At 69.1% G+C, this 57,671-nt stretch carries 44 protein-coding genes (2 of these 44 only partly in view); 22 read left to right on the top strand and 22 right to left on the bottom strand.

The genetic code is table 11. The features are described from left to right. From E7T09_RS18700 to E7T09_RS18675, 6 genes are all read right to left on the bottom strand, one after another. A protein-coding gene (locus E7T09_RS18700; RefSeq protein ID WP_136390707.1) for a DNA topoisomerase IB crosses the window boundary here: on the bottom strand, positions 1-371 show its start. Its footprint begins 667 nt before the window's first position; 371 of the gene's 1,038 nt are visible here — the first part of the coding sequence; it begins with the start codon at positions 369-371; its stop codon lies off the left edge, out of view. Then, positions 368-2,641 (bottom strand): uracil-DNA glycosylase, encoded by a 2,274-nt coding sequence (gene ung, locus E7T09_RS18695; RefSeq protein WP_240741895.1) that lies wholly within the window; start codon positions 2,639-2,641, stop codon positions 368-370. Before ung ends, E7T09_RS18700 begins: the two co-directional genes overlap by 4 nt. 132 nt (positions 2,642-2,773) lie before the next feature. Continuing rightward, positions 2,774-3,331 carry a hypothetical protein gene (locus E7T09_RS18690; RefSeq protein WP_136390705.1) on the bottom strand — a complete coding sequence of 186 codons (558 nt, stop codon included), beginning with the start codon at positions 3,329-3,331 and terminating at the stop codon, positions 2,774-2,776. Between the two features lie 66 nt (positions 3,332-3,397). After that, on the bottom strand, positions 3,398-4,582 hold the full coding sequence (gene carA, locus E7T09_RS18685; RefSeq protein ID WP_136390704.1) for a glutamine-hydrolyzing carbamoyl-phosphate synthase small subunit: 1,185 nt from the start codon (positions 4,580-4,582) through the stop codon (positions 3,398-3,400). Between the two features lie 196 nt (positions 4,583-4,778). Continuing rightward, positions 4,779-6,560, bottom strand: coding sequence for a hypothetical protein (locus E7T09_RS18680; protein ID WP_136390703.1), 1,782 nt, complete (start codon positions 6,558-6,560; stop codon positions 4,779-4,781). 57 nt (positions 6,561-6,617) lie between these two features. Continuing rightward, positions 6,618-7,247, bottom strand: a complete 630-nt coding sequence (locus E7T09_RS18675) for an NTP transferase domain-containing protein (RefSeq protein ID WP_240741894.1) — start codon at positions 7,245-7,247, stop codon at positions 6,618-6,620. Positions 7,248-7,356: 109 nt separating this feature from the next. Between E7T09_RS18675 and E7T09_RS18670 the strand changes: the two genes are divergently transcribed. Next, entirely contained in the window at positions 7,357-7,821 is a 465-nt protein-coding gene (locus E7T09_RS18670; RefSeq protein ID WP_136390702.1) for a carbon monoxide dehydrogenase subunit G, read from the top strand. A gap of 29 nt (positions 7,822-7,850) precedes the next feature. Here E7T09_RS18670 and E7T09_RS18665 read toward each other — a convergent pair whose 3' ends face one another. Both E7T09_RS18665 and E7T09_RS18660 read right to left on the bottom strand, forming a co-directional pair. After that, positions 7,851-8,468, bottom strand: a complete 618-nt coding sequence (locus E7T09_RS18665; RefSeq protein WP_136390701.1) for a hypothetical protein — start codon at positions 8,466-8,468, stop codon at positions 7,851-7,853. Positions 8,469-8,618: 150 nt separating this feature from the next. Beyond that, entirely contained in the window at positions 8,619-8,939 is a 321-nt protein-coding gene (locus tag E7T09_RS18660; RefSeq protein ID WP_136390700.1) for a hypothetical protein, read from the bottom strand. Positions 8,940-9,163: 224 nt separating this feature from the next. Here E7T09_RS18660 and E7T09_RS18655 point away from each other — a divergent pair, with 224 nt between their 5' ends. The 3 genes from E7T09_RS18655 (at position 9,164) to E7T09_RS18645 (ending at position 11,984) form a co-directional block, all read left to right on the top strand. After that, a complete protein-coding gene (locus tag E7T09_RS18655) occupies positions 9,164-10,075 on the top strand; it encodes a MoxR family ATPase (protein WP_136390699.1) in 912 nt (303 codons plus the stop codon). Next, positions 10,072-11,340 (top strand): VWA domain-containing protein, encoded by a 1,269-nt coding sequence (locus E7T09_RS18650; RefSeq protein WP_136390698.1) that lies wholly within the window; start codon positions 10,072-10,074, stop codon positions 11,338-11,340. Before E7T09_RS18655 ends, E7T09_RS18650 begins: the two co-directional genes overlap by 4 nt. Positions 11,341-11,585: 245 nt before the next feature. Then, positions 11,586-11,984 carry a DUF4260 domain-containing protein gene (locus tag E7T09_RS18645; RefSeq protein WP_136390697.1) on the top strand — a complete coding sequence of 133 codons (399 nt, stop codon included), beginning with the start codon at positions 11,586-11,588 and terminating at the stop codon, positions 11,982-11,984. Between the two features lie 15 nt (positions 11,985-11,999). Here the strand turns inward: E7T09_RS18645 and E7T09_RS18640 are convergent, their stop codons facing one another. The 10 genes from E7T09_RS18640 to E7T09_RS18595 all read right to left on the bottom strand — a co-directional run bounded on the left by E7T09_RS18640 (position 12,000) and on the right by E7T09_RS18595 (position 20,121). Next, positions 12,000-12,872, bottom strand: coding sequence for an ABC transporter permease (locus E7T09_RS18640; RefSeq protein WP_136390696.1), 873 nt, complete (start codon positions 12,870-12,872; stop codon positions 12,000-12,002). Further along, entirely contained in the window at positions 12,865-13,839 is a 975-nt protein-coding gene (locus E7T09_RS18635; RefSeq protein ID WP_136390695.1) for an ABC transporter ATP-binding protein, read from the bottom strand. The genes E7T09_RS18640 and E7T09_RS18635 overlap by 8 nt, the downstream gene beginning before the upstream one ends. A gap of 112 nt (positions 13,840-13,951) precedes the next feature. Next, positions 13,952-14,899, bottom strand: coding sequence for an aldo/keto reductase family protein (locus E7T09_RS18630; protein WP_136390694.1), 948 nt, complete (start codon positions 14,897-14,899; stop codon positions 13,952-13,954). Between the two features lie 53 nt (positions 14,900-14,952). Then, on the bottom strand, positions 14,953-15,372 hold the full coding sequence (locus tag E7T09_RS18625; protein WP_136390693.1) for a cupin domain-containing protein: 420 nt from the start codon (positions 15,370-15,372) through the stop codon (positions 14,953-14,955). Further along, positions 15,369-15,902, bottom strand: a complete 534-nt coding sequence (locus E7T09_RS18620; RefSeq protein WP_240741893.1) for a YdeI family protein — start codon at positions 15,900-15,902, stop codon at positions 15,369-15,371. The genes E7T09_RS18625 and E7T09_RS18620 overlap by 4 nt, the downstream gene beginning before the upstream one ends. Before the next feature lie 82 nt (positions 15,903-15,984). Then, positions 15,985-16,542, bottom strand: a complete 558-nt coding sequence (locus tag E7T09_RS18615) for a dihydrofolate reductase family protein (protein ID WP_136390691.1) — start codon at positions 16,540-16,542, stop codon at positions 15,985-15,987. Positions 16,543-16,549: 7 nt separating this feature from the next. Beyond that, a complete protein-coding gene (locus E7T09_RS18610) occupies positions 16,550-17,617 on the bottom strand; it encodes an FtsW/RodA/SpoVE family cell cycle protein (RefSeq protein WP_136390690.1) in 1,068 nt (355 codons plus the stop codon). 89 nt (positions 17,618-17,706) lie between these two features. Further along, complete coding sequence (minE, locus tag E7T09_RS18605) at positions 17,707-17,958, bottom strand: cell division topological specificity factor MinE (RefSeq protein ID WP_136390689.1); 252 nt, start codon at positions 17,956-17,958, stop codon at positions 17,707-17,709. A gap of 1 nt (position 17,959) precedes the next feature. Then, entirely contained in the window at positions 17,960-18,760 is an 801-nt protein-coding gene (minD, locus tag E7T09_RS18600; RefSeq protein ID WP_136390688.1) for a septum site-determining protein MinD, read from the bottom strand. Positions 18,761-18,807: 47 nt separating this feature from the next. Continuing rightward, the gene (locus E7T09_RS18595) at positions 18,808-20,121 is read right to left on the bottom strand and encodes a hemolysin family protein (protein ID WP_136390687.1); all 1,314 of its coding nucleotides are present in this window, start codon (positions 20,119-20,121) and stop codon (positions 18,808-18,810) included. A 168-nt stretch (positions 20,122-20,289) separates the two neighbouring features. Here E7T09_RS18595 and rimO point away from each other — a divergent pair, with 168 nt between their 5' ends. Beyond that, positions 20,290-21,792, top strand: coding sequence for a 30S ribosomal protein S12 methylthiotransferase RimO (rimO, locus tag E7T09_RS18590; protein ID WP_136390686.1), 1,503 nt, complete (start codon positions 20,290-20,292; stop codon positions 21,790-21,792). A gap of 463 nt (positions 21,793-22,255) precedes the next feature. Next, positions 22,256-23,410: an A24 family peptidase gene (locus E7T09_RS18585; RefSeq protein WP_136390685.1), complete on the top strand. Its 1,155-nt coding sequence runs from the start codon at positions 22,256-22,258 to the stop codon at positions 23,408-23,410. Between the two features lie 81 nt (positions 23,411-23,491). On the opposite strand, the gene E7T09_RS18580 is transcribed toward E7T09_RS18585, so the two are convergent. Continuing rightward, entirely contained in the window at positions 23,492-23,941 is a 450-nt protein-coding gene (locus E7T09_RS18580; protein ID WP_136390684.1) for a superoxide dismutase, read from the bottom strand. A 217-nt stretch (positions 23,942-24,158) separates the two neighbouring features. On the opposite strand from E7T09_RS18580, the gene E7T09_RS18575 reads away from it, so the two are divergent. From E7T09_RS18575 to E7T09_RS18565, 3 genes are all read left to right on the top strand, one after another. Beyond that, positions 24,159-25,610: an aldehyde dehydrogenase family protein gene (locus E7T09_RS18575; RefSeq protein ID WP_136390683.1), complete on the top strand. Its 1,452-nt coding sequence runs from the start codon at positions 24,159-24,161 to the stop codon at positions 25,608-25,610. Next, positions 25,603-26,157, top strand: a complete 555-nt coding sequence (locus tag E7T09_RS18570; RefSeq protein WP_370294080.1) for a molybdenum cofactor guanylyltransferase — start codon at positions 25,603-25,605, stop codon at positions 26,155-26,157. Before E7T09_RS18575 ends, E7T09_RS18570 begins: the two co-directional genes overlap by 8 nt. A gap of 75 nt (positions 26,158-26,232) precedes the next feature. Next, positions 26,233-26,649, top strand: a complete 417-nt coding sequence (locus tag E7T09_RS18565; protein ID WP_136390682.1) for a hypothetical protein — start codon at positions 26,233-26,235, stop codon at positions 26,647-26,649. Positions 26,650-26,662: 13 nt separating this feature from the next. Here the strand turns inward: E7T09_RS18565 and E7T09_RS18560 are convergent, their stop codons facing one another. Continuing rightward, the gene (locus tag E7T09_RS18560; protein ID WP_136390681.1) at positions 26,663-28,501 is read right to left on the bottom strand and encodes a menaquinone biosynthesis decarboxylase; all 1,839 of its coding nucleotides are present in this window, start codon (positions 28,499-28,501) and stop codon (positions 26,663-26,665) included. A 142-nt stretch (positions 28,502-28,643) separates the two neighbouring features. Between E7T09_RS18560 and E7T09_RS18555 the strand changes: the two genes are divergently transcribed. The 7 genes from E7T09_RS18555 to E7T09_RS18525 all read left to right on the top strand — a co-directional run bounded on the left by E7T09_RS18555 (position 28,644) and on the right by E7T09_RS18525 (position 35,608). Beyond that, entirely contained in the window at positions 28,644-29,411 is a 768-nt protein-coding gene (locus tag E7T09_RS18555; RefSeq protein WP_136390680.1) for a transporter substrate-binding domain-containing protein, read from the top strand. Between the two features lie 74 nt (positions 29,412-29,485). Next, positions 29,486-30,157, top strand: a complete 672-nt coding sequence (locus tag E7T09_RS18550; RefSeq protein ID WP_136390679.1) for an amino acid ABC transporter permease — start codon at positions 29,486-29,488, stop codon at positions 30,155-30,157. A 57-nt stretch (positions 30,158-30,214) separates the two neighbouring features. Beyond that, a complete protein-coding gene (locus tag E7T09_RS18545) occupies positions 30,215-31,774 on the top strand; it encodes a DUF4153 domain-containing protein (RefSeq protein ID WP_136390678.1) in 1,560 nt (519 codons plus the stop codon). A gap of 32 nt (positions 31,775-31,806) precedes the next feature. After that, positions 31,807-33,036, top strand: a complete 1,230-nt coding sequence (locus tag E7T09_RS18540; protein WP_168734939.1) for a Xaa-Pro peptidase family protein — start codon at positions 31,807-31,809, stop codon at positions 33,034-33,036. A 205-nt stretch (positions 33,037-33,241) separates the two neighbouring features. Further along, positions 33,242-33,925, top strand: a complete 684-nt coding sequence (locus E7T09_RS18535; RefSeq protein ID WP_136390677.1) for an SDR family oxidoreductase — start codon at positions 33,242-33,244, stop codon at positions 33,923-33,925. Positions 33,926-34,026: 101 nt separating this feature from the next. Next, positions 34,027-34,656 (top strand): LysE family translocator, encoded by a 630-nt coding sequence (locus E7T09_RS18530; protein WP_136390676.1) that lies wholly within the window; start codon positions 34,027-34,029, stop codon positions 34,654-34,656. Positions 34,657-34,903: 247 nt separating this feature from the next. Continuing rightward, positions 34,904-35,608, top strand: coding sequence for an N-acyl homoserine lactonase family protein (locus E7T09_RS18525; protein WP_136390675.1), 705 nt, complete (start codon positions 34,904-34,906; stop codon positions 35,606-35,608). Between the two features lie 63 nt (positions 35,609-35,671). On the opposite strand, the gene ttcA is transcribed toward E7T09_RS18525, so the two are convergent. Next, positions 35,672-36,526: a tRNA 2-thiocytidine(32) synthetase TtcA gene (gene ttcA, locus E7T09_RS18520; protein WP_136390674.1), complete on the bottom strand. Its 855-nt coding sequence runs from the start codon at positions 36,524-36,526 to the stop codon at positions 35,672-35,674. 169 nt (positions 36,527-36,695) lie between these two features. Between ttcA and E7T09_RS18515 the strand changes: the two genes are divergently transcribed. The 6 genes from E7T09_RS18515 (at position 36,696) to E7T09_RS22500 (ending at position 57,189) form a co-directional block, all read left to right on the top strand. Then, positions 36,696-39,206 (top strand): transglycosylase domain-containing protein, encoded by a 2,511-nt coding sequence (locus E7T09_RS18515; protein WP_240741892.1) that lies wholly within the window; start codon positions 36,696-36,698, stop codon positions 39,204-39,206. A 557-nt stretch (positions 39,207-39,763) separates the two neighbouring features. Beyond that, complete coding sequence (locus E7T09_RS18510; RefSeq protein ID WP_136390673.1) at positions 39,764-40,258, top strand: hypothetical protein; 495 nt, start codon at positions 39,764-39,766, stop codon at positions 40,256-40,258. A gap of 76 nt (positions 40,259-40,334) precedes the next feature. Beyond that, positions 40,335-42,656 (top strand): DUF11 domain-containing protein, encoded by a 2,322-nt coding sequence (locus E7T09_RS18505; protein WP_136390672.1) that lies wholly within the window; start codon positions 40,335-40,337, stop codon positions 42,654-42,656. 159 nt (positions 42,657-42,815) lie between these two features. Continuing rightward, positions 42,816-45,611, top strand: coding sequence for an isopeptide-forming domain-containing fimbrial protein (locus E7T09_RS18500; RefSeq protein ID WP_240741891.1), 2,796 nt, complete (start codon positions 42,816-42,818; stop codon positions 45,609-45,611). Next, positions 45,608-50,416, top strand: a complete 4,809-nt coding sequence (locus E7T09_RS18495; protein ID WP_240741890.1) for a DUF11 domain-containing protein — start codon at positions 45,608-45,610, stop codon at positions 50,414-50,416. The genes E7T09_RS18500 and E7T09_RS18495 overlap by 4 nt, the downstream gene beginning before the upstream one ends. After that, positions 50,413-57,189 carry an isopeptide-forming domain-containing fimbrial protein gene (locus E7T09_RS22500; RefSeq protein WP_136390671.1) on the top strand — a complete coding sequence of 2,259 codons (6,777 nt, stop codon included), beginning with the start codon at positions 50,413-50,415 and terminating at the stop codon, positions 57,187-57,189. Before E7T09_RS18495 ends, E7T09_RS22500 begins: the two co-directional genes overlap by 4 nt. A gap of 56 nt (positions 57,190-57,245) precedes the next feature. Here E7T09_RS22500 and pnp read toward each other — a convergent pair whose 3' ends face one another. Beyond that, a protein-coding gene (gene pnp / locus E7T09_RS18485) for a polyribonucleotide nucleotidyltransferase (RefSeq protein ID WP_136390670.1) crosses the window boundary here: on the bottom strand, positions 57,246-57,671 show its 3' portion. Its footprint extends 1,740 nt past the window's final position; the window shows 426 of its 2,166 coding nt (coding positions 1,741-2,166); its start codon lies beyond the right edge, outside the window; it ends in the stop codon at positions 57,246-57,248.

The raw sequence follows: 57,671 nt of genomic DNA, 5'->3' as shown, positions 1-57,671 counted from the left end.
GCGATCTTGCGGGGCGGCAGGCCGCTGGCGCGCAGATCGCTGGCCGTGGTGGCCTTGAGCGTGCCGAGCACACTGGCGAAGCGGGTGAGGCGCTGCCATTTCTTCAGCGCGCCCGCCTGCACGAAGTCCGGGTGGTAGCGGTATTGAAGGCGGCCAGCGGCGTCCCGGCCGAAGGCCTGGAGTTCCGCGTCCGGGTCGGGTGAGACGTATACGTCCTGGTAGGCGGGCGGCACGGCCAGTTTCGAGATCCGTTCGATCCCGGCCTTCTCCCGGTATGGGGTGCCGTCCGGCCAGAAGTATTTGAATGTCTTCGGGTCGCTGCCCTCGCGGCGCAGGTATTCCTCGGCCAGGATCTCGGTGCGGGACGTCATTCCTCCGCCTTGGCGGGCAGGTGCCAGTCAATGGCTCCGCGTCCGGCGTCTTCCAGCGCCGCGTTCACCTGAGAAAAGGGGCGGCTGCCGAAGAACTTAGCCTCGCTCAGGGGGCTGGGGTGGGCGGATTCGATGACCACGTGCTGCGGCCCGGTGATCAGCTTGCGCTTCTTGCGGGCGTAGGCGCCCCACAGCACGAACACCACGCGTTCGGGCTTGTCGTTCACGGCCCGGATCACGGCGTCCGTGAAGTGCTCCCAGCCCTTGTTCGCGTGGCTGTTCGCCTGTCCTTCGCGCACCGTCAGCACGGCGTTCAGCAGCAGTACGCCCTGCTCGGCCCAGGCCCTCAGGTAGCCGTGGCGGGGTGGGGTGAAGCCGGGAAGGTCGGCCACCAGTTCCTTGTAGATGTTCCGCAGGGACGGCGGAATGGGCACGCCGGGCCGCACGCTGAAGCTCAGGCCGTGCGCCTGGCCGGGGCGGTGGTACGGATCCTGCCCCAGGATCAGCACCTTCACGTCCTCCAGCGGCGTGAAACGCAGGGCGTTGAAGACGTCCGGAGCAGGCGGAAAGATGGTCTGCTCGCGCCGCTCCTGCACCAGGAAATCCTTCAGGTCGTGGAAGTAGGGCGCCGCGAATTCTGGTTCCAGCGCCCGCTGCCAGCTGTCGGGCAGCCCGGCGGGCACGATCGCCTTGGGAAGGTCGGGGGTCAGGCCGAAGAGGTCGGGCTGGTCGGACATGGCAGGTCTCCTTGTGGCTGTAGTGTGCCGCGCTGGCTTCACGGGTTTTTCCGGCAGGCCCTGAGCTTTCCTTTCGGCGCGCATGACGGCCTTCTTGCGGCTGCCGTGCTGCGCGTAGATCCGCCGCGCCTCGGCCTCGAACTGCGGCGTGCTGCGGGCGGCGTACACGCGGGCACGGGCGCGGCGTCCGGCCTCCTGCTCGTTCACGATGGGCGGCGGGTACTTCAGGCGCGCGGCGCCCGTCCACTCCCACGGCGCGTGGATGAAGTCGCCCGGCAAGTCCGCGAGTTCCGGCAGCCAGGAGCGGATGAACGTGCCGCCCGCGTCCTGTTCGCGCGCCTGCCGGGTGGGCGAGTAGATGCGCACGCGGTTGATGCCCACGGCCGAACTCTGCATCTGCATCTGCGACCAGTGGATGCCGGGCTCGTTGTCGAGCCACTCGCGCGCCAGGAAGACGCCGGGCCGCCGCCAGTGCAGCCACAGGTGCTGCGTGGCGAAACTGACCAGCAGGGCCCGCATGCGGAAGTTCAGCCAGCCCGTGGCGCGCAGCATGCGCATGCACGCGTCGATCAGCGGGTAGCCGGTCTGGCCGGCGCACCAGCGGTCGAAGGAGTCCTCGTTCCAGCCGCCGTCGCGCAGGTCGTCCAGGGCGCGGTTCAGGGTGCGGAACTCCATCTCCGGCTCGGATTCCAGGCGCTGGAGGAAATGGCAGTGCCAGTGCAACCGCGATTCGTACGACCGCAGGGAACGTATCCAGCGCGGATCGGCCTCGGGCTCGCCGCGCACCTCAGCCAGGCGCTGCCGGGTCGCCTGCACCACGTCCCGCACAGAGACCGTACCGAAGGCGAGCGGAGCGCTCAGGCGCGAGCAGCTTGCCTCGGCAGCCACGGGACTGCTCATCTCACGCGTGTAGTTCACGCCCCGCCAGGACAGGAAGGAGGCCAGCAGAGCGTGCGCTTCGGCCTGTCCGCCGGGCGGAATGCGCTTGTCAGTGGCGGGCACGCCCAGTTCCGCGTGATCCAGCACGCGGCCCGGATCGGCCCCGGTGCCGCGCAGCGCGCCCGGCGTGGGCACCACGGGCGCGGTCATGCGCTCCTCCCACGTCGCGGCCCAGCCGTCACGATTGCGCATGCGGCGGATCACGCCGTTCTGGGGAACTTCGGTGAACGGCAGGCCCCGGTGCCGCGCCCACGCCCGCACACGCCGATCCCGCCGGAAACTGACGCCGTTGCCGGTCTCCTCGTGTGCCCAGACGGCCCCCACGTCGTGCTCCGCGCGCAACCCGTCCAGCACGGCCACGGCCTCACCCTGCCGGACGACCAGAGGTGTGCCCAGGGCGCGCAGGCGGACGTCCAGTTCCCGCAGGGCGTCGTTCAGGTACGTCAGGTGATGGCCGGCGAATTCCTCATGGCGCAGTTGCTCGGGCTCGTAGATGAACACGGGCAGCACCGGGCCTCGGCGCGCCGCCTCGACCAATGGGGCATGGTCGCGCACCCTCAGGTCTTTCTTGAACCACACGACTTGCACGGACACAGGCCCGAGTGTCGCCCGACCACACACCCAGGACGGTAGGAAGTCCCGCCCACTCAAGAAACGGTGAATGGCCGCTTGGCTGCAAGGCGCCCAGCCTCGACCTGCATGGTTCACCGGGTGGAGCTGCGGCTCTCAATCCACGGACACGCGGTACGAGAGGTTCAGGCTCTCGCCCTTCACAAGCGCGCGGATGATCCAGCGGACGTTCGTGACCTCGGTCATGGGCGCGGCCGTCTTCTTCAGGACGGTCTTGCCGTTCTCGGTGACGCTGCTGACGTGCTGCGGCGTGGCCGTGTAGTTTCGGCCGCCATCGGTGCTGTACAGCAGGGCGATCCGGCTGGTCGCAGCCGTGGCGACGCCTGTGAAGGAGGTGCCGTCGGGCATGGGCATGCTGACCGTCACCTGCGGCAGGGTCTGCGTGCCGATATTCTGCACGGTCACGTTCTCGACCAGCAGATCGCCCCGCACGACGGTCAGGGGACTGTCCACCAGCGTCTCCGTGCGCTTGCCGTTCACCGTGGTGATCTTCACGAGCTTCTGCGTGGCCGTGTACTTCACGTTCTGCTTCACGGCGGTGGGGGCCGTGCTGTCCGGCTGGCTGGCGGCGGGCTTGGGGTCGGACTGCGCCAGGCCGGTCTGCGTGGGCACCGTGGCGGTGAACAGGAGGGCGGTGAGCAGGGCGCGCTTCATGGGGGAACCGTAGCGCAGGGCGGCCCGGCGGGGCAAATCCCACCGGGCCGCCTGCGCGCTGCTGGATCAGATGCCCAGGCGTCCGGCGACGGCCTTCTGCACGGGTGAGCCGTTCCCACCGTCGAAGGCGTCGATCTCCTCGATGAAGCGGTCGAACAGGTAACGGCTGTCGTGCGGGCCGGGGCTGGCTTCCGGGTGGTACTGCACGGAAAAGACCGGGTAGCGGCTGTGCGCCATGCCCTCGAGCGTGCCATCGTTCAGGTTCACGTGCGTGGCAACGAAGGCGTCGTTCGGGATGGAAGCGATGTCCACCGCGTACCCGTGGTTCTGGGCGGTGATCTCCACGTCGCCGGTCAGCAGGTTCTTCACGGGCTGGTTGCCACCGCGGTGCCCGAACTTCATCTTGAAGGTCTGCCCGCCGGCAGCGAGGCCCAGGATCTGGTGCCCCAGACAGATGCCGAAGGTGGGCAGCAGCCCCATCATCTCCCACGCGGTCTTGTGCGCGTACTCCAGCGGCGCGGGATCGCCGGGGCCGTTGCTCAGGAATAGGCCGTGCGGCTGGAGCGCCATGATCTGCGCGGGGGTGGTCTGCGCGGGCACCACGATGGGCTCGATCCCGACCTCGGCCAGCCGCTCGATGATGGTGTGCTTGATCCCGAAGTCCATCAGCACGACGCGCTTGCCGTGGCGCAGGGTCGGGAAGGCGTACGGCAGCGGAGTGGTGACCTCACGGGTCATGTCGTGCCCATCGATGTCCTGGTGGTCACGGGCGCGCTGCACGTACACCTGTTCCTCGGCGGGCGTGAACTCACCGTAGGCGTCGTCCGGGTGCGTGTACGAGCGGTGCGCGATGACGCCCTTCACGACGCCACCGGTTCGCAGGCGGCGCACCAGCGCGCGGGTGTCGATGCCCTGGATGGACACCACGCCGTACTGCTGCATGAAGGCCTCGAGCGACTGCTGCGCGCGGTAGTTGCTGTACTCACCGCTGAATTCACGGGAAATAAAACCGCGCACGTACGGCTTGTTGGATTCCATGTCGTAGATCGCCACACCGTAGTTCCCGACGTGCGGGTACGTGATGGTCACGATCTGCCCGTTGTAGCTGGGATCGGTCATGATCTCCTGGTAGCCGGTCATGGACGTGTTGAACACGACCTCGCCGACCGTCTCGCCACGGTGCCCGAAGGCGTACCCACGGTAGACGGTGCCGTCTTCCAGCGCCAGGATCGCGCGTTCCTTGCGAATCATATTCAACCTCCTGCCATGTGCGCCTCACGGAACGCCCTTGATGGCCTGTTGGGCCGCCCGCATGCCACGGACGCCTGCGCCCCACAATAGCGGACTCCGGCACGGCGCAGGGTGGGGTCGTCCGCTCAGGTCGGATGGCCACGCTGCCGTGCATAGATATACACGACAGCGTGAATCTATGCAGCTTTGGCCGGATTCACTCCCAGCGGTACTTGAGGCTCGACTTCCCGAGGATCACGTTCCCCTGCACGCGGCTCTGGGCGGTCATGCCGTCATAGCGGTTGATCAGGTCGGTCATGACACCACTCACGCCCTCCAGCATGGAGTCCAGGCCCCCCTTCGAGGAGCCCCGGCCCGTCTGCGGCCCCAGGGCGTCGATGGCGGCCTGCATGGCCCGCTCCTCCTCAGTCATGGCGGACGTGGCGGTGGTGGGCTCGGCCGCACTCTCCGCTGGGGCCGCCGCCCTGGCCAGGGCGTCCTTCAGGACCGCCTGGAAGTCACTCTCGCTGATCTCGGGCAGATCCGGCTGGTACGACCACGACGCGCCGGTCATGGGCAGGTTCGCCGCCTGGAAGGCCTCGTCCTGGCCAAGGGTGGGGGCGGTGTCGTCGAGCGCGGCCTTCAGGGCCTCGTCGTTCCACGCGGTGATCACGTAGTCGCCCCGGAAGGCGTAGACCATCTTCAGCCCGCCGAGCATCTTCTGGAGTTGCTGCACGCTGCCGTCCAGGGCCGCACTGCCCATCCCCGCGCTGTCCTTCAGGCTGCCGGGCAGGTCATCCAGCAGACTCGACTGGCCCAGTTTCATCAGGGAGTCCAGGGAACCGCCCAGCCCGGCGATGGCGGCGTTCACGCTCGCGGTGTACTCCGGCAGGTGCGCCTTCGCGGCGTCCAGATCGCGGACACGCTGGTACGACACGCGGTGCGCCAGACCGGACAGCTGATCGCGGGTGTCCAGACCAGACTTCAGGCCGCCGGCCAGGGTGACCTGTGCGCATTCGCCGCCCAGGTACTGCCCCGCGCGTTCCAGGTGATCGGCGAGTTGCGAATCGGTCAGGAAGCCCAGCGGGTCGAACAGATCCACGCGGTTCAGCCAGCGGGCCATATACGCGCCGGACTCCGGGGCGCAGGCACTGGCCTCCACGCCCTCGGCACTGGCGGGAATGATGTCCTGCACGTGGAAGTCCGTGCTGGCCGTCAGCAGGCGGGACAGCGGCTGATCCTTGCCCTGCGCGTTCACGACGTGCGCCGACGCCGCCGTGAGGCCCGCGTCCGTGGTCGTGAACCCGGCCGAGTACTGCCCCAGGGTGTCGATGGCGTCCACGACCGGCGAGAGCAGGCGCGGCAGGGCGACCCTGGCCAGTTCGCCCCGGATGACCTTGGCCGCCGCCGAGAAGTTCACGTACAGCGCCAGTTCCTGCGTGCCGACCGGACGCCGGGCAGCCGTGTACGCGGCGGAACCCTGGAGTCTGGGGGCCGCCTTGCCGCTCAGGCGACCCAGGTAGCCCATCAGCAGATCCTTGTTCGTCGAGACGTACACCAGACCGCCCGCCATGCCCGCGTACACGTCGTCCTGGCGGGCGAAGGTGTACACGCCCACGCGGGCACCTGTTTTCTTCTTCAGCAGGCTGCCGAAGAACTCGGCCGAGAGGTCGTCCACGCGCGACACGGCCAGCAGCTCGGGCGAGTAGGTCTGGGCGGACCGACCGACCGTGAACACGCCCACGGCGGCCTCCTTCCCGATGGAGCCCTTCATGAGTTCCTGCAGGCCGTTCATGGTCTGGGTGCCCTGGGCGTCCGGCCCGGCCACCTGATCCATGACGCGGCCCAGCACGCCGGACAGCCGGCCGATGGCCCCGGCCGCGTCACGGGTTTCCAGGGTCAGGAGCGCTCCGGCGGGCAGCAGTTCGGTCAGGGAGGCCGCGTGCGCGCCGGAACCCAGGGCCACGACGCCCAGACTGAGGATGAGATGACGTTTCACTCCCGGATCATACGGGGCGGCCGTCAGGGCCCGGTGCCCAGATGGGGCAGCCCCCGTTCAGGTGAGTGGCAGCGCCCGCGCGGCGGCCTCCAGCGCGTCCGGCGTGTCCACGTCCAGCAGCAGGGTCGCCGGGAAGGTCAGGGTGACGGCCTGGGCGCGGTGGGCGCCGATCAGGGCGCGCGGTCCGTGATCGGCGTCCGGCGTGTCCCGGATGGCCCGCAGCAGATCCGCACGGAACAGGTGCGGCGGGGCGCGCACGGCGTCTGGGGCCTCGCCGTACTCGGCCAGCACGACCGGCGCTCCAGACGTCCGGAAGGCGGCGAGCAGGGAACGGTGGACGTCTGCCGTGATCAGGGGCATGTCGGCCAGCGCGAAGTTCGCTCCGGTCAGGCCCGGCGGCAGGGCGGCCACGGCGGCCCGGAAGGACGAGGCCAGGCCGCGGGCCGGCTCCGGATTCACCACGAACGCGAAGTCCAGCCCCGCCAGGGCCGTGCGAATCTCGTCACCCACCACGCCGGGCGGCACAACGGCCAGCAGGTGCCCATGCCCGGCGTCGGCCAGCGCCTGGGCGGCGTACGTGCACAGCGGACGGCCGTGCAGCGCGGCCAGCTGCTTGGGCTGCCCCATGCGGGTGCTGAGCCCGGCGGCGAGCAGCACCCCAGCGACGGTGGTGGAAGCGGACGTCACGCCTGCATGGTAGGCCCGGAGCGCGCGTGGTGACGCGCCCAATCTTTCCCAAACCCCCGCGCGCCTAGAATGGCGGCGTCTTCAAGTCCAGCGTTCCAGAGGTGACCGTATGAAACTGAATTACTCAGGTCAGGAGAAGGTGCAGGCGCCGCCCGCCGTCGTGTGGGCCTTCGTGCAGGATCCCGAACGCGTGGCGCGCTGCCTGCCGGACGTGCAGGAAGTGACGGTGCATGACCAGACGCACATGGACGCGGTCGTGCAGGTGGGCGTGGGCATGGTGCGCGGCAAGTTCAAGTTCAAGATCGAGGTGCTGCCGGACGAGGCGGCTGGCCGGGTGAACGTGAACGTGCAGGGCGGCGGCCTGGGCAGCGTGGTCGATCTGACGGCGGGCGCGAACGTCGTGGACAACGGCGACGGCACGACCCTGCTGGACTGGACGGGCGAGGCGAACATGCGCGGCCCGGTCGCCACGGTGGGTGGGCGGCTCTTGGATGCCCAGGCGCAGAAGCTGATCTCGAAGACCTTCGAGAACATGAGCGCCCACATCGGCGCGTCGTCCGGCACGCTGGCCTGACCGTGCCGCGCCGCCGGACGCCCTGGCGCTCAGGGACTGGGCAGGGCGTCCGGCACGGCCGTCAGGGTCGGGATGGCGGTGACCACCCCGTGCGGCGAGACGGCCAGCACGCGCCGCTCCGCGAGCGTCCACAGGGCGCGGTGCACCGCCATCTCGGCCACCGCGCCGCCTTTCGGAGCCAGGTCGTCGAGCAGCTGCGTGTAGCGCAGCGCGCCGGTCTCTCCGCCCGCCCAGGGCGTCACGGCGGCCACGCGGGTCAGAACGGCCCGCTGTTCGGGCGTCTCGCCTTGGGCGAGCAGGGCCGTACGGGCACGGACGCGTTCCAGTTGCTCGTCGCGTTCCTGGCGGCGGCGGGCGAGCAGCAGCGCCACCTCGTCCGGCGGCGTCTCACCCCGTCGGGCGCGGGCCTCGGCGATCAGGGTTTCCAGACGCTGATCCGCACGGGCGGCCGCCTGGGCCCGCAGTTCCTGCACCTGCGCCCCGAGGCCCTGCACGCGGGCGCTTCCCAGCGCCCTGGTGCCCAGACGGCGGGCCGCGTCGCCCAGGCCCGCCGCGCCGGGGGCCGCTTCGGGTTCCGGGTCACGCAGGGCCCTGCCGACGCGGATCAGGGTATTGATGGTGCGGGCCGTCTTGTTCTCGGTCGGCATGCAGTGACCTCCTGCCGTCCTTATACAGGGTGCAGGTGGCCCGCGTCATCCTCCGGAAGTAAAGGAAGCGTCATGGATGCCCACACGGGCTACGCCGCCTGGCCCAGGGGGTCAGACGGCGTGGGATCAGGTCGCGCGGGTCGGGAAAGCTCAGGCGGCCTGCGCGGTGGGCAGGGAGGCCACTTCGGCCTCGGTACTCACGTCGGCGTTCACGTGAACAGAACGGATCGGGAGCAGCGCCCCCAGACCCAGGCCGGCCATGCTGGCGGTCGCGACGATCATCCACAGCATGTTTCCGTCGGACGTGTCGAGCAGAACGCTGAGCACCATCAGGGCGGCCGACACGGCCATGTGTGCCAGCGCGGGGATCACGAGGTTCCCGCCGTTCACATGTGCTTTCAGGAAGCTGCGACCCGCGTGAAGTCCGGAGACCAGGGCGATCATGATGCACAGGAACAGGGGGAGGTTCATGGGCTCACCTTACGCACCGGTCTCTCACGCCCGCCTCACAGCGCGGCGGGCGTGCAGGACATGAAGAACAGCGTGTTTTCTGCCCGTCAGCACGCAGAAATAGCCGCCAGGAGGGCCTTGCGAATGGTTTGTAAGACTACGTTCAAGAGCAGCGCCCAGCCGGGATACTGCAACCCTATGTCCGACTGCCTTTTCACCGGGCCGCGCGCGTTCCGGGCGGCTCCATGACGGTTTCCGTTCCGACGCCCGGCGACCTCCAGGCCCTCTTCCGGGCGCGCGGGTACGTGGCGGGCGAGGCGCTGGCCACGGCCGTGCGGCTGGTCGTGGCGCTCGACAAACCCCTGCTGCTGGAAGGGCCGGCCGGGGTCGGCAAGACCGAGGCAGCCAAGACCCTGGCGCTCGCGCTGGACACCCGCCTGATCCGCCTGCAGTGCTATGAGGGCCTGGACGCGCAGTCCTCGCTGTACGAGTGGAACTACGCGCGGCAGCTGCTGCACCTGCGCGGCGCGGAACTGGCCGGCGAGCGCGTGGGTGACGACGAACTGTACGGCGAGAAGTTCCTGCTGGCCCGGCCGCTCCTGCAGGCCATCCGCGAGGAGCGGGCGCCGGTGCTGCTGATCGACGAGGTCGACCGCGCCGACGACGCCTTCGAGGCTTTCCTGCTCGAACTGCTGGCCGAGTGGCAGATCACGGTGCCGGAACTGGGCACGCTGCACGCCCGCAGCCGCCCGCACGTGATCCTGACCAGCAACCGGTCGCGCGAACTGAGTGACGCGCTCAGACGGCGCTGCCTGTACCACTGGGTCGAGTACCCCAGTGCCCGGCAGGAACTGGAGATCGTGCACGCCCGGCTGCCCGGCGTGAACCAGGGGCTGGCCCGGCAGGTCACGGACGCCATTCAGGCGCTGCGGGCCCTGCCCCTGGGCAAGCCGCCCGGCGTGGCCGAGACGCTCGACTGGGCGGCGGCGCTGGCCAGCCTGCACCGCGATCACCTGGACGCCGGGGCGATCGAGGCCACGCTGGGCGCGGTGCTCAAGCTGCGCGAGGATCAGCTGCTGGCGGCGCCCACACTGAAGCAGCTGGCCGCGAAGGCCGCCGAACAGGCCGCCAGCGTCCCGGTGGCTGACGGGTCGTGACTGCCGACCCGGCACCGCCCCTGCCCGCCGACCTTGCCACGCGCGTCACGGCGTTCGTGGCACGGCTGCGCACCCGGCACGGGTTTTTGCTGGGGCCAGGCGAGGCGGCGGACGCCCTGCGCACCCTGGGTGTGGTGGACGTGCTGCGTAAACACGAGGTGCGCGACGCCCTGCGCGCCGTCCTGACCGCCAGTCCCGAACAGCGCCGCGTCTTCGATCAGGAGTTCAACGCCTTCTTCCGCCCGGACGGTGGCCCGCTGCCCCCCACCCTGCCACCGCTTCTGCCTCAGACGGAGGCGCCCGGCGTGGAGCAGGAGCACCAGCCATCCCCGCCGAACGGTGCGGACGATGCTGAACCGGAGAAGAAACCAGCTCCAACGCCGCCGGATTCCGGCGACGGTGACGACCAGGGCGACGTGGACACGACGCAGGCCCAGCCACTCGGTGAATCCGACGACGGCTCCGAGGATCCGGATGAGCCCGCCCAGACGATCCGCACGAAACTCAGCCCGAACGCCTCGGGCGGCGGGGAATTCGACGCGACCGAGGGCGACCTGCCGGAGCTGCTGCGCGCGGCGGGAGCGCTGGTGCGCGCGGTGGAACTCGGCCGGTCGCGCCGCCTGAAACCCATGCCGCGTGGCCCGAAACTCGACGCGCGGCGCACCATCCGCGCCGCCGCCCGCACCGCCGGGGACGCCACCCTGCTGAAGTGGCTGGGGCGCCCCCGCCGCGCCCCGCGTTTCCTGCTGATCCTCGACGGCAGCCGCAGCATGGGCCGCGACGCCACGCTGCTGCTGCGCTTCGCGCACGCCCTGCACCTCAGATCACGCCGGGTCGAGGTCTACGCATTCAGCACGGGCCTGACCCGCCTGACCCCGTTGCTGCGCGGCGCACCCCCCGGCAAGACCCTGCACCTGCCGGATCTGGGCGAGGCGTGGGGCGGCGGCACCCGCATCGGCGAGAACCTGCTGAAACTGGCCCGCCAGGAACGCGAGCACGTGAACCGCGACACCCTGGTCTTCATTCTCAGTGACGGCCTGGACACCGGCCCGGTCGAGGAGCTGGAGCGTGCCATGCGCGAGCTGCACCACCGCGCGGCCCGTGTGGTGTGGCTGTCCCCGCTGGCGGGCATGCCGGGTTACCAGCCGGTGCAGCGGGCCGTGAAGGCCGCCCTGCCCTACCTGGACGGACTGCTGCCGGCCAGCGGCGTAGGCGACCTGCATGCGCTGGCCGGACGGCTCAAGCGGGGCGGAGCGTTGCGGTAGCCGGCAGTTCGCGTCGCACCACGACCTGGGTGTGAGATCCAGGAACGGTGCAATGGCGCATGGCTGTGGTATCAGAGGGCCGCAGGCAGTGCCGGGCAGCCGTCGCTACCACCGCGACCTCGGCCCGGCCGCTGACCGGTTGAACAGAAATAAAGAAGAACACTGTACGTCTTGACAGAATCATCTTCCAAGACGTACAGTGTTTGCATTCAAGAAGAACGCCGTTCACCTTGAGAGGAGAGGCCATGATCACTGCTCCCGCCCGCCCAGCCCGTCAGGTCGCCGCCCCCGTCTCGGTCGTCCAGCCCCTCGGCCTACTGCGCGTAGAAGGACTGGCTCTGTGTGTCCTCTGTATCGCCGCCTTCCTGCACCTGGGCGGCCACTGGGGCTACCTCTTCCTGGGCTTTGCGGCGGATCTAAGCTTCGTCGGCTATCTGGTCGGTTCACGGATCGGCGCGGCCCTCTACAACGCCGTACACAGCACCGTGCTGCCCATCGCGCTGGTTGCCGCCGGCTTCATTCTGAACCAGCCGCAGGCCACCCTCACCGGCCTAGTGCTGCTGGCGCACATCGGCTTCGACCGCGCGGCGGGCTACGGCCTGAAATACCCCGACGCCTTTGGGCACACCCATCTGGACGCCTAGCGTTTGGTGCTGACCCTACAGATCCCGCCTGCTGAACCGCCACATCGCCGCGCCCACGGCCAGCGCCGTCAGGGCGCACGCCCACACGGCCAGACCGGTGGAAATGGGCGTGCTGGACGTGAAGGGGTTCGCGCCGCGTCCCAGTTCGCTCACCTGAAGCATGAACGGGGGTTGCAGGTGGTAGCTGGCGCCCAGCCACAGGGCGTTGCTAGGCATCAGGGCGTTGGCGACCTTGCCGAGCGTGACCAGGGTGGGCGTATCGGCGAGTTTGCCGATGGCACTCAGGATGCCGCCCGTGAAGCCCACGCCGTACAACACGAACACGCCGATACCGTTGGCGAGCGTGGTGAACAGCGTGCTGCCCAGCACGGTCAGGGCGGTGAGCATCAGCACGGCCAGCAGGATCAGGGCCAGGGCGGCGACCGGCGAGGGCGGCAGGTAGCCGGTGATCATGCGTACGCCCAGCAGCAGCGAGGCGCCCAGCAGGGCCACGTACACGACATTGACCGTACCGAAGCCCAGGAAGCGCCCGAGCACGACCTGCGCGCGGCTGACCGGCCGGGCGATCACGCTCTGCATGACGCCGTTCTCGATGTCCGCGCTGACCGAGCCGACAGTGGAGAGCACCGCCATCAGAGATCCGAGGAAGTAGACGAGGTACATGCCGAACAGGGCCGAGGAGATCACGGGGATGTTGCCCGCGCCGGTCGCGCTGCGCCCCTCCAGTCCCGCGTCGATGGCCCGCTGGTCGAGCGCCTGCTCCAGCCGCACGATGCCGTACAGGAAAAACCCGATGAACAGCACGCTGAGCACCACCAGCACGCTGACCAGCCGCTTGCGGAAGGCCTCCCGCAGCGACAGTTCCGCGATCAAGAGAGCGTTACGCACGGGCGGCCTCCCCGCCAGGAAGTGGCGCGGCACGGCTCGCTTCGGGCGTGTCCTCGATCAGGTCGAGGAACATGGTTTCCAAATCCGGGCGGCGCGGCGTGAGGGCGTACAGATGCGCGCCGCTGTCCAGCACGGCCCGCGCGATCTCCGGAATGGCGTCCTCGTGCTGGAGCCACAGTTCGACGCCCACGCGACCCGGCGTGTTGAGGTCAGTGTGCCGGAGCTCGCCGTACCGGGCCAGCACCTCCAGCAGGCCCGGCGGGAGCGTGTCCGCGCGCACATCGAGCGGCAGGACGTTTCCCATCAGCTCGCGCATGCTGCCCTGCCGCAGCACCCGGCCCTGTTTCACGAAGGCCACGCGGTCGCAGACCTGCTCTACCTCCGACAGCAGGTGCGAGTTCAGGAACACCGCCACGCCCTGTCCGCGCAGCCGCTCGATGATCTCCCGCACCTCCACCCGGCCGATGGGGTCGAGGGCGCTCGTGGGTTCATCCAGGAACACGAGCTGTGGCCGGGCCAGGATCGCCCCGGCCAGCCCGGCGCGCTGCAACATGCCTTTCGAGTAGCCGCCCAGCGCCTCGCGGCCGCGGCCGCCCAGGCCGACGACTTCCAGCACCTCGGGAATACGGGCGCGCAGGTCATCGGCCTTCAGGCCCGCGAGGCGACCGTGGAAGCGCAGGAATTCCTCCCCGGTCATCCACGTCTGAAAGCGGAACTGCTCGGGCAGGAAGCCCAGGCGCGCGCGGATGGCCGGATCGGCGGGCGAGCCGCCCAGCACGCGCACCTGCCCGCCCGTGGGCAACACCAGACCCAGCAGCATCTTCACGGTGGTGCTCTTGCCCGCTCCGTTCGGCCCCAGGAAGCCGAAGACCTCGCCGGGCTGCACGCTCAGGGTCAGGCCGTCCACGACCGCGCGGCCCCGGTATTCCTTGCGCAGATCGCGCGTCTCGATGGCAGGGGCACTCATTCGGGCAGCATAGCCGCGCAGGAAGGCCCGGACGTGCGCCGAAAGTTGCAATGGAACACGCCTTCATCAAATTGCTGACGCCGGAACGAGGAACGTGCCGGGAACCTGAAGATCAGACCGGGTTGAGGATTTCCTCGATGCGCTGCACGATGCTCGCGTCCAGGCGCACGCCGGCGGCCTTCACGGTGTCGGCGATCTGCTGCGGCTTGGTGGCCCCGGTGATCACACTGCTCACGCCCTTGTGGCGCAGGAGCCACGCCACGGCGAGCTGCGCGCGGGTGATGCCCAGACCGTCGGCAACGGGCTTCAGGTCGCGCACCTTCTGGATGTTCGCCTCGGTCAGGAAGTCGCGCGCGAAGCCCTCGTGCTCACTCAGGCGGGCGCCCTCGGGTTTTCCAGCGTCGTACTTGCCGGTGAGCAGGCCCATCGCCAGCGGGCTCCAGACGACCAGGCCCACGCCGGCGCGCTCGGTGTACGGCAGGATGTCCTTCTCCACGCGGTCACGGTGGATCATGGAGTACTCGGGCTGCTCGGTCACGGGGCCGTGCAGCCCGTGCGCCTTGGCGAACTCCACGGCCTCGGCGATCCGCGCGGCGGGCCACATGCTGGTGCCCCAGTACAGCGCCTTCCCGGCGCGGATGACCTGATCGAAGGCCATGACGATCTCGTCCATGGGCACGTTCTCGTCGTAGCGGTGCGCGAAGTAGATGTCCAGGTAATCGGTGCCCAGGCGCTTGAGGGACCCGTCGATGCTCTCCAGGATGTGCTTGCGGCTCAGGCCCTGGTCGTTCACGTCGTCGCTCATGGGCCAGTACACCTTGCTGGACATGACCAGCGTGTGTCGGGGGAAGTCGCGCAGCGCTGCGCCCATCAGTTCCTCGGACCGGCCCTTGGCGTAGATGTCGGCCTGATCGAAGAAGTTCACGCCCTCGTCGTAGGCGGCCTTCACGATGTCGTGAACCACCTGTGCGTCGTTCACGCTCTGCCCGTAGGTCACCCAGCCGCCCAGGGCCACCTCGCTGACTTTCAGGCCGCTGCGGCCCAGATTCCGGAATTCCATGCCCGGCACTTTAACTCTTAAAGCATGGGGGGACGGTCAGGCTGAAGTCCAGCTCAAGGTTCAGGCGACCACCCTGGCGGGGCCAGCTCGAAACCACTGAACTGGAACCCGGGCGCGACCACGCAGCCCACCAGCGTCCACTCGCCCAGAGTACGGGCCGCCTGCCACGCGTGGGCGGGCACAATGCCCTGGGGGCGCTCGCCGTGCAGCAGGTCCGGCCCGAGGCGCAGGTGCTGTATCTCCCCCGCGTGCCAGATGGACAGCTCCAGCGGCGAGCCCACGTGGTAGTTCCAGATCTCGGTGGCGTCCACGCGGTGCCAGTGCGAGACCTCGCCCGCGCGCAGCAGGAAATAGATGCTGGTACAGACCGGACGGCCATCCACGGTCTGCACGTCCTCGTGAATCTGGACGTAGTGGCCGCCTTCAGGGTGCGGGTGCAGCTTCAGTTCGCGGATGATCTCGTCGGGCGTCATGGAGTGTGGCGTGCCCACTGGTTCGCACGTTCGCCGCGCGCGGCCTTCTCGGCCGTCTCGGTCACCCGTTTGCGGCGGGTGGGCTCGGTTTTCGCCTGCGCGATCCACTCCAGTACGGCGCGTTTCGCGGTGCGCGGAAAGGCGTCCCAGTGCCCGGCCGCGCCGGGGGACGCGTCCAGGGCCGCGCGGAGGTCGGCGGGGATCTCCAGCCGCTCGATGGCGTCCAGTTTCGTCCAGGTGCCGTCCTGCACGGCCGCATTGATGCGGGCCTGCCCGGCGGGGGTCATCCGGCCCTCCGCCTGCATCCGGGCGATCCGCTCCTTGTTCACGGCGCTCCAGCCGCTGCCGGTCTTGCGCGGCGTCATCTGGATCACCCAGCGGACGGCGTCCAGCGTGCGGGCCGTCGAGTCGATCCAGCCGAAACACAGGGCCTCCTCGACGGCCTCGGCGGTGGTCAGGTTGGGCGTGGGCGAGCCCTTCTTGTGGATGACGAGGCGGACGCCGGGACTGGTCGCGTGGTGGCTCTGCAACCATTTCCTCCATGCAGCGCGGGAAGCGGGTTCAATCAGCTCGGCAGGGAAGGCGGGAGCCATGCCCCAGCATGCCACCCCTTCAGGTCGGGCGGATGGGCGCGTAGGTGCTCTGCACGAAGCCGCTGGGGAACGACTGAGTGCGAACGTGACGTAAGGGCACGTCGGCGTCCAGCACGCCGAACAGCGGGCGGCCTGCGCCCAGCAGCACCGGAATCCGGGTGATGGTCAGTTCGTCGATCAGCCCGGCCCGCAGGAATGCCTGGAGGGTCTGTCCGCCGTCCACGTACACGCCCTGGGCACCGTTCAGAGCCGCGGCGAGCCCATCGACCGGGCCAGGGTGGACCTCCACCTGCCCGTGGAGATCCGGGGGCAGCCCGGCGGCCGTCAGGGTGCGGCTCAGGACGATCAGGCGCTTGCCCGCGTACGGCCACGGCCGGTAGTCGCGCACGGTGTCGAAGGTACCCCGCCCCATGACCACCGTGTCCACCCGCGCCATGAAGGCGTCGTAGCCGTGGTCTTCACCGGCGGGCATGGGCGGACTGTCCGGCTGTGCGCCCGGCAGCCAGTCCAGGGTGCCGTCGGGGCGGGCGATGAAGCCGTCAACACTGGCGGCGATGTACACGAGAAAAGCCGTCATGTCAGCCTCAGATGCTGCCCAGGAAGCGGTCGCGGTGCACCACGTAGGCCAGTCCCAGCGTGCTCAGGGTGGCGACGAGGCTGCTCAGGCCGTAGCTGATCATCGGCAGGGTGATCCCGGTCAGCGGCAGCACGCTCAGGGCCGCGCCAATGTTCTCGATGACCTGAAAGCCGATCTGTCCGAGCACCCCGGCGAACAGCACCTGATCCTGCAACCTCGGGGATTCCATGGCCATGCCGGCCAGCCCCCAGAACAGCGCGCCATACAGCAGCAGCACGGCCAGCGCGCCCACGAAGCCCTGTTCCTCGGCCCAGGTGCTGAACGCGAAGTCCGTGTGCGCCTCGGGCAGGAAGCCGTTGTGCGACTGGCTGCCCTGCTTGTACCCCTTGCCCTGCAGGCCTCCACTGCCGACGGCGATGGTGCTCTGGATGACCTGATACCCAGCGCCGCGGGGATCCTGGTACGGGTCGATGAAGATCGTCAGGCGTTTCTGCTGGTACGGTTCCAGGTGCGGGTACAGCACCGTGGGCACGGCCACGCCCACCGCCAGCAGGGCCAGCAGAGCGTGCCACCAGGGAATGCGGGCGGCGAGCAGCATCACGCCCAGGATGACGCTGAGCACCATCGCCCCGCCGAAGTCCGCCGTGACGACCAGGCCCACGGCGGGCAGGAACACCGCGAAGGCCCGCAGGTAGGTGCTGAGGCCCCGGTAGCCACTTTGCAACGCGACGGCCAGCATGAGGATCAGGCTGAACTTCAGGACCTCCAGCGGCTGAATCTGCACGGGCCCCAGCAGAATCCAGTTCTTCTGGCCGTTCACCTCCTTGCCGATCACGAAGGTGCTCGCCTGGAGCAGCAGCGCGAACCCGTACAGGTAGGGCGCGAAAGCATACACGCGGTCGCGACCCGCCCACAGCAGCAGCCCAATAGGAGCGGCGGCCAGCAACACACCCAGCATCTGCTTGGTCAGGATGCCGCCCGCCGCGCCGGGGGCCAGCGCGGCCGTGCTGACGGTCATCAGGCCGACCACCAGCAGCGCCGCGATGATGAACGGAAAGCGCAGATCGTATTTCACAAAGAACCCCAGGCCAGCACAGTCACCCGCCCAGGCTACGGCTTGGGCAGGTGAAAGAGGTTAGCGAGGTTGGGGAGCGCTGTGGGCGCTCAGCGCGGACGGGTCGGCGTGCCGCGCTCGTCGATCGGGATGTTCGCCATCAGGACGACCATGTCGCCGCGCTGCTCGATCTCGATGCTGCTGTTCCCGGTCGGGAAGTACCTTTTCACGACCTCCAGCAGGTCGTTGCGCAGGGCATCGACCTTGCCGGGCGGAATCTGGGCGCGGTCGTAGGCGAGCACCAGTTCCAGGCGGTCTTTCAGGGTTTCCTTGGTGCGGCCCCGCTTCATCCAGGAGAACATCTCAGGCGCCCCCGAACCAGCGGCGCAGGGTGGCCATGAACCCGGCATCGTCGTCGAACTTGGGGTACGGCACGTCTTCCCCCTTCAGGCGCCGGGCGGTATCCATGAAGGCCATGCCGGCGCGGGTCTTGCCGAGCACGGCGGGCTCGCCCACGTTGGTCGAGACGATGATGCCCTCGTCCTCGGGCACGATGCCAATCGGTTTGACGCCCAGGATGTCGAGGATGTCGGCCTCCGAGAGCATGTTCCCGGAGGCGACCATCTTGGGCCGCAGGCGGTTGATGACCAGCCGGATCTCGCTGACCTGCTGCGCCTCGAGCAGTCCGATGATGCGGTCGGCGTCACGGACGCTCGACACCTCGGGGTTCACGACGACCAGCGCGCCCTCGGCCGGGGCGGCGGCGGTGCGGAACCCGGACTCGATGCCGGCCGGCGAGTCGATCAGGATGCGGTCGAAGCCCTCGTTCGCGACCAGATCCCGGACGACGCCCTTGAAGACCTCGGGATCCAGGGCGTCCTTGTCGCGCGTCTGGCTGGCCGGGAGCAGGTACAGGTTCTCGACGCGCTTGTCGCGGATCAGCGCCTGGCTCATGCGGCACTTGCCTTCCAGCACGTCCACCAGGTCGAAGACCACGCGCGACTCCAGGCCCATGACGACGTCGAGGTTGCGCAGGCCGACGTCCACGTCGATGACCGCGACCTTCTCGCCCAGCTTGGCGAGGGCCGCCCCGATGTTCGCGGTGGTCGTGGTCTTTCCCACGCCACCCTTGCCAGATGTGACGACAATGACCTTCGCATTCATGATGTCGGGCAGTGTACCGCGTCCGCAGCGGAGGGGGCCGCGCCGGTCTAAGCGCCCGTCGGGGTGCGTGATTCGGTGGCTGGTGCCTGGGGCGACGCGGGCGGGCGCAGCAGCAGCCGGTCGATGCGCGGGCCGTCCATGTCCATGACCTCCAGCGTCCAGCCCTCGATGTCCAGGACCGTACCCACCTGTGGAAAGTCGCCCAGCACGGCGAGCACGTACCCGGCCAGGGTGCTGAAGTCCTCGCGTGGCAGGGCGGGCAGGGGCAGCACCCCGCGCAGGTCGTGGATGGGCAGCGCGCCGTCCGCGAGATACGAGCCGTCCTCGCGGCGCACCAGCCGGCCATCGTCCGGCAGGGCCGTGTCGGTGCCGGAGAATTCGGACAGCAGATCGGTCAGGCTGATCAGGCCGCTGAACGCCCCGTACTCGTCCACGACCACCGCGAGGCGCGTGCCCCCGCGTTCCAGGCGGGTCAGGGCGTCCTCCGCCCACGCGCCCTCGGGCAGGTAGAGCGCAGGGCGCACCAGCGCGGCCAGTTCCTGCTGACCCTGCACGGCGCGCAGCACGTCCAGCACCGTCAGGAGTCCGCTGATCTCGCCTGCGTGATCCCGCACCGGGTAGGTGTCATGCCCGGCCGCGAGCACCTGCGCGGCGACCTCCGGCGTGCCGGACGTCAGGGAGAGGGTCACCGCCTGTCCGCGCGGCGTCATCAGGTCGCGCACGCGGCGGTCGTTGAAGCGCAGCACGGACGAGATCCGCGCCTGCTCGGTGTGTTCGAGCGATCCGCTCTGCGCGGCCTGCGAGACCACGGCCCGCACGTCGTCCTCGGTGATCACCTCGGGCGGCTGCCCCCGGATGCCGAGCAGTGCCAGCAGGCCGCGCGTAGTCACGTCCAGCAGCCACACGACCGGCCGCGCCACCCGGCTCAGGCCCGCGAAGAACGGCGCGACCCGCGCGGCGAGGGCCTCGGGGTTTCGTAGAGCGATGTTCTTCGGCGCGAGTTCGCCCAGCACCAGCGACAGGAACGTGACCAGCAGCACGACCGCCACGCTGGCCGCCGCGCCCGCCGAATCGCCCAGAACGGGACGCAGCAGGCCTTCCATATAACTCGTCAGGGTGCCGCCGGCAAATACGGCGCTCACCGTGCCGATCAGGGTGATGCCGATCTGCACGGTCGCCAGAAAGGCGCCCGGCTCCCGGCCCAGCGCGGCGGCCGCGCCCGCGCCGCGCTCGCCACGCTGAGCCGCCGCCTCCAGGCGCGAACGCCGCGCCGACACGACGCCCAGTTCAGACGCCGAGAAAAAGCCGTTCAGGATGAGCAGCAGCACGAGAATGCCGAATTCCAGCAGAGGATTCCCCACGTAGGGGAGTGTACGGGGAGCAGGTTCACGGCATCGTGTTCCTCAAGATTGCGTCTGGCCCTGTAACCTGCCTCTCTCCCCTGCCCGCCCCCGCCCTGTACACTGTCCGGCTGGAACCGCCGCGCCCCCGCATGACCTGCGGGTGCGGCGCGCGGGATAAGGAGGAACATGACGGACGTGACGGTACAGCCCCCGCAGGCGGGCACTCAGACGGGGCGGCGGGTAGGCTTTATTTCGTTGGGCTGCCCGAAGGCGCTGGTGGACAGCGAGCGGATTCTGACCCAGCTGCGCTTCGAGGGGTACGAGGTCGCGCCCAGCTATGAGGACGCGGACGCCGTGATCGTGAATACCTGCGGCTTCATCACCCCGGCGGTCGAGGAGAGCCTCAGCGCCATCGGCGAGGCGCTGGAAGCGACCGGCAAGGTGATCGTGACCGGATGCCTGGGCGAGCGCCCGGAGAAGATCATGGAGCGCCACCCGAAGGTCGCGGCGATCACGGGATCCGAGGCCGTGGACGACGTGATGGGCCACGTGCGCACCCTGCTGCCCATCGAGCAGGACGCCTTCACGGGCCTGCTGCCGGTGGCCGCGCCGGGCATGCGCGCCGGGGCGGAACAGCCCGCGCGCGAGGACACCCGGCATGGCGACGTGTTCGCGCCCAGCGTGAAGCTCACGCCCCGGCACTACGCGTACGTGAAGATCGCGGAGGGCTGCAACCACACCTGCTCGTTCTGCATCATTCCCAAACTGCGCGGGTTGCAGGTCTCGCGGGACGCGGGCGCGGTGCTCTACGAGGCGTACCGCCTGATCGCCGGGGGCACCAAGGAACTGATGGTCATCTCGCAGGACACCAGCGCGTATGGAGTGGACGTGCGTTACCGCGAGTCCGAGTTCCAGGGCGAGCAGGTCCGCGCCCACCTGACCGATCTGGCCGTGAAGCTGGGCGAGATGGGCGCGTGGGTGCGGATGCACTACGTATATCCGTACCCGCACGTGGAGAAGATCGTGGAACTCATGGCGCAGGGCAAGATCCTGCCGTACCTGGACGTGCCCCTCCAGCACGCCAGCCCGAAGATCCTGAAGTCCATGCGCCGCCCCGGCGCCGGCAAGCAGCTGGACACCATCCGCCGCTGGCGCGAGATCTGTCCGGACCTGGTCATCCGCTCGACCTTCATCGTGGGCTTTCCCGGCGAGACGGAAGCCGACTTCCAGGAACTGCTGACCTTCCTGGAGGACGCGCAGCTCGACCGCGTGGGGGCGTTCACGTACAGCGCTGTGGACGAGGCCGACGCGAACGCCCTGCCTGATCCCGTGTTGCAGGACGTCAAGGACGAGCGGCTCGCGCGCTTCATGGAGGTCGCGCAGCGCATCAGCGCGGCAAAACTCGCCGGGAAGGTCGGCACGGTCATGGACGTGATCGTGGACGAGTTCAACGACGACGAGGACGACCAGCCGGGCACCAAGCTCATCGGCCGCACCAAAGGGGACGCGCCGGGCATCGACGGGCAGGTGTACCTGAGTGCTGGCGAGCTGGCCGGGCAGGTGAAGATCGGGGACATCGTCCGGGCGCGCATCGAGGACAGCGACGAGTACGACCTCTACGGCGAGGTCGTGGAGAAACCCGAGTGGACGCCCAACGTGCCGCAGCTGGGACATTTCGGAGGGCACTGAGCGAACCAACGCACACGGAAACGCCCCGACCGTCGAGTGGTCGGGGCGATTCCGTGCGGTCAGGTGTCAGCAGCGGCCGAGGTACAGGGGCCGGGGGTGGCCGGGCGGACGGCGTGGTACGTGCGGGCGCGGGCGGGGCGGCCGGGGCGGCACGGGAACGGCGGGAGCGAACTGGGCGGGGCAGTCTGTCATGGTTCACCTCGGCAAGCGGGAGTGGGTGGGGCCCGGGGGCGGCCTGTACCCGCAGTGTGCGGCGCGCGTGTGACTGCCCGGTGACCGCGCGTGTGAGCTTTTCCGCGAACCGGTGCTGCCCCCGCCGGGGGAATACGGCGGTCAGTTGACGCTCCGCGGCCGCTTGGTCATACAGCAGTCACACTCGGGAAGGGTAGCCAGGAAAATGCGTCCAGGGCGGCCTCCGTGACGCGCAAGCTCTCTGTAAGGCGCGCCGGCCTACACTCCCAGCGTGACTCCCGACGTCCTGATCGTGATCTTTGCCGGAGTGCTAGGCCTGCTGGTGGGGTCGTTCTCGAATGTGCTGATCTGGCGGCTGCCGCGCCATGAGAGCATCGCCTTTCCGCCCAGTCACTGCCCGAACTGCGACCACCGGCTGGCCGTCATCGATCTGGTGCCTGTGTTCTCGTGGCTGTCGCTGGGCGGCAAGTGCCGGTACTGCCGGGCCCCGATCAAGACCCGCTACCCGGTGGTGGAACTCCTCACGGGTCTCGGCTACGCCGTGATCGCGCTGCTGTTTCCGCCGCTGACCGTGGGCTGGGGCGCGCTGGGCCTGATGATTCTGTTCACGCTGCTGCTGGTGGGCAGCGCCATCGACCTCGATACCTTCACCATTCCCGATGAACTGACGCTGCCGGGCGTGGCACTGGGCCTGATCTTCAGCTTCCTGAACGGGCGTGCGGGAGTCGGCACCCTGCCGGATTTCGCGGGCGCGGTGCAGGGCGCGCTGCTGGGAGCCGGGCTGCTGGTCGCCATCAACCAGTTCGGGTCGTGGGTGCTGCGGCGCTTCCGGGAACGCGCGTACCCGGAACTGCCCATCGGGTACCAGCAGATCAGCCTGGGCCTGCTGGCGGGCGCGTGGCTGGGGCCGTGGTGGGGAACGGGCGTGGGCCTGCTCTCCGCCCTGGTGAACCTTCTGGCGCGGCGCGTGATCCGCATTCCGGAATGGCTGACCCTGGGGGGGCTGCTGGTCAGTCTGGTGCTGGGCAGCGCGGGCACCGGCCCCGGCATGATCCTGATGGTGCAGGGCGCGCTGGCCGCCGCCGGGGGCGTCTCGCTGGTGGCCGGACTGTACTGGTGGCTGAAGCGCGAACCGGACGCCGAGGCAGACGGAGTGGCCGTGCCGGAGGAGCCGTACGACGCCTCGGCCATGGGCTTCGGGGACGTGAAACTGGCGGCCGTGATCGGCGCGTTCCTCGGCTACCAGTGGCTGCTGGTGGCGCTGGTCGTGGCCGTGTTCGCCGGAGCGATCCTGGGCGTGGCGCAGCTCGCCATGAAGCGCGAGAACCGCGTGAAGTTCGGCCCGTACCTCGCGCTGGGCGCGGTGATCGCCCTGATCTGGGGTGAGCAGTGGGTCAGCAGCTACCGCTCCATGTTGGGCGTGTAAGGCACTGGTTTTCCCACGCTCCCAGACCACACAAACAGGAGGCCGGATCGACCCGGCCTCCTGCTTTCATCCGTACCTGCTTTACATCATCTTGGCGATGGCGGTACAGCTGATGCCGGCGTCGGCCGGCGTGCCAGCAGCGTCGCTGGCAGTGTGGATGTTGAAGTACGTGGCGCTCATGACGTCGGCTGCCGCCACGCTGCCCGTCAGGGTGAGCATGCCCATGGCGTCGCTCATGCCGACGATCTTGCTGGACATGATCGGCGTGCCGCCACTGGCGCAGGCGTCCGTACTCGCGGCGCCCTGCAGGTGGTAGTGCGCGACGTAATAGGTGTTCGGGGCGAGGCCCATGACCTTGGCAGTGGTCATGACCATGTTGCCGCTGTGCGACACACTGACGGTGCCGCTGGAGTTCAGGGCATTGCCGGCGGGCTGCTTGCCCAGGGTGTAATCCGTGGGTTTGGCCATCATGGACATGGAGCACGCGCTCAGGGCCAGGGCCAGCATGGGAACAGCCAGTACTTTGAACATAATTGACCTCCAGAAAGGTGGAAACGGTGACGTCTGGCAGTGTGGTCTGGCCCACATGAGCCGAGTGTTGCCACGGTTGCTTTGTGACGGGTTCCTGAACGTTGCGTACAGGTGCGCCGACCAGCAACGGGTTCAGCGGCGATCCACCCAGGCGTGCACAATGAGATGTCTCGCCGTCCCCGACCCGCTCTCCTGCCACCACGCCCGCGAGGTTCACATGTCCTCTGGCCTCACCTCACCGCCGGCACCCGATCTGGACGACCTGTTCGCCCGCCAGCTCGGATGGCGCTGGGCGGCTGCCCAGACGGGTGCTGCAGAGCGGCAGATCCTGCTGCGCCGCCTGCATGACGCCGTCCGTTCGCACCGCCGCTCCCTGCTCGACGCCCTGCACAGCGACCTGCACAAGAGCCGGGCCGAGGCTGAACTCACCGAACTGCATCCCGTGCTGGAGGAGATCGCGCACGCCGTCCGCCACCTGCCCGCCTGGATGACCCCGCGCCCGGTTCCCACACCCCGCTCGCTGCTCGGGGTACGGAGCAGCATCCAGGCCCAGGCGCGCGGCGTGACGCTGATCCTCAGCCCCTGGAATTATCCCGTGAATCTGTCGCTCTCGCCCCTGGTCGCGAGCCTGGCGGCAGGCAACACCGTGATCCTGAAGCCCAGCGAGAAGGCCCCGCGCACGGCCCAAGCCCTGGCCGACCTGATCCAGAGCACCTTCGATCCCCTACTGGTCACGGTCGTGCTGGGCGACGCGGAGGTCGCCCGTGCCCTGACCACGCTGCCTTTCGACCACATCTTCTTCACGGGCAGCGGCGCGGTGGGCCGTGAGGTCATGCGTGCCGCCGCCGCGAACCTGACCAGCGTGACGCTCGAATTGGGCGGCAAGAGCCCCGCCCTGATCGACGCCTCGGCGGATCTGCCCGTGGCGGCCGAGCGGATCGCCTACGGGAAGCTGATGAATGCCGGGCAGACCTGCGTCGCACCGGACTACGTGCTGGTGCCGGCCGCATCGCGTGACACCCTCGTAGACGCCATCAAGGACGTGATTGCCCGGCGGTACGGGGAGCCGGGCCGGGTACGCGCCGGGCCAGATTACGGGCGGATGGTGGACGCGCCCAGCGTCGAACGCCTGGAACGCCTCACACGCCAGAGCGTGACCCTGGGTGCCCGGATCGCGCTCGGGGGGGTGTTCGATCCCGCCGGACGCTTCATCTCCCCCACGGTCGTCACGGACGTCACGCCGGACATGCCGCTCATGCAAGAAGAGCTATTCGGCCCGGTGCTGCCGATCCTGACCTACGCCACGCTGGACGAGGCGCTGGACTTCATCCGGCAGCGCGACCCACCGCTGGCGCTCTACGCCTTCGCCGAGGACGCCCGCGCGCTGGCGCGGATCCGGGCCCAGACGACCAGCGGCGGTCTGGTGCTGAACGGCACGGTCATTCACCTGAGCAACCCCAATCTGCCCTTCGGCGGGGTGGGCCCGAGCGGCACCGGCGCCTACCACGGCGAGCACGGCTTCCGCACCTTCAGCCACCTGCGCGCCGTGCTGCACGAACCACGCCGCAGCCCCGTACGCCTCTCGTACCCACCCTTCGACCGGCCCCTGCTGCGCGCCGTGACGTGGCTGATCCGGCAGACCGAACGCCTGAGCGGCCCGCGTGGGTGACCTGGTCCTCACGGCGGCGATCACCGCCGGCGGACAATCCAGCCGCTACGGAAGCGACAAGGCCCTGGCCGTGGTGGATGGCCAGACTCTATTGGAACACGTCGCCGCGAGCCTGGAGAGGTGTGGGGGCAGGTTACTGATCGCCCAGCCCGGCAGGTACGCCCTGAACGGCTGGCGTCAGGTGCCCGACACCCGCCCCGGCCAGGGCCCGCTGGCTGGCCTGGAGGCCGCGCTCAGGGCCGCCCCGCCCGGCTGGGTGGCCTTCGCGGGCGTGGACACGCCGCATCTGACCCCGGCGTACTGGACGGCCCTGGCTGGCGCCCGCACGCCAAACGCGCTGGCGATCCTTGCGCTGGACGGTGAGCACAGGCCGCAACCACTCGCAGCGCTGTACCACACGGCGCTGTCACCACACATCACGGCGCTGCTCGACGCCGGGGAGCGCCGGCTCAGGCTCGCCGCGCCGGAGGGACAGACGGTGTTCGTTGCCGGGCTTGACGCCCGATTCTTCCGGAACGTGAACCGGCGGGAGGATCTGACGGACTGAGGCCTTGCCCTGGCGCTGACTTGAGCGTGTCGGATCTGTGCTCCTTCTCTACACTCCGGTGATCCGAAGGTTTCCTTGAAACAGACCGTCCCCTTCCTGTTCAGCATGACGATGCTGCTGGCCTCTTGCGCTCCGACCACGGCGCAGACAGCCTCGGGGCCGCAGACGATCATGGTTACCGGTGGCGCGGGCTACACGCTCGCCACCAAGCTGCCGGTCGAGCAGCTCAATGCACAGACGCCGGACGAGACCGCGATGACCTTCACGGACTGCCAGGGTGGGGCCGTGCGCGCGGCCGACGTCCGGAAGTTCGGGGCCGAGGTGGCGCTGAAAGCCTGCCAGCAGGCCATCCAGAGATCGGCCGACGTCCAGAACGGCCTCCTGACGGTTCACCTGATCCTGCTCCCCGTGACCATCGTCGTCGGCTATTTCGCCGTCAATGTGTTTGCGTGCCTGTTCTCGTTCAACGCGAACTCTCCGAGTTGCAAATAAAGACCACCGTCTCTCAGCGCCACTGCTCTGGCAGGCCGTAAACGTGCCACAGGGCGGCCACCCGGTTCACGATCTCGGGTGACATGGTGATCTTCGGCGGCCACGGGCGCACGAAGCCCTCCTCGGGCAGCTTGCGCGCGCCGTCCCACGCGAGCAGGTGGCCCTCGACCCACACGTCGCGCTCGGCGTCGATGTTGTTCAAGATCGTCCACCACACGTCCTGGAGATTCTGCACGTCCGTCTCGCCGTCGGCGATCAGCAGGTGGCGGATGCCGCGCGCGGCGGGGTGCGCGGCGAGGGTGGTGGCGAGGTCGCGGGCCTGACCGGGCCGGGTCTTGTGCAGCGCGACGAACCAGTAGCCGTCCTCCGTCTGCCGCTGGGCCAGCACGCCGTCGAACGTCGGGAGGTCGGTGCTGGCGCGAGGCTGGAAGGTCTCTGGCGCGAGGTCTCCCGCCTGCTCGTCGCGGGAACTGGCCGCGCTCCCGACTTCCTCCGGCCGCTTGGTGGTCGCGTCGATGATCAGCTTGCCGCCGTAGCCCCAGCCCCGGCTGCTGTGGTCGAGCACGTCGATGGGGCCGCGCGTGGTCAGGGTGTCGCGGCCCGGTACAGCTTTCCGGGTGACCTCACGCCACACGGCGTCGAACTCGCTGACCTTCACGTCCTCGTCTACCACCACGATCACCTTGGCGAACATCATCTGGCCCAGGCCGAAAAGGCCGTTGGCGACCTTGTACGCCTGCCCTGGATAGGTCTTCCGGATCGACACGACCACGAGGTTGTGGGCGACCCCGGCGGGTGGCATGTGGTAATCGACGATCTCGGGGATGATGAGCTGCGCGGCAGGCAGGAACAGGCGTTCGGACGCCTCGATCAGGTACGCGTCCTCCATGGGCGGGCGACCCACGATGGTCGCCGGGTAGACGGGGTTCTCGCGCATGGTGACGGCCGTGACGTGGAACTGTGGGTACAGGTCGGGCAGGGTGTAGAAACCCGTGTGGTCGCCGAAGGGCCCCTCGACCACCCAGTCCTCGGCGGGATCGACGTAGCCCTCAAGGACGAATTCAGCGTTGGCGGGCACGTCCAGATCGACGGTGATCCCCCGCACCACGGGATAGCGCTGACCGCGCAGGTATCCCGCCAGGGCGAACTCGTCCAGGCCGGGCACGGGCGGCAGGGGCGCCGTCGCCGCGTAGATCAGGGCCGGGTCGCCGCCGATGGCCACGGCGACCTCCAGCTTCTGCCCGCGTGCCTTCGCCTTCTCCAGGTGCCGCGTGCCGGTCTTATGCCGCTGCCAGTGCATGCCGGTGGTGTTCCGGCCCATGACCTGCATGCGGTACATGCCCATGTTCCGCTCGCCCGTCTCCGGATCTCTGGTGATCACCAAGGGCAATGTGACGAAGGGGCCGCCGTCGAGCGGCCAGCACTGCAGCACTGGGATCCTGCCCAGATCGACCTCATCGCCGCGCCAGACGACCTGCTGCACCGGGGCGTGGCGCACGCGGCGTGGGGGGAGGTTCATGGCGTCACGCAGCTTGGTGACGTTGCTCAGGAGGCCCAGCCGGCTGCCCCCCCCGGACAGGTCGATCAGGTTGCGCACCTTCGCGGCGAGATCGTCCAGATCCCTGACCCCCAGCGCCAGGGCCACCCGCTCCCGCGTGCCCAGCAGGCCGATCGCGACCGGGTAGGCGCTGTCCAGAACATTCTCGAACAGCAGCGCGGGGCCGCCTCTTTTTACCAGGCGGTCGGCGATCTCGGTGATCTCCAGATCGCGGCTGACCGGCGCCGTGACGCGCACGAGTTCGCCCCGGTCTTCGAGCAGGCGCATGAACGAGCGGATGTCCGGGAAGGCCATGCCCGGAGTGTAGGGGCGCGGGGGCGGGGCAACCGTACCGCTGGCGTAGATCGCGGCGGGCGCCGGACTGGACTCGTCAGTTGACAGATTTGGTACACTAATACGTTGTGGGGTGGACGTCCCCATTGTCACAAGGAGCCCTATGAAACACCTGATCCTGATTTCCGCCCTGGCCCTCGCCGCCAGCTTGAACGCCTCGGCCGCCACCGCGCCCAGCACCCTGACCCCGGGCGTACTGAAGATCGGTATGGAGGGCACCTATGCGCCCTTCACCTACAAGGACGCCGGCGGCACCCTGACTGGCTTCGACGTGGACATCGCCAGGGCCGTAGCTGCCAAGCTGGGCCTGAAGGCCGAGTTCGTCCTGACCGAGTGGAGCGGCATCCTGGCCGGGCTCCAGGCGAACAAGTACGACGTGATCGTCAACCAGGTCGGCATCACCGCCGAGCGGCAGAAGACCATCGGCTTCAGCGCGCCCTACGCGTACTCCAGCCCGCAGATCATCGTGAAGAAGGCCGGCAGCTTCGCACCCAAGACGCTGGCCGACCTCAGCGGCAAGCGCGTGGGCGTGGGCCTGGGCAGCAACTTCGAGAAGCAGCTCCGTGACGCGGGCGGCATCAACGTGGTCACCTACCCCGGCGCGCCCGAGTACCTCGCGGATCTCGCGGCCGGCCGCCTGGACGCCGCGTTCAACGACCGCCTGCTGGTCGGGTACCTGATCAAGTCCCAGAACCTGCCGGTGCGTGGCGCGGGCGTGATCGGCGATCCGGAACCCGTCGGCATCGCCATGAAGAAGGCCAATACCAGCCTGAAGGCGGCCGTGGATCGGGCGCTGCTGCAACTCAAGGCTGACGGCACGTACGCGAAGATCAGCCGCCAGTGGTTCGGGCAGGACGTCAGCAAACCCTGAACCGGGCCTGAGCCCTGCCGGTCGCCCCTCCCCGCACACTGGGGAGGGGTGAACCCTGTCCCCCCGGAGACGCCATGAACACCGAGCAACTGCAAGTGGTCGTGCACAGCGCCGTCCAATCCCTGCCGACCCTGCTGGCCGCCACGCCGGTCACGCTGGGCTTCGCGCTGGCCGCCATGCTGCTGGGCCTGCCGCTGGGCTTCCTGGTGGCCCTGGCACGGCTCTCGCGCTTCGCGTTCCTGCGTGGCCTGAGCAGTCTGTTCGTGTCTTTCATGCGGGGCACGCCGCTGCTGGTGCAGATCTTCGTCATCTACTACGGCCTGCCCAGCCTGGGCATCACCCTGAATCCGGTGGCGGGCGGCATCATCGCCCTGACCCTGAACGCCGCCGCGTACCTCTCGGAAACGATCCGTGCGGCGATCCTGAGCATTCCCAAGGGGCAGCGGGAGGCGGCGACCAGCCTGGGCCTGAGCCCCTCGCAGACCATGCGGCTGATCGTGCTGCCGCAGGCCGCGCGGGTGGCGCTGCCCAGCCTGAGCAACACCCTGATCGGGCTGGTGAAGGACACGTCGCTGGTCAGCGTGATCACGGTCGTGGAATTGCTGCGCAGCGCGCAACTGGTGATCGCGCGCACCTTCGAGCCCTTCGGGCCGTATCTGGCCGCCGCGCTGATCTACTGGGCCATCAGCAGCCTGCTCGAACTCGTGCAGCGTGCCCTGGAACGCCGCTTCGCCCGCGGGGGCTGAGGAGGGCTGCACCTTCCGGTGGACGTCACCTGAGCCGTTCATGAGTACGGTTGACGCATGACCCAGGTCGACCTGCTGGCCCCGCGTGACCCATCCGCCCCCGTCCAGGTCAGGGTGCCGGAACGTCCGGCCCGCGCCGCCTTTCCCCTGCTGGCGGCGCTGGGCCTGGGGCTGGCCGCGCACCTGCTCACGCAGGGCGCGGGGGTGGGCCTGAATCTGGCGCTGCTGACCGTCCTGTTCGGCGGCGTGGGCGTGTGGGGCGCCGCGCGCAAGGGGGCCGCACCCAGTCCGGAAGGCCTGACCCTGCTGGGCGTGGCCGTGGCCTTCGCCGTGGGCTTCACGCTGCGGGGTGTGCCCCCGGGCCTGGCGGCGCTGGACAGCCTGGGCCTGCTGACCGCGCTGCTGCTGGGCGCGGCCTTCCTGCGCTTTCCTGGCCTGTCTGGCGCGGGGGTGGGCCACCTGGTCGGGGCGCTGTTCACGGCGGGCCTGCGGCTCGCGTACGGCCCGCTGGCGCTGCTGGAACGCTTCCCCTGGGCGCGCGTACAGCCCCGGCAGGGCGGCGCGGTCACGCGGGCCGGGATCGGGGTCGCCCTGACCCTGCCGGTGTTGCTGGTCTTCGGCAGCCTGCTGGGCCGCGCGGATCAGGGCTTCGGGAGCCTCCTCTCCCGCCTGTTCACCTGGAATGTGGACGGCGTGTTCCAGAGCGGCTTCACGCTGGCCCTGTGGGTGGCCTTCGCGGGCGGCCTGCTCTACCCGGCGGTGCTCAGCCTACGGCCCACCCTGATCCCGGACGTGACTGCCCGCCCCCGGCTGGGGCTGGTCGAGACCGGCCTGCCGCTCGGCGCCCTCTCGGCGCTGTTCGTGGCCTTCGTGGTCACGCAGCTCCCGTACTTCCTGAGTGGCGGTCACCTGCCGGACGGCCTGACCTTCGCCACATACATCCGCCAGGGATTCGGAGAGCTGATGACCGTGGCCTTCCTCACGCTGAGCGTACTGCTGGGCGCGTTCGCGTTGACCCGCCCGGACGTGCGTACCGGACTGGCGTACCGGCTGCTGAACCTCGCGGTGCTGCTGCCGTTGGCGCTGGTGATCCTGAGTGCCGCGAACCGCTGGCGGCTGTACACGCTCGCCTACGGCCTGAGCGAGATCCGCGTGCTGGGCGCGGCCTTCCTGATGTGGGTGGTGTTCACCCTGGCGTGGCTGGCGCGCGGCCTGTGGCGAGGCGACGTGCGGCACTTCGCGTTCCCGGCGCTGCTTCTGGGTTACTCGGTGCTGCTGGGTACCACGGCCCTCGACCCGGCCGCGCTGATCGCCCGCGTGAACGTGCACCGCCAGACGGCCAGCGTCACGAACGACCTGAGAAGCTCGCCGCAGCGGGCCGACGTGCTCGAACTGCTGCGCCTGGGGCCGGGCAGTGTGCCGCTGATCGTCGCCAACCTGGACGTGCTGACGCGCGGCTCCGCGACCGGGTTCCGGCAGGTCGTGATCGACGACCTCCACGACCGCTACGACGCCGTGCCCGGCCTGCGTGGGTGGAATCTCGCCTCGGCCCGCGCGCATGCCCTGGTGCGGACGCTCCCGCCCAGGAGCCCGAACCCCGTCCGTTCGTCCGACTGACCCTCCTGGCCCCGGACGCTACCCTGCGTTCCATGACCTCACCCATTGCGCGCATGCAGGCGGCGCTGGCCGCCACGACCCTGGACGGCTGGCTGGTGTACGACTTCCGGGGCCTGAACCCGCACGCGGCCACGGTGCTGGGGATGCCGTCCGGAGCGTTCCTGACCCGCCGGTTCTTCGTGTGGGTGCCGCGCGAGGGGCAGGCCGTGGTGCTGCACAACCACATCGAGGGCGGCACGTGGCGCAGCATCACCCAGGACTGGGGAGCAGAGCTGCGGCCCTTCGGGGCCCACGCCGAGCTGGACGAAGCGCTGCGCGGCGTGGTGGCGGGAAAGCGCGTGGCGATGGAATACAGTCCTGGCGGTGAAGTGCCGTACGTGGGCCGTGTGGACGCCGGCACCCTGGAGCGCGTGCGGGCAGCGGGCGCGGCCGAGGTGCTGACCAGCGCCGACCTACTGCAGGCGTTCCTGACGTGGTCGCCGGACGATCTGGCCGCGCACCGCCGCGCGGTGGATGTGCTGATGGACGCGAAAGACGCCGCCTTCGAGCTGATCCACGACCGCCTGAAGGCCGGCGAGCCGGTCACGGAACTGGACGCGCAGGCCGTGATCATGGAGCGCATCGCGGCGGCGGGCATGGACGCCGGGCATCCCGTGAACGTGAGTTTCGGCGTGAACGCCGCCGACAGCCACTACGAGCCCAGCGCTGAGCTGCACGCCACACTGAAGCCGGGTGAATGCGTGCTGATCGACCTGTGGGCACAGGAACCGGGACGGCCCTTCGCGGACGTGACATGGGTCGCGCATGCGGGCCAGCCGGATGCGGAGTATGCAGACGCCTGGGCCGCCGTGGCCGGAGCGCGCGACGCTGCATTGAAGGTGATCCGGGACGCCTACGCGCAGGACGGCTGGGGCCGCCTTCAGGGCTGGATGGGCGACCGCGCGGCGCGCGACGCGATGGGCGGAACCTGGAATCCGTACTTCCTGCACCGCACCGGGCACGACCTGGGCGTCACCATCCACGGTGCGGGCGCGAACCTCGACGATTACGAGACGCACGACACCCGCACCCTCACGCCGGGCCTGTGCGTGACCGTGGAACCCGGCACGTACCCCGCCACGAAGGGATTCGGCATTCGCAGCGAGGTGGACGTGTACCTCGCGCCGGATGGGCCGGAGGTCACCACGCCCATCCAGGCACGGCCATTCGTGCTCGGGGTGGGCGAGTGGGCCGACGTCCGGGCCGCCGCGCTGAACCGCTGACAGCGGTGTTCCATTCCACCCAGGGGTCAACGGCACCCCCTGGGCTCCACCCCAACCGCTGTCGGTGACGGCGACTCGCTCTCTGCGAGCTCTTCCAGTCGGCTTGCCCCAGATCAAGTGAAGGTCAATACCTTCACTTGATCTGGCTGCCGCTTTGAGCGCTCATGAAGGCTTCCTGAAGCCCACGCCCCGGTAGGCTGTAGGCATGGCGAACCTCGGCTCCTCCACAGTCATGCTCACGGGGGCAGGCGGCGCCCTGGCCACCGCCATTGCCCAGGAACTGGAAGATGCTGGCGCGCAGATGGTGCTCGTCGGGCGCGGTGACTCCCTGGCCCGCGCCGCCGACCGCTTCCCCGCCACCGAAGTGCTCGACCTCGACCTGACCCAGGACAGCGCCGTCGATGAACTCCGCAAGGTGAAGGTGGATGTTCTGGTGCACACTGTTGGGGCCTTCGCCATGCAGGACGTGCAGAAGGCCACCACTGACGACTACCGCAAGATGTTCGACGCGAACATGCTCTCGCTGTTCCACGCGGTGCAGGGCGTATTGCCGCACATGCTCAAATCCAAGGACGGCCTGATCCTGGGGGTCAGCGCCGGACAGGCCGCCCGCATGACCGGCCCCAAGGCGGCCCTGTACACCGCCAGCAAGGCCGCCCTGAGCGCCTACATCCTGAGCCTGCACGACGAACTGAAGGCCAAGGGCGTGCGTGGCATGGTGCTCTACCCCATGGGGGCCATCGACACGCCCGCCAACCGCGACGACGGCCTGAAATGGGAGACCATGATCGACCCGCGCGGCCTCGCCAAGAGTGTGGCCCACGCCCTAACCCGGCCTGACCGCGCCCACATGACCGAGCTGAAGGTCTACCCGGACGAGGAGAAGTAGGGATACGCTTCAGGCCTTCGCCTCACCTTAAACATGGGAGGATGACACCACCGTGCCCTGTGCCCTGACCCTTTCACCGTCCGTGCGTCGCAGGCGATTTCATGCCTGAGCTGCCGACCCTCCTGACCTTCGCGGTGGCGGCCCTGGCGCTGCTGCTGATTCCAGGGCCGAGCGTCCTGTACATCGTGGCGCGATCCATGCAGCAGGGCCGCCGGGCGGGACTGGTGTCGGCGCTGGGCGTGCAGACGGGCGGGCTGGTGCACGTGTTCGCGGCCACGCTGGGGGTGTCGGCGCTGGTGCTGTCCTCTGCCCTGCTGTTCAGCGTCCTGAAATTCGCCGGCGCGGCGTACCTGATCTTCCTCGGGGTGCGCACACTGCTGGCCAGAGATGAGGTGGTGGACGTGGCCCTGCCGCCTGCCCAGCCGCTCTCGCGGATTTTCTGGCAGGGTGCCACCGTGAACGCCCTGAACCCCAAGACGGCCATCTTCTTCCTGGCCTTCCTGCCGCAGTTTGTGCACCCGGCGCGCGGGCCGGTGTGGATACAGACCCTCACGCTGGGGCTAGTGTTCCTGGCGCTCGCCTCGGTCAGCGATTCCACATATGCCCTGCTGGCAGGCAGCGTCGGCCGGAAACTGCGGGGGAACCGCCTGTTTGCCCGGCGACAGAAGTATGTGACCGGCGGGGTCTACGTCGCGCTCGGTCTGGGCACGGCGACGGTCGGCCACAGTTGAAGCGAACGCTGCAGGAGGATTTGTTGATCTGACAACGAATCAGATTTCATTCCCGAATCGAGGTACACAGGCACCACAGGGGCATCAAGACCGTTTCCCGGCCACGACTGGTACATGCCTCTCCTGCAGGCTCTATTCAGAAACGATATGAATGCCGGCGTCAGCCACGGCAGAGCATGGGCATGCACAGGCTTAAATCACCGCGTCTTCGTAAGTAAAACCGTACATTCGATATCAGGGGGAACCTATGACCCAGAGCGCCGTGACGCGTCTTTATCTGATGCAGGTTGGAATCATGCCCGAATACCACATCCCGATTGTCTGCTCTCTGGTGCAGACGGATGACGGCAGAAACATTCTGATTGATACCGGTTTGCCCGAGGTTCTGCCTGAAGAAGCATCGGATTTTAAGAATGGGCAGGACGTTATCGAGCAGTTGGCAGGCATTGGGTTGACACCGGACGATATCGATACGGTCATCTCGACGCATTACGATATTGATCACGCTGGAAGACACGCAGCGTTCACGAAGGCGAATTATGTCGTTCAGCGGGTGCATCATCTGGATGCGGCGACCAATCCGCGTTTTGCTCCTCTTCGATCCCAATGGGATCAGCCAGTGGAGCGCATTCGGCTGATAGACGGAGACACGGAACTGCTGCCGGGGCTGGAGCTGGTCGAGACGAGCGGCCACGTGCCGGGGCATCAATCGGTGGTGGTGCGACTGCCCAACACGGGGGCCGTGTTGTTGACGGTTGACGCGGTGCCCTTCGCCGTGGGGTTTACCCGTGAGCCGCAGGACGACGGGAGCAACCCAGACGCCGAAGCGGTGCGGGCCAGCACCATCAAGCTGCTCGATCTGGTAGAGCGCGAGCAGATCGGGCTGGTCATCTTCGGGCACGATACGGCGCAGTGGGAAGGGCTAAAGATGCTGCCGGCGTATTACGACTGAGGAGGCGAAGACCTGTGCTTCCCACTCCCTGCCTCTAGTCGGACTTCCGCTAGGCAGGTCTCGCTACCCCAGCATCGGCAATTCGTCTAGGCCGGCCAGCACTGCGGGGTCAGGCCCAGCCGCCCTCTGCCCCACCGCGCTCAGCTCCGTAAAGTTGAACAGATCGCCGTCGAGCAGGTGGCTGGCGTCCACGTTTGCTAGGGCGCGCAGCATGGTGTTCGAGCGGCCGGGCTGCTCGCGTTCCCAGTCGGCCAGCATCCGCCCCACGACCTCGCGTTGCAGGTTCGGCTGCGAGCCGCACAGGTCGCAGGGAATAATCGGGAACGCGCGGGCCAGCGCATAGGCCGCAATGGACGCCTCGGGCACGTAGGCGAGGGGGCGAATCACGACGTTCGTGCCGTCGTCGGACTGGAGCTTGGGAGGCATGGCTTTCAGGCGGGCGCCATGGAAGAGGTTCATGAAAAAGGTTTCGAGGATGTCCTCGCGGTGGTGCCCTAGAGCGATTTTCGTGGCCCCGATCCGGCGGGCGTGGGCGTACAGCGCGCCCCGGCGCAGCCGACTGCACAGCGCGCAGGTGGTCTTGCCCTCAGGCACCTTCTCCTTCACGACCGAGTAGGTGTCCTGGCGGATCACGTCGTGTGTCACGCCCAGGTCACGCAGGTGGCGCGGCAGCACCTCGACCGGGAAGCCCGGCTGGCCCTGGTCGAGGTTCACGGCGACGAGCTCGAAGTCGATGGGCGCCACACGCTGAAGGTGCAGCAGCACGTCGAGCAGGGTGTAGCTGTCCTTGCCGCCGCTCACGCAGACCATCACGCGGTCACCGGCCTCGATCATGGCGTAGTCGGCGATCGCCTGCCCGGCCGCGCGGACGATGGGCCGCAGCAGGGCGTCGGTGTGAGCGGTCAGCGGGCTGGGCATAGGAATTCCGCGGTCATGCTACTGGCTGGCGGCTTCTCATGCTTACGGTGGACGCACGGCGGGACGCGGCCGGGCAGACTGACGGCGTGTGGTTCTGTATGCGACCCCAGGCTCCCGAGGGTGACGTCCGACCGGACGGCTCACATGACCGCCCGGTAGAGTGGCAAGGGTGAAATGGCTGACCGGTCTGGGCGTCCTGCTGATGGTGGCGCTGGGCAGCGCGGGTGGCTTGTGGTATGCGTGGGGCCGCGACCTGCCCAGCGTGTCCGATCTGGACGTGCTGGAATTCAGCGGCCAGACGCGCGTGTACGACCGCACGGGCACCCTGGTCGGTACCCTCACGCCCAGCCTGGACTCGTCGGGCGGCGTGAACCGCAACCTCGTGCCGCTGGGCCAGATCGCCGCGCCGCTGCAAAAGGCCGTGGTGACCAGTGAAGACCGGCGCTTCTACGAGCATCACGGCGTGGATTACATCGGCATCGCGCGCGGGCTGCTCAAGGGCCTGCTGAAGAACGACCTGGAGGGGGGCAGCTCGATTACGCAGCAGGTCGTGAAGAACACGCTGCTGGCCGATCTGCACGCGGCCCGCACGCCGGAACGCAAGTTCAAGGAAGCTGTGCTGGCCTACCAGCTCGACCGCACCTACGACAAGCAGAAGATCCTGAACGCGTACCTGAACATCGTGTACTGGGGCGATGGCGGGCGCAGCGACATCGTCGGGGCCGGTACGGCCGCGCACGCGTACTTCCACAAGAACGCGGCGGATCTGAACCTCGCGGAGAGCGTCTACCTGGCGACCATCATTCCTGCGCCGAATCGCCGCTACAAGGAGTTCAAGGAATACCGCCCGCTGATGAAGGATCTGCTGGCACGCATGGTCGAGGACGGCCGCGTGACGCAGGCGCAGGCGAACGAGGCGTGGAAGACGCCGATCTACCCGGCGGGCTGGCGGATCGGCTGGAACGACGACGGCACGGTACGCAGCGCCATCCTGGAGCGCCCAGAACGCCTGCAGGAGAACATCACGGCCTTCGAGGCGCAGGACGGCCCGAAGTACGCATACCAGCATTATCTACAGGCGGTCGAGAAGGAACTGCTGCCGATCATCGGGCGCAAGGCGCTGTACGGGGGCGGGCGGATCGTGACCGGCATGAGCGTGCCCGCGCAGCAGGCGGCGGAGCAGGCCAGCCTGAACGCCCAGCTCCCGGACGGCGCGACCCTGGGGATTGCGCTGGTCAGTCCCGTGAACGGCGAGGTGCTGGCCCTGGTCGGGCAGAAGCTCACGGGCGGGCGGGCCAGCGACTGGAACAATGCCACGCAGGCGCGGCGGCAGGTGGGCAGTTCCATCAAGCCGCTGCTGTACACGCTGGCGCTGCAAAAGGGCTGGAAGCAGAGCGACACGGTGCTGGACTCGCCGCTGACGAACAACGACTACCAGCCGCAGAATTACGATGGCCGGTGGACCGGGCGCTACGTGACCATGCGCTACGCCCTGGACCACTCGCTGAACCTGCCGACCGTGCGGATCGGGCAGGAGATCGGCGTGCCGACCTTCGAGGCGAAACTGCGTGAACTGGGCCTCACCCCCCCCGATCAGGGTGGGCTCTCGCTGACCATCGGCACGCTGGAGGCCAGCCCCCTGCAGATGGCCGAGGCGTACGCCGCCTTCGCGAACGGCGGCCTGTACTACGCGCCCAGCCTGGTCCGCACGGTCGAGGACGCGCGTGGCAAGGTGCTATACGCCCGCCCGGCCCCCGCCGCGCACCGCGTGTGGGACGCCCAGACGGCCTTCCTGGGGCTGGACATGATCCGGGGCGTGGTGAACGACCTGAGCGAGTCGCAGGGAGGCCTGGCCACCCGCGCGCTGATTCCCGGATGGCCAGTCGGCGGAAAGACCGGCACCACCAACGACATCAAGGACCTGTGGTTCGCCGGGGTCACGCCGACCGTCGCGGGCGCCGTGTGGGTGGGCAAGCAGGATGGCGGCACACTGCCCACGTGGGCCTACAGCGGCGTGGTGCCCACCCCGGTGTGGCAGCAGGCGGTCGCCGGCGCGCTCCAGGGGCAAACGCCTGTCAGGTTTCAGGAGCCCGCCGGAATCGCGTACCGCACCATCCGGCAGGTGGACATGGCCTTCCGCACGGCCGAGGCCGATCAGGAACCCGTCGCCCGCGACGGCAGTGGGCAGCAGGGCGGGTTCTTCACGCGCCGCCGCCCGCCCGCGCCGGAGTCCACCCCCGCACCCGAACCGGCCGCCGCCACCCAGGACGCCACGCCGGATGCCAGCACCATCACCCCTGACCCGTCGACCGCTACACCCGTGGAGCCCGTTCCAGCTGATCCCACCTCGACCGATTCGACCGTGACAGACCCGGGCACCGTCGATCCAGGTACCGTCACGCCGGACGTCGCCCCAGCGCCCGACTCCACCCTGATGGACACCGCGCCACCGGCCGACACCGTGACTCCATCAACCGATACGGTGCCGGCGGACTCCGCGATCGTCGACGCCGCGCCGCCCGAAGCGCTGCCGACAGATCAGGGCACGACCGACCCATCGCCCGCGCCGAACACCGGTACACCCACGGAGTCCACGCAGGATCCCCTGCCGCCGGACGCCGTGCCCCCAGCCGATCAGAGCACGCCAGCGCCGACCAACGAAATCCCTCCCCTGAACTGAACGCAGGCGTGTATAGGCGCGGCCAGATGTCCAAGGAGTGATGTCACCGACCTAGGGCCGCCGAGCCTGCTCGACCATGGCGCTGGGCAGCAGGGAAAAGACTTCACTTGCCACACGGCAGCGTCAGTTATCGCTGCTGTGATTGGCAGGGCGGAGGCCGCCGTAGAGGTGTGAGGGCTTCCTTCTCTTGCTATGACCGTCACCCGCTCTGCCCAATCCACCCGCCTTGAGCAGGAGCCTTCCCCTGGACTCGACCTCCACCGTTTGGTCGTGGGAGGTTCCGCGTGCTCGTCCAGCAACGTGCGCTGACCACACCGCCCTGAATCACCAGCAATAGGCCAGCTGACCGGCGATCAGATGGCTGACGACAGCGTTAATTTCGAAATCGATTACATTTTTGCCTGTTGCGAGCCTCACGACGAATTTCCCCCAAAAATGAAGGTTCCGTAAGCAATTGGTAAGAACCTGATTCGTAGCGTATTTCCAGTTCTGGCCCGTGCCGACCAGAGCCGGAAGGTCGTCGTCATCCCCAGCGTTGCCCCCCGAAGGAGACAGTCATGAAACCCCTTACCCCCGCGTTACTCGCCGCCCTTGGACTGGGCACGGTTCTGGCCCAGACGGCCAATCCGATCGTCCTGAACCTGACGCTGTTCGCCGTTCACAGCGTGCAGGCCGATGGCAAGACCACCGAGCAGCTCGTGCCCAACCCGGGCAACGTGCTTCCAGGCGACGTCCTGAGCCAGGTCGTCACGGTGAAGAACACGGGCACGAAGGCCGTCATGAACCTCCCGGTCACGCTACCCGTCCCCAAAAACACCTTCTACATGGCGCCCGAGGCCGGACTGCCCGTCACCCGCACGGAATACTCCATCGATGGCAAGACCTTCGCCCCCGCCCCGCTGATGAAGAGCGTCACCGTCACCGAGAACGGCAAGAGCGTCACCAAGCAGGTGGAGGTGAAACCCGGCGAGTACACCGCCGTGCGCTGGTACGTCGCTGAACTTGGCGCGCAGGCCACCGTGAAGCTCGGCTACCGCATCCAGGTCAAGTAATTCCCTTCCCCCTGCCTCCGGCCCACACAGGCGGAGCCCGTTCATACCCGACTCCGCCCCTGTTCTGGAGGATCCCATGCAAAAAGCTCCCGCCCTACTCGTCCTGATGGCCGCCCTCGCCGCTGGTTCGGCCAGCGCCGCCGGTACTCTGGCCGGCACGACCATCACGAACACCGCCAGCGCCGAGTTCCCGGATCCCAACAACCCCACGGATCCGACCAAGAACATCAGCAGCCCGTCGAACACCGTGTCCACGGTCGTGCTGCCCAAGCCCGCCTTCGACGTCACGTACTCGGACGGCACCACCGACGGCGGCACCCAGAATGACCTGAGCACGACCACCGTGGTCACGTCCGGCGCGGTGCCCGGTCAGCAGATTGCCACGAACTACTCGCTGGTGAACAACGGGAACGTCACGCTGGGAATCATCCTGAACGCCGACACGACCGGCAGCGCTTCGGGCGAGGTCGTCAAGTACTACCGCCTGAACACTGACGGCAGCCGCGGGGCGGAGATCGTGGCGGGCAGCACAGTGACCGTCCTGGCCGACGATCCCGCGACCCCCGGCACCGACGAGGGCGTGATCAAGATCGTGCAGGTCGTCACGCTGCCGACCGATCCGACCCTGATCACGCCGGCGAGCGTGTTCGGCGCGAGCCCGGTGGGCACCGTGACCGGCACGCAGGGCGCCGATCCGCTCGTCACGCCCGGCAACGGCTACGCGAACGGCAGCACCGTGACCGAAGACGGCAAGGCGGCGGCCACCGACCGCCAGTTCGTGCGCGTGACCGTGTTCACGCCCGTCCTGGACAACAACCCCAACACCAGCGTCACGAACCCCGTCGACAGCCAGGGCAACCCCATCACGAACCCCGCCCTGATTCCTCCGGTCACGAGCGTGGACGTGCCCACCGAGACGACCGGCAAGGCGAACGACAACACCCCGGTCGTGACCACCGCCGGGTACGTCACGCCCGGCGCGCCCGCGTCGGATCCCACGCCCGGCGGCACGCCGATCGTGCCGAACGTGGCCACCGATGAACAGTTCGCGTACCCCAAGGCCGACACCAACGCCACTCCCGACACGGTCGTGTTCACGAACACCCTGAAGAACACCGGCGCCGCAAGCGACACCGTGCAACTCTACCCGGTGCTGGCCAACGGCACCGCTGATCCCGCGTACACCTACGACGACACAACCGGCGTGTTCACCAACACCACGACCGGCGTGAAGGTCAGCTTCCTGGATCCGGTGACGGGCGCAGTCATCAAGAAATCCACCGACCCCACCAATCCCACTGCCGCGCTGTACCCGACCGTGACCGTGCCGGCCAACAGCACCGGCGTGTACCGCGTCCAGGTGATCTTCCCCGATCTGAACGACTCCGATCCCATCAGCCAGGTCAGTGTGCAGATCGGCGCCGACTCGCTCAAGGACGCGGACGTCGTCTCGAACGCCGCGACCCGCGACACCATCCTGCCGCCCGCCTCGCAGTTCGGCGACGCGACCGTCGCGCAGGGCGCCGACTCCGCGCCGACCCCGGTACAGATCGTCAACCCGAACGGCGCGACCGGCGGGTCGACCAGCCCGGATGGCGGCGGCGCGAGCGGGGATCGCACGGCCATCTTCCCCATGGACGTGGCGAACAACGGCCAGTACAACGATTCGTACACGCTGAGCGGCAGCGTGACCTTCACCGACGCCGTGACGGGCCTGCCGACCGCCGCCGTGCCCGTGCTGTACTACGCGCCGGACGGCACCCTGCTGCCCCGCGTGAGCTCGGTGTCCACCGATCCCGGCTACAACCAGTTCATCACGCCGGTCATCGCTCCGGGCACCGAGTACAAGCCCATCGCGGTCGTCCAGACACCCGCCGGCACCAAGACCGGGGACTACACGGTCAGCCAGACCTCCGTCGGCAACTACAGCACCACGTCCAACACCGATACCAACGACATCATCCGCGTGTCGCCCATCGGCAGCGTGCCGGTCGCGAAGTTCGCCGCGAAGGCTGGCGTGGCCGCTGGCACCGACCCATACGCTGGAATTCCGAACCCCGCCGGCTATACCGCGACCGGGACGAACGGCGCCAAGCCCGGCGACCGCATCAGCTACCGGATCATCGCGAAGAACAACTACAACACCGCCGTGACCACCTTCTTCCTGCGTGACACCGTGCCGGCCAACACCGAGCTGTTCAGCGTGGCCCTGAACCCGACCGCCGCCAAGACCATCTACCGCGTGAACAGCGGCTCGTGGTCGGCCACGGTGCCCGCCGCTGGGCTGGCCGCCGGAACCGTCATCGATACGGCGCTCGACCTCAACAACGACTCCATCCCCGATGACCTCGCGCCGGGCGCGACCCTCAGCGTGGACTTCGTCGTCACCGTCAAATAAGGCCCCGGCCCGGCACGCTCCAAGGAGCGTGCCGGGCCACTCCACTCCCGACCCAACAGCAGAAATCCAATTGTGTAACTGGCCCATTTTGGGGCTCCACGTCAAAGTTCTCCGGCAGCGCCCCTGCCACCGCCCCGTCCTGAATCCTAGGAGCGCCCAGTGAAACCAGCCGTTCCCTCCGTCCTGCGCTCTGCCCTGCTCGGCCTGCTCTCGCTGGCGAGCGTGGCGGGCGCGGTCGGCACGCCCGCCGGCACCGTCATCTCCAACCAGGCGTCTGCGCTGTTCGCCACGCCCAACCCCCAGGATCCCCAGGAGTCCGCGTCGAACATCGTCAGCACTGTCGTGCAGCCGGTGTGTGCGGTCAGCGTGGGCCCGGACGGTACGGCGGCGCTGCCCGGCCAGAGCGCCACGCTGCTGCCCGGCGAGCGGGCCGTGTTCCCCTACACGGTCGTGAACACCGGCAACGCCACGCAGACCTTCCCCGTGCAGAACGTCATGGACCCGAGCAGCACCATCAGCCCCGCCGTGCACGTGATCGTGGATACCAACGCCAACGGGCGGCCGGACGCCAGCGAGCCCGAGGTGAGCAGCGTGACCCTGGATGCTGACGCCCAGGCCACGCTGCTGCTGGTCGTGGATACCGGCAGCGCGCAGGGCGACGCCTTCGTGAACCTGGTGGCCGGGTGCGCCGGGGGCGTGCAGGACGCGGACAACGTGAGCCGCGTGCACGTGGGCCCACCCCCAGACTTGGCCGTGACCAAGACCTTCACGCCCGCCCTGGTGCGCCCCGGCAGCGAGACGACGGTGAACGTCACGGCGAACAACACCGGCCAGGGGGCCAGCCACGTGCTCACCCTGACCGATCTACTCGACGCGCAGGCCGCGCAGGGCCTGACGTTCGTGCCCGGCAGCGCCCAGACCACGCAGGGCACCCTGGAGTACACCACCGACGGCACGCTCTGGACGACCACCGAGACCCAGCCGGTGCGCGGCGTACGCGTCAGCGTGCCCAGCCTGAGCGCCGGGGGCACCCTCGCCCTGACCTTCCGCATGCTGGCCGGCCCCAGCGCCGAGAACCACGTGATCCCGAACACCGCGACCGGCACGACCGACAACGTGACCGTCAGCTCTACCGCTACCGCCGACGTGCGCTACCTGCCCGCCGTGGCCCTGGGCCCGGTGGGCGTGCCCACAGCGCCCGAGGGCACCGCCGCCGACCGTCAGACCATGCCGTTCGCGGTCAAGGGGCAACCCGTGTGCTTCGACCACACGCTGCTGAACACCGGTGACGTGCGCGACGACTTCACGCTCACCATCACCTACCCGCAGGGCGCCGCCACGGCCACCCTGTTGACCGCCGCCGGCCAGCCGCTGGCGCAGCCGATCACCCTCGACCCCGGACAGAGCACCATGGTTCGGGTCTGCTACGACGCGCAGTCCGGGCCGCTGGACGCCCTGATCACCGCGACCGGCGCGCGTGGCGAGACCAACAGCACGCACGACACGGTCTCGGCAGTCGAGTCGGGCCTGCCGGAACTGACCAAGTCCTATGCCGCGACCACCCTCGGGGCCGATGGCCAGACCATGCCGGTGCCTGCGGGCACCACTGTCGCCGTCGGAGACCGGATCACGTACACCCTCGTGGTGCACAACCCCTACACGCATGAACTCACGAACGCCGTGGCGAGCGACCCGCTGCCCGCCCACGTGGACGCCGTGAGCACCACGGCGGGCGGCGTGATCAGCGGCCAGCCGGGCGCACAGACCATCATGTGGCCGCTGGGCACCCTGGCGCCCGGCGAGACCCGCACGCTGGAGGCCGTCACGACCGTCAGCGCCCGCGCCGTGGACGGCGAGGCCCTGCAGAACGTCTTCACCCTGACCACCACCGAACTGGGCACGCCGCTGCCCAGCAACGAGGTCACGACGCCTGTGTGGTCCTCACAGTTGCGGATCACGAAGACCGTCAGCGCGAAGGAAGCGTCCTACGGCGACCGCCTGACCTACACCCTGAACATCACCAACCAGTCCGCCACGACTGCCATCGAGACCGCCGATGTGGCCGACACGCCCGCCCGCGGCCTGGAGTACGCGCCCGGCAGCAGCACCCTGAACGGCCAGCCCCTGGCAGATCCGGTGATCACGGCCGGCACGCTGCACTGGACGCTCAGCACCATCCCGGCCGGACAGACGGTCACCATCACCTACCAGGCCCGCGTGACGCCCGAGGCGACCGGTGAACTCGTGAACACCGTGGTGGTCAGCGGCACCGGGGCGGGCGGCGTGGCCCGCGCCGTCGCCAGCAACCGCGCGACGGCCGTGATCAAACTCAACCCGCTGCTGTTCGCGCCGCTGGCCGACATCGTGGGCGTGGTGTACGTAGACCGCAACCGCGACGGGCGCTTCGAAGCGGACATCGACACGCCGGTGCCGCGCGCCCGCGTGCTGCTCGCCGGGGGCCGCCAGGTGCTGACCGACCCCCAGGGCCGCTACTCCTTCCCGAACGTCTCGCTGGGCGCGCAGGCGCTGCGCCTTGACCCGAACACCACGCCGTATCCGCCGCTGCAGGTCGCGCCGGATGGTGGCTCGAGCGGGACCCGCACGGTGTACCTGCGCGGCCTGACCAGCGTAGACTTCCCGATGGCCCCGCTGGGCGGCGATATCGACGTGCTGCGGTATACGACCCTGCTGATCGGGGACGTGACCCTCGAGAAGACCGTGGCGCTGAGCCAGGACGGCTACGTGGTCACCCTGCACATCGTGACGCCGGGCGCCCTGGACGACGTGCAGCTGACCGATCCGCTGCCGGGCGACGCCACCTTGAAAGACGGCCGCAATACCTACGCCGGTAGCCTCGCAGCAGGTGAACACACCTTCACCTACCGCTTCACGTGGGCAGGCGAACCCAGAGCTGCCACCACGGATCCGGTCATGAGCTGGAGGTACGGACCGTGAACCCCACCCTGAAGCGCCTCGCGACCACCCTGACGGCCCTGCTGGCCGTGGGCGTGGGCGCCGCGCAGGATCTCAGCACCAGTCTGCCCATGACCTCGGTCGGTGACCGCCTGATGTGGACGGTCGGTGACCAGAACCTCACGCTGGACGTGCCGCGCGCCGGCCATGTCCGCCTGGAGCTGTACTCCCCGCGCGTCGATCAGGGCGACTACCGCAGCGACACCTACTTCGGCGACGAGCAGTACGACAAGAACCGCAGCGCCGTCACCACAACCTTCACGCTGCTGCACGCCAACGGCAGGGCCGTCGTGGCACGCACCTTCACGCCCGGCGCGCACGGCTGGGAAACGCTGATCGACCAGGATCTGCCGGCCGGGTCGTACCGCCTGGTGGCATCCACGCAGGGCAACGGCAAGAACACCTTCGCGGTGCGGCTGGCGGGCGTGAGCGCCATGATCAGCACGGATCGCCTGCGCGTGAACGTCCACTCGACCAGCTGGGTGCCCGCCGTGAAGATCACCAGCGACGGCCAGCCGCACGTGCTGCGCATGTTCGACGGCGACGGCCCCCGCGAACTCGAAGCGCAGCTGCGCGATGCCCAGGGCCACGTCACGCCGCTGATCGTCAGCGCGGATCTCGCGTACAGCGACATCACCTTCCCCGCTCAGGCGGGCACGTACACCGTGGAGCTGCGCCAGCCCGCTACGGCGCGGCAGTACAGCAACACGGTGGGCTTCAGCCTCACGCGGGCCGGATCCGCCCAGCCGATCGTGGTGAGCCGCATCGACCAGACCGGAACGCTGCGCGTCACGGCCGAGCTGCTGCTTCCCAGCGGCGCGCAGCCCACCACCGCCGACGTTACCGTGGGCGACACGCCCGTGAGCGTGAACGGCGCCGCCGAGCAGACGGTCGAGGCCGGCACGTACACGGTCGTGCCCCAGCCGGTGGCTGGCGCGGACGTCACGCTCGACACCAGCCGCGTCACGGTGCCCAGGGGCGGCAGCGCCGGCGCCCACGTGCAGATCCGCCCGCAGGTGAAACTGACCCTGCGGGCCGACAAGCAGGACGTCTGCGTGGGCGACACGGTCACCCTGACGGCCCGCGCCGCCACCGACTTCGGCGGCGACCTGCCCATGAACCTCAGCGTGGACGCGCCCGGCCTGAACATCACCGGCGCGCAGACACTGGATGGCACCCTGAGCGCCACGCGCCCCGGTGAGCTGCGCGTGACCGGCACGGCCACCACGCCTGGTCCCCTGACCGTGACGGCCCGCCTGGATCCCTGGGCTCAGGAGCAGACACTGAACCTGAACGTGCAGGCGGAGGTCACGAGCCTGCAGCTGAGCCGCGACGCGCTGCCGGACGCCGCGCCGGGCAGCGAGGTCACGGTGAGCCTGCGCGTCACGAACACGGCCGCCCGGACCACCCTGTTCGACCTGATGGACACGGCCGGCACCGGCCTGACGCCGCTGGACAGCACGCACTTCGCCGGCAAGCTGGCCCCCGGTGAGACCCGCGTCCTGACGTACCGCGCCCGCGTGGGCATGAGCGGGCCGGTGCTTCTCCAGGCCCGCCTGAGCAGCCCGGACTGCGTCGCCACGCAGACCTCGGCCGCGAGCCTGACGGTGCTGCCCGCCACGCCCGCGCCTGTCGCCACGCCGACCCCGGTCGTCGCCCCCATGCCAGCCCCGGCACCTGCGCCCGCACCGGCCCAGCGCCGCGTGAGCAAGGTGCTGCTGCCCTTCGACGCGCCCGCCCAGGCGTCGCAGCTTGTGGTCGCGCACCGCGTGCCGGACGGCGCGGCGTACCTGCCCGGCAGCTCCAAGCTGGACGGCGCCGCCTTCCCCGATCCGCTGCGTGGCCCGAACGGGACACTGTACTGGCTGATCCCCGGCCACGGCGCCCAGGGCGTGCAGGCCCTGCGCGGCGCGGTCACGTACTCGCTGACCCACACCGGCCCGCTGGGCACGCTGGACAAGCCCGCCCTGCTGGCCCGCTTCAAGGGCGAACGCAGTGAGCTGCTCGAAGGCGAGATGGACATGGCCGACCTGCACGCCGCTCTGCCGCTGGACACGGTGGCCGCGCCCACCCAGAACGCGGGCCGGATCGTCTTCCCACTCGACGGCAGCCTGATCCGTGTCCGCGACCGGATCCGCGTGACGGTGCAGGTCGCGCCCGGCGAGCAGAGCGCCCTGAGTGTAAACGGGCAGCCCGTCGCGGCCGACCAGATCGGCGAGGTCAGCACCGCCGCCGACGGCTCGCAGCGCGTGACCTACGTGGGCGTGCGCCTGCAACCCGGCAAGAACACCCTGAGCGCCGGGCCGGACACGATCACCGTGCAGCTGGTGGGCGCCACCGTCCGCACCGAGGTGACGCCGGTGGCCCTGATCGCGGATGGCAGCAGCCCGCTGCGTCTGAAGATCCGCACGCTGGACGCCCAGGGCAACCTTACGGATCAGCCCAGCGTGACCCTGAGCAGCAGCCTGGAACCCCTCGCGGCCGACGGGGAACCCTCGGAGAGCGGCTACCAGGTGCGCCTGGACGGCGGGCAGGGCGAACTGGTGCTGCAACCGCAGGCCACGCCCACGACCCTGAAGCTCGCCGTGCAGCAGGGCACGGACGTCAAGCACCTGACCTTCGAGGTGCGCCCGGACGACAGCCGCGTGGGCGTCGGAATGGTCAGCGCCACGCTGGGCCTGGATGGCAGCCTGAGCCTCGCCGACGACCTGCGGGTGCAGGCCCGCGCGTCCTACGAGGGCCCGCTGGGCGGCGGCAAGCTGTACGCCGTGGCCGACACCGATGGCCTGCCCACGGATCGCGACACCCTCAATCGCTTCAGCACCTACGGCGACAGCTCGGTGGAGAGCGTGCCTCTCCAGGGCATCGATCCGGTCGCGCTGACCTACGATCACCCCAGCTTCCGGGCGTCGTATCAGCGCAGCGCCCTGCCCATCGACGTGCTCAGCGTCGGCGAGCAGCTCACGGCCCTCACGGCGTCCACCAAGGGCGACGTGCAGGTCTCAGGCTTCGCGGCGCTGGTGCCCGTGAACCGCGTGACGGGCGAGACGGTCATCCCGGAAGGCACGCGCCTGCTGCGGCTCGCGAAGGGTGGCCTCTCGGACGGCAGCGAGACCCTGACCGTCGTGACCCGCGAACGCGGCACCGGCAAGGAACTGCGCCGCGTTCAGCTCACCCGTAACGTCGATTACCTGCTCGACCTGAAGACCGGGATCATCACGCTGGCCCGCGCGCTCGACCCGGTCGATGCCGACCTGAACGACGTGGTGGTGCTCGCCGATTACCGCCTGGCCAATCCGCTGGCCCAGCGCCAGGCCGCCTTCGGGGCGCAGGTGAAGGTCACCGGACAGCACTACAGCGTGGGCGTGGCCGCCGTCAGCCTGGACAGCGCAGTCACGACCGGCGCGCGGGCCACCTACGACGACGGCACGCTGCACGCCGACGGATTGATCGCCTACTCCGGCGGCATTCAGGCCAGCCTGGACGCGGGGGCGAAACTGGGGGCCGACACCACCGTGGCCGCCCGCGTCCGCTACCAGGACGCCACGTACGGCGGCCTGACGCCCTTCACGCCCGGTCTGACCGCCGGGATCGACGCCACCAGCACCCTCACCGCGAATCTCAGCGCCAGCGCCCAGGCCGAGTACCACGACAGCGGGAGCGGCAGCGCGCGCGCCCAGGGCGGCAGCGTCACGGCCCGTGCCGACTACCGGCTCTCGCCCTTCAGCGTCGGCGCGGGCCTGCGCGCCGGAGCTGGCGACGTGGCTGGGCTGGGCGTGGTGCTCGGCGCCGGGTACCACAACGCGCCCGTCGACGTAGACGTCACGCACGTGCAGCCGCTGGGCGCGGCGGGCGGCACCCTCGACCCGACCACGACCATCGCCACCCGCTACGCCCTGAGCGACACCCTGAGCGTGAGCCTGCGCGACGAGATCAACTGGAAGACCGGGCAACGCGCCGCCCTGAGCCTCGACAACCGCGTCGGCAACACCACGTACCAGCTGGCGTACGACCTGCCGGGCAGCGGCGGCCAGAGCAACCGCGCCCGCTTCGGTGTGGGCACCGCCCTGACGCTCAGCGACCGCCTGAACCTGGGCCTGCGCGCCAGCGCCCTGTATGACGTGGCCGCCGCGCAGACTGAACTGGGGGCCGGGGCCGACCTGACCTACAAGACGGATCGTGTGACCGCGACCGCCGGAACCGACGTGACCAGCAGGGCCGCCGGCTTCGGCGTGGTGCTGCGCGCCGGCGTGAGCGGCCAGCTCAATGACCACCTGACCCTCACCGCCGACGGCCTCGCCGAGTTCGGGGCGGGCAAGAGCGGGGTGCGCGCCGCCGTCGGGTATGCCTACCGCAACAGCGCCTTCAACTCGCTGGGCACCGTGCGCTACGTGACCGGCACCCTGGCCGGCACCGCCCCGGAATTCAGCAGCAACCTAGCCGCCGAATACCGCCAGCCGCAGTGGGCCGTGCGCGCCGGCCTGGACACCCGCACCCTGCTCAGCGACCCCGACAGTTTCACCGCGCAGCTCGGCCTGGGCGGCACGTACTACTTCGGCAACCGTTTCGGCATCGGTGCGTGGGGCCGCATGATCACGCAGCCCGGCAGCAGCACCACCCAGCTCGGCTACGGCCTGGAAGGCAGCGTGCGCGTGCTGCCCGGCACGTGGCTGACCGCCGGGTACAACCCCGCCGGCTTCGACGGCCTGGGCACCGCCTACACCAAGCAGGGGGCGTACCTGCGCCTGGACCTGACCATCGACGAGACCCTGGGGGGCCAGCCGTGAATCGCATCTTCTTGAGCCACCTGTACCAGCGTCCAACGCTCCTGCTGGCCGCCCTGCTGAGTTCGTCCGCCGCCGCCCTGATCTGCCCCACGCCAGGCAAGGATGGCGTGGGCAGCAGCCTGACCGGCGTGGTCAACACGTACTACCCCGGCGCAGCCAGCGCGGCAGCCGGGGCCACCAGCCTGAGCCTGGGCACCAGTACCGGTAGTAGCACCCAGATCACGCCGGGCGACCTGTTGGTGGTCGTGCAGATGCAGGACGCCACCCTGAACGCGACCAACACCAGTGCGTATGGGGCGGGCGGTACCAACGGCACCGGTGCCACGGCCGTGGGCGCCGGGAAGTACGAGTACGTCGTGGCCACGTCCTCAGCAAGTGGCGGCGGCAGCGTCAACATCAAGGGCGACGGCAGTGGCGGCGGCCTGATCAACAGCTACACGGACAGCGCATACACGACCACCAGCGGGGCCAAGCGCTTCCAGATCATCCGCGTCCCGCAGTACAGCAGCGCGACCCTGGGGGCGGCCCTGAGCGCCCCCGCGTGGAATGGCACGAGCGGCGGTGTCGTTGCCATCGACGTGGCCGGCTCGCTGGGCCTGAACTCGGGCACCATCACCGTGAGCGGCCTGGGCTTTCGCGGTGGCGGCGGCCGGGGCCTGTCAGGCGGCACTGGTGGCACCAACACCGACTACCGCAACCTGGCCACCAACGCCTTCCACGCCCAGAAGGGTGAGGGCATCGCCGGAACGCCCCGGTACCTCAACAATACGGGCGCGCTGCTGGACACCACCGTGGAGGGCTACCCCAACGGCAGTTCCGCGCAGGGCGCGCCGGGCAACGCCGGGGGCGGCGGTACCGACGGCAATCCCACCGCGAACGACCAGAACAGCGGCGGTGGCGGCGGTTCCGGCGCCGGCGCCGGCGGCAAGGGCGGGCGCACCTGGAGTTCCCAGTCAGATATCGGGGGGCGCGGCGGCAGCGGTGTGACACCGACTGCAACCGCCCTGGTTATGGGCGGCGGGGGTGGGGCCGGCACGACCAACAACGCGACGGGCACGCCCGCCAGTGGCTTCGCCAGCAGCGGCGCCGCCGGGGGCGGCCTGGTGCTGGTGCGGGCCGGGAGCATCAGCGGTACGGGCAGCATCACGGCCAATGGCGCTGACGCGAACAACACCGTCCTGAACGACGGCTCGGGCGGTGGCGGCGGCGGCGGCACGGTACTGGTCACGTCCAGTGCGGCCCTCCCCGCGACCCTGTCGATCTACGCGAACGGGGGCGCGGGCGGAACCAACACCGGCGGCGGTGCACCCCACGGCCCAGGCGGCGGCGGCGGCGGCGGCGCCATCGTGCTGTCCGGAAGTGGTCCGGCCACCGTGCAGCGCAATGGGGGCGCCGCCGGCACCACGGCGGCCGGCGGGACGGACGGCACCACCTTCGGCGCCATCGCTGGCTCAGCCGGGACACTGGTCACCACCGCTACGCCCACGACCATTCCCGGCGCGGCTGGTTCCAGCAGCTGCTTTGCGGCCCTGACCGTCACCAAGACCACCAGCACGCCGAGCCGCGTGCAGAGCGTGGATACGGCCGCCACGTACACCGTAACGGTCAGCAATACCGGCGGTGGCGTGATCGGCGCGGCCATCACGGACGCGCTGCCCAGCCCGCTGGCCTATACGGGTACCGCGATTACTCCGACCTACAGCGGCGGAGCCAGCGGACCGGCCAGCGTCACCGGTAGCGGCACGACCGCCGTGACCTTTGGGACGCCCGGCGGAGCCAGCGCTGCCAGCTTCTACATCCCCACGGGCGGCAGCGTCTCCCTGACCTTCGCTGCTGCCCTGAACTCGGCGACGCCCGGCACGTACCAGAACCCGGCGACCGTCACCTACAGCGATCCCACCCGCACGGGCACGCAGACCGTCTCGCCGGGCGGCGTGCGCGTGGACGGCGGCACGGTCGGCGGCAGTAACTATGCCTCCGGAAGCAGCACGGCCGAGGACGTGACGGTCACGCCCGCCGCCGACCTCGCCATCACGAAAACGGATGGTGTCGCCAGCGTGAACGCAGGTGGTACCACCACTTACACGGTACGGGTGACGAACAACGGACCCAGTAGTGTGACTGGCGCGACTCTGACAGATGCCGCCGCCACTGGGCTGAGCAAGACCGCCGTGGCCTGCTCGGGCACGCCCGGTCAGTGCTCGACCCCTCCGACCGTCGCGCAACTCCAGACTGGGTATTCTCTGCCATCCATCGCCAGCGGGCAGTTCTATGAACTGACGGTCACCACCAGCGTCACAGCCGTGAGTGGGAGCGTGGCGAACACCGCCACCATCGCCGTACCGAGTGGCACCACCGACCCCACTCCCGGCAACAACTCGGCCACCGACACCGACACCGTCACGCCTGCCACCCTCAGCCTGCAAAAAGCGCTGGCCAGTGGCGGGCGCGTGGCGAACACAGACCAGTTCACCCTGAGCATCGGCGGCACCAGCGTGACCACCACCGGCACGGGCAGCAGCGTGACCAGCGCCGCCTTCACCCTCAACCCGGCGACCGTGGGCACGGCCTACACCCTGTCCGAAACGGCGTCGGGTACCACTACGCTGGCGAACTACACCAGCACCTACGCCTGCACGAATACCCTCTCGGGCGGCCAGACACCCAGCGGCGCGGGCACCAGCTTCACCGTGACTCCCGTTCCCGGCGACGCCCTGAGCTGCACCTTCACCAACACCCGCAAGAGCGCCACGCTGAACCTCAAGAAGACCTGGGCGGCCAATAGTCTCTCCGGTGACGCCATCACCGTGACGACGACCGGCGCGATCAACAATGCCAGCGTCGTCGCGACCGCCACCGCAGCGGGCAACAGCGTCAGCGGCGGCAGCGTGACGGTCTACGCGGGTGAGGCCATCACGCTGCCCGGCGAGACCTTCACCACCGGCAACGCCGCCAACTACACCACAGCCCTGGCCTGCACGGGCACCTCCGGCCTGACTGGATCGACCCTGACGGTCGGCGCCGCCGATACGGCCATCGTCTGCACGTACACCAACACCCGCAAGAGCGTCACCCTGACGCTGAAGAACACCTGGTCAGCCCTCAGCATGATCGGCGACCGGGTCACGCTGTCGAGCAGCGGCCTGACGAACAACGCCAGCACGCCCGTCTCGACCGTGGCCAGCGCCGCCACCCAGACGGACACGGGCACCGCCGTCACGGTGTATGCCGGCGATACCGGTACCCTCGTCGAGACCTTCAACGTGGGTAGCGCGGCCAGCTATGCCACCGGCCTGGCCTGCACCGGAACGTCCGGTCTGAGCGGCAGCACGCTCACCGTCGGTGCGGCCGACACGGCCATCGTCTGCACCTTCACCAACACGCTCAAGCCAGATCTGACCGTGACCAAGACGCACAGCGGCACATGGTCGCAGGGTGACACCGGCAAGACCTACACCCTCACCGCATCCAACAGTGGTGGGAGCACCACCAGCGGCACCGTGACGGTCACCGATACGCTGCCGACAGGCTTGACGGCCACGGCGATCAGTGGCACCGGCTGGACCTGCACCCTCGGCACCCTGACCTGCACCCGCAGCGACGCCCTGACTGCCGGCAGCTCCTACCCCGTCATCACCGTCACCGTCACCGTCAGTTCCACCGCCGCCGCCACGGTCACCAACACCGCCGCCGTCAGTGGCGGGGGCCAGACCAACACCACCAACGACACTGCCAGCGATCCCACCTCCATCACTCCCGCCGCCGACCTGGCCGTCACCAAGACCGACGGCGTCGCCAGCGTGAACGCGGGTGGTACGACCACGTACACCATCCGCGTGACGAACAACGGCGCCAGTTCCGTGACCGGCGCGATCCTCACCGACGCCGTCGCCACGGGGCTGACCAAGACCGCCGTAGCCTGCTCGGGCACGCCCAGTCAGTGCTCGACGCCTCCGACCGTCGCGCAACTCCAGGCTGGGTACGCCCTGCCAGCTCTGGCCAACGGCCAGTTCTACGAGCTGACCGTCACCGCCAGCGTGAGCGCCACGAGCGGAAGTGTGGCGAACGTCGCCACCATCGCCGTGCCGAGTGGCACCACCGATCCCACGGCTGGCAACAACGCGGCCACCGACACCGACACCGTCACGCCCGTCGCCGACCTCACCCTCACCAAGACCGATGGGGTGAGCAGTGTCACTCCGGGCAGCTCCACCACCTACACCCTCACCCTCACCAACAACGGGCCGTCCAGCGCGAACAACACGGTGCTGACCGATCCCGCCGCCACGGGCCTGCTCAAGACTGGCATCAGCTGCGTCGCCGCTGGCGGAGCTGCGTGCCCGCTCGTGACGACCCTCACCCTGGAAACCGGCCTGACGATGGCCACCCTGCCCGCCGGCGGCTCCATTACCCTGACGGTGCCCGCCAGCGTCACCGCCGTCAGTGGGAGCGTCACGAACAGCGTCACGGCCACGCTGCCCGGCGGCACGGTCGATCCCACTCCGACTGGCACCGTCTCAGACACGGACATCATCAACCCGGTCGCCGACCTGGCCGTCACCAAAACCGACGGTGTGGCGAGTGTCACGGCGGGTAGCACCACCACTTACACGGTACGGGTGACGAACAACGGCCCCAGCAGCGTCACCGGCGCAATCCTCACCGACGCCGCCGCCACCGGACTGAGCAAGACCGCCGTCGCCTGCTCCGGCACGCCCGGTCAGTGCTCGGCCGGCACCACCCCCACCATCACGCAGCTTCAGGCCGGATACGCCCTGCCGGCCATCGCCAGCGGGCAATTCTACGAACTCACCGTCACGGCCAGTGTCACAGCCGTGAGTGGCAGCGTGGCGAACACCGCCACCATTGCCGTGCCCAGCGGCACGACCGATGCCACTCCCGGCAACAACTCCGCCACCGACACCGACACCGTCACGCCTGTCGCCGATCTGACGATCACCAAGACACACAGCGGTACGTGGTCGCAGGGCGACACCGGCAAGACTTACACCCTCACCGTCGCCAACAGTGGGCTCGGCTCCACCAGCGGCACGGTCAGTGTGACCGACACCCTGCCGACGGGCCTGAGCACCACGGCGATCAGTGGCACCGGCTGGACCTGCACCCTCGGTACCCTGACCTGTACCCGCAGCGATGTGCTGACCGCCGGCAATTCCTACCCCGTCATCACCGTTACCGTCAGTGTCAGCTCCACCGCCGCGGCCACCGTCACCAACACCGCCGCCGTCAGTGGCGGGGGCCAGACCAACACCACCAACGACGCCGCCAGCGATCCCACCACCATCACTCCTGCCGCCGACCTCAGCATCACGAAAACGGACGGCGTGACCACCTTCCATGTGGGCAGTGTCCTGACGTACACGGTCGTGGTCAGCAACGCCGGGCCGTCCACCGCCACTGGGGCGACGGTCAACGATCCGCTGCCCAGCGGCATCGCCGCGGCGAACATGAGCTATACGGCCACGGCCAGCGGCGGCGCGACCACGACCGTGACCGGCACGAAGTCCGGCGCGCTGAGCGACACCGTGACCCTCGCGCCGGGCGCGACCGTGACCTACACGGTCACGATCACGGTGCCGACCGGGTACGCGAGCGGCAGCCTGGTGAACACGGCGACCGTCACGGCCCCCGGCAGCGTCACCGATTCGAACACGGCGAACAACACGGCGACCGACACTGACACCCGTGAGCCGCCGGTGGCGAACAACGACACGGCGGCCACCAACCCGCTCGTGCCCGTGACCTTCAACATCACGAACAACGACACCGGCCCCGTGAACCCGGCCACCGTGGATCTCGATCCGGCCACGTCCGGCACGCAGACCACCTTCACCGACCCGGGCAAGGGCACGTACACGGTCGATGCCAGTGGCAACGTGACCTTCACGCCGGCGGCCGGCTTCGTGACCGGCACCAGCAGCATTCCCTACACGGTGAAGGACTTCCTGGGCGTGACGAGCAACGCGGCCACCATCACCGTGACCGTGCCGGCCGGCGCGGACCTCGCGACCGCCAAGTCCGGGCCTGCGTTCGCCGCCCCCGGCGATACCCTCACCTACACCATCACCGTCACGAACACCACCGCTGCGCCCGCCGCCGCCTATACCGTGACGGACACGCTGGCCAGCGGCCTGACCTTCGTGAGCGCCAGCAACGGCGGCATCTACAACAGCGGCTCGCGCACCGTCACGTGGACGCTGGCGTCCATCGGCGCGAGCGCGCAGCAGGCCCTGACCATCACGGCCACCGCCCCCAGCGCCGCGCAGGTCACCGGCGGCATGCCGACCGTGCAGAACACCGCGACCGCCACGCTGCCGGGCGACCCGACCGCCGCGAACAACACCTCGGCCCCCGTGACGACCCGCATGATCCTGAACGAACTGAGCAAGAACGTGCGCAACGTCACCACGGGCTCCGTGTTCGGCACGACGGGCAGTGGGAAGCCCGGCGAGGTGCTGGAATACTGCCTGGCCGCGCACAACCTGGGCGGCGCAGACCTCGGCACGGCCACGAGCGGCTATCTGGTCAAGGACACGCTGCCCGGCAACGTCAGCGCTCTCCTGACCGCCTACGACGCCGACGAGCCCTCGGCGGCCACCGGCTACGGCGTGAGGGTCACGCGCGGCGCAGCGGCCCCCACGTACCTGAAGAGTGACGTGGCCACCCTGACCGGCACGAACCTGAACGTGAACCTGGGAACCGTGACGGCCGGGGAGACCGTGACCGTCTGCTTCCAGGCGACCATCCGCTGACGCCGACGGGCCGCCCCACTCGGGCGGCCCGTTCTCTGCCTGGCTGTCCCCGAACGTCAATCGCGCCGGGGCGGGCGCGCGCCCCGGTCGCCACCGGGACGCGGGCCGCGCGGTTCACGCGGGGCGATCTTGCCCTCCAGCTCAGGCCGGATCAGGTCGATCTTGCCCCGGTCGTCCACGCCCGCGATCTTCACGCGCAGCTTGTCGCCCACGTTCAGCACATCCTCGACGGCGTTCACGCGCTGCTCCGACATCTGGGAGATGTGCAGCATGCCGTCCTGACCGGGGTAGAGGTTGATGAAAGCCCCGAACGGCGTGGTCTTAACGACGGTACCGTCGAATTCCTCGCCAGCCTTCGCCTCGCGGGTGATGCTCTCGATCCTGGCGCGCACGGCATTGGCCGACTCGCCGCTCGCGCTGAAGATGCGCACGGTGCCGTCCTCCTCCACCGTGACCTGCGCGCCCATGGCCTCGAGTTCCCG

The sequence above is a fragment of the Deinococcus sp. KSM4-11 genome, from assembly GCF_004801415.1.
In the GTDB taxonomy this organism is placed as follows: domain Bacteria; phylum Deinococcota; class Deinococci; order Deinococcales; family Deinococcaceae; genus Deinococcus.
The sequence above is the reverse complement of the archived record's forward strand: the minus strand, read 5'-3'. Positions and strand labels throughout refer to the sequence as shown.

Excerpts from the sequence above, each read along its gene's own strand:
- E7T09_RS18655 (WP_136390699.1), top strand. The coding sequence starts at position 9,164 with ATGACGGTTTCCGTTCCGACGCCCGGCGACCTCCAGGCCCTCTTCCGG.
- E7T09_RS18560 (WP_136390681.1), bottom strand. The coding sequence starts at position 28,501 with ATGGCCTTCCCGGACATCCGCTCGTTCATGCGCCTGCTCGAAGACCGG.
- E7T09_RS18545 (WP_136390678.1), top strand. The coding sequence starts at position 30,215 with ATGACCCAGGTCGACCTGCTGGCCCCGCGTGACCCATCCGCCCCCGTC.
- E7T09_RS18635 (WP_136390695.1), bottom strand. The coding sequence starts at position 13,839 with ATGAGTGCCCCTGCCATCGAGACGCGCGATCTGCGCAAGGAATACCGG.
- carA (WP_136390704.1), bottom strand. The coding sequence starts at position 4,582 with ATGATTCGCAAGGAACGCGCGATCCTGGCGCTGGAAGACGGCACCGTC.
- E7T09_RS18540 (WP_168734939.1), top strand. The coding sequence starts at position 31,807 with ATGACCTCACCCATTGCGCGCATGCAGGCGGCGCTGGCCGCCACGACC.
- E7T09_RS18530 (WP_136390676.1), top strand. The coding sequence starts at position 34,027 with ATGCCTGAGCTGCCGACCCTCCTGACCTTCGCGGTGGCGGCCCTGGCG.
- E7T09_RS18505 (WP_136390672.1), top strand. The coding sequence starts at position 40,335 with ATGCAAAAAGCTCCCGCCCTACTCGTCCTGATGGCCGCCCTCGCCGCT.
- E7T09_RS18555 (WP_136390680.1), top strand. The coding sequence starts at position 28,644 with ATGAAACACCTGATCCTGATTTCCGCCCTGGCCCTCGCCGCCAGCTTG.
- E7T09_RS18645 (WP_136390697.1), top strand. The coding sequence starts at position 11,586 with ATGATCACTGCTCCCGCCCGCCCAGCCCGTCAGGTCGCCGCCCCCGTC.
- E7T09_RS18690 (WP_136390705.1), bottom strand. The coding sequence starts at position 3,331 with ATGAAGCGCGCCCTGCTCACCGCCCTCCTGTTCACCGCCACGGTGCCC.
- E7T09_RS18665 (WP_136390701.1), bottom strand. The coding sequence starts at position 8,468 with ATGCCGACCGAGAACAAGACGGCCCGCACCATCAATACCCTGATCCGC.
- E7T09_RS18575 (WP_136390683.1), top strand. The coding sequence starts at position 24,159 with ATGTCCTCTGGCCTCACCTCACCGCCGGCACCCGATCTGGACGACCTG.
- minE (WP_136390689.1), bottom strand. The coding sequence starts at position 17,958 with ATGTTCTCCTGGATGAAGCGGGGCCGCACCAAGGAAACCCTGAAAGAC.
- E7T09_RS18670 (WP_136390702.1), top strand. The coding sequence starts at position 7,357 with ATGAAACTGAATTACTCAGGTCAGGAGAAGGTGCAGGCGCCGCCCGCC.
- E7T09_RS18660 (WP_136390700.1), bottom strand. The coding sequence starts at position 8,939 with ATGAACCTCCCCCTGTTCCTGTGCATCATGATCGCCCTGGTCTCCGGA.
- E7T09_RS18535 (WP_136390677.1), top strand. The coding sequence starts at position 33,242 with ATGGCGAACCTCGGCTCCTCCACAGTCATGCTCACGGGGGCAGGCGGC.
- E7T09_RS18615 (WP_136390691.1), bottom strand. The coding sequence starts at position 16,542 with ATGACGGCTTTTCTCGTGTACATCGCCGCCAGTGTTGACGGCTTCATC.
- E7T09_RS18580 (WP_136390684.1), bottom strand. The coding sequence starts at position 23,941 with ATGTTCAAAGTACTGGCTGTTCCCATGCTGGCCCTGGCCCTGAGCGCG.
- E7T09_RS18510 (WP_136390673.1), top strand. The coding sequence starts at position 39,764 with ATGAAACCCCTTACCCCCGCGTTACTCGCCGCCCTTGGACTGGGCACG.
- minD (WP_136390688.1), bottom strand. The coding sequence starts at position 18,760 with ATGAATGCGAAGGTCATTGTCGTCACATCTGGCAAGGGTGGCGTGGGA.
- ttcA (WP_136390674.1), bottom strand. The coding sequence starts at position 36,526 with ATGCCCAGCCCGCTGACCGCTCACACCGACGCCCTGCTGCGGCCCATC.
- E7T09_RS18525 (WP_136390675.1), top strand. The coding sequence starts at position 34,904 with ATGACCCAGAGCGCCGTGACGCGTCTTTATCTGATGCAGGTTGGAATC.
- E7T09_RS18625 (WP_136390693.1), bottom strand. The coding sequence starts at position 15,372 with ATGACGCCCGACGAGATCATCCGCGAACTGAAGCTGCACCCGCACCCT.
- rimO (WP_136390686.1), top strand. The coding sequence starts at position 20,290 with ATGACGGACGTGACGGTACAGCCCCCGCAGGCGGGCACTCAGACGGGG.
- E7T09_RS18630 (WP_136390694.1), bottom strand. The coding sequence starts at position 14,899 with ATGGAATTCCGGAATCTGGGCCGCAGCGGCCTGAAAGTCAGCGAGGTG.
- E7T09_RS18550 (WP_136390679.1), top strand. The coding sequence starts at position 29,486 with ATGAACACCGAGCAACTGCAAGTGGTCGTGCACAGCGCCGTCCAATCC.